Origin of the sequence: Rhodoferax bucti (assembly GCF_005876985.1) — a bacterium.
Classification (GTDB): domain Bacteria; phylum Pseudomonadota; class Gammaproteobacteria; order Burkholderiales; family Burkholderiaceae_C; genus Allorhodoferax; species Allorhodoferax bucti.
This window is the reverse complement of the sequence record NZ_VAHD01000001.1, coordinates 623098-677583: the sequence shown is the minus strand read 5'-3', so window position 1 is coordinate 677583 and position 54486 is coordinate 623098. Positions and strand designations below refer to the sequence as shown.

55 protein-coding genes and 2 pseudogenes (2 of these 57 cut by a window edge) are annotated in these 54486 nt (G+C 63.2%); 32 read left to right on the top strand and 25 right to left on the bottom strand.

The window, feature by feature from the left end:
* Positions 1–1445: the 3' portion of a penicillin-binding protein 1A gene (locus tag FDM28_RS03205; protein ID WP_138512964.1), read on the top strand. Its footprint begins 868 nt before the window's first position; 1445 of the gene's 2313 nt are visible here — the last part of the coding sequence; the start codon falls outside the window, past its left edge; its stop codon occupies positions 1443–1445.
* Here FDM28_RS03205 and FDM28_RS03200 read toward each other — a convergent pair.
* A complete protein-coding gene (locus tag FDM28_RS03200; RefSeq protein ID WP_138512962.1) occupies positions 1442–2563 on the bottom strand; it encodes an NADH:flavin oxidoreductase/NADH oxidase in 1122 nt (373 codons plus the stop codon). The genes FDM28_RS03205 and FDM28_RS03200 overlap by 4 nt on opposite strands.
* Before the next feature lie 132 nt (positions 2564–2695).
* Between FDM28_RS03200 and tkt the strand changes: the two genes are divergently transcribed.
* Complete coding sequence (gene tkt, locus FDM28_RS03195; RefSeq protein ID WP_138512959.1) at positions 2696–4786, top strand: transketolase; 2091 nt, start codon at positions 2696–2698, stop codon at positions 4784–4786.
* Positions 4787–4836: 50 nt separating this feature from the next.
* Entirely contained in the window at positions 4837–5835 is a 999-nt protein-coding gene (gene gap, locus FDM28_RS03190; protein ID WP_138512957.1) for a type I glyceraldehyde-3-phosphate dehydrogenase, read from the top strand.
* A 154-nt stretch (positions 5836–5989) separates the two neighbouring features.
* Here the strand turns inward: gap and FDM28_RS03185 are convergent, their stop codons facing one another.
* Positions 5990–6694 (bottom strand): Crp/Fnr family transcriptional regulator, encoded by a 705-nt coding sequence (locus tag FDM28_RS03185; protein WP_138512955.1) that lies wholly within the window; start codon positions 6692–6694, stop codon positions 5990–5992.
* 105 nt (positions 6695–6799) lie between these two features.
* On the opposite strand from FDM28_RS03185, the gene FDM28_RS03180 reads away from it, so the two are divergent.
* Both FDM28_RS03180 and rarD read left to right on the top strand, forming a co-directional pair.
* Positions 6800–7321: an Mpo1 family 2-hydroxy fatty acid dioxygenase gene (locus tag FDM28_RS03180; protein WP_138512953.1), complete on the top strand. Its 522-nt coding sequence runs from the start codon at positions 6800–6802 to the stop codon at positions 7319–7321.
* Positions 7322–7511: 190 nt separating this feature from the next.
* The gene (gene rarD, locus FDM28_RS03175) at positions 7512–8402 is read left to right on the top strand and encodes an EamA family transporter RarD (RefSeq protein WP_138512950.1); all 891 of its coding nucleotides are present in this window, start codon (positions 7512–7514) and stop codon (positions 8400–8402) included.
* Here rarD and FDM28_RS03170 read toward each other — a convergent pair.
* From FDM28_RS03170 to FDM28_RS03145, 6 genes are all read right to left on the bottom strand, one after another.
* Entirely contained in the window at positions 8396–9886 is a 1491-nt protein-coding gene (locus tag FDM28_RS03170; RefSeq protein ID WP_240791881.1) for a PglL family O-oligosaccharyltransferase, read from the bottom strand. The two genes, rarD and FDM28_RS03170, sit on opposite strands and share 7 nt — an antisense overlap.
* A gap of 1 nt (position 9887) precedes the next feature.
* Entirely contained in the window at positions 9888–10292 is a 405-nt protein-coding gene (locus FDM28_RS03165; protein ID WP_138512948.1) for a 5-carboxymethyl-2-hydroxymuconate Delta-isomerase, read from the bottom strand.
* 67 nt (positions 10293–10359) lie between these two features.
* Complete coding sequence (locus FDM28_RS03160) at positions 10360–11139, bottom strand: tRNA-uridine aminocarboxypropyltransferase (RefSeq protein WP_138512946.1); 780 nt, start codon at positions 11137–11139, stop codon at positions 10360–10362.
* 1 nt (position 11140) lies between these two features.
* A complete protein-coding gene (locus FDM28_RS03155) occupies positions 11141–11704 on the bottom strand; it encodes a restriction endonuclease (protein WP_138512944.1) in 564 nt (187 codons plus the stop codon).
* A gap of 12 nt (positions 11705–11716) precedes the next feature.
* On the bottom strand, positions 11717–12610 hold the full coding sequence (locus FDM28_RS03150; protein WP_138512942.1) for a PA4780 family RIO1-like protein kinase: 894 nt from the start codon (positions 12608–12610) through the stop codon (positions 11717–11719).
* Positions 12611–12640: 30 nt separating this feature from the next.
* Positions 12641–12892 (bottom strand): hypothetical protein, encoded by a 252-nt coding sequence (locus FDM28_RS03145; RefSeq protein ID WP_138512940.1) that lies wholly within the window; start codon positions 12890–12892, stop codon positions 12641–12643.
* A 342-nt stretch (positions 12893–13234) separates the two neighbouring features.
* Between FDM28_RS03145 and FDM28_RS03140 the strand changes: the two genes are divergently transcribed.
* A complete protein-coding gene (locus FDM28_RS03140; protein WP_138512938.1) occupies positions 13235–14632 on the top strand; it encodes a homoserine dehydrogenase in 1398 nt (465 codons plus the stop codon).
* A gap of 76 nt (positions 14633–14708) precedes the next feature.
* Positions 14709–15554, top strand: coding sequence for a BRO-N domain-containing protein (locus FDM28_RS03135; RefSeq protein ID WP_138512936.1), 846 nt, complete (start codon positions 14709–14711; stop codon positions 15552–15554).
* Here the strand turns inward: FDM28_RS03135 and FDM28_RS03130 are convergent.
* Positions 15526–16020, bottom strand: a complete 495-nt coding sequence (locus FDM28_RS03130) for a MarR family winged helix-turn-helix transcriptional regulator (protein WP_138512934.1) — start codon at positions 16018–16020, stop codon at positions 15526–15528. The two genes, FDM28_RS03135 and FDM28_RS03130, sit on opposite strands and share 29 nt — an antisense overlap.
* 69 nt (positions 16021–16089) lie before the next feature.
* Here FDM28_RS03130 and FDM28_RS03125 point away from each other — a divergent pair, with 69 nt between their 5' ends.
* Both FDM28_RS03125 and FDM28_RS03120 read left to right on the top strand, forming a co-directional pair.
* Complete coding sequence (locus tag FDM28_RS03125; RefSeq protein ID WP_138512932.1) at positions 16090–16554, top strand: DUF2798 domain-containing protein; 465 nt, start codon at positions 16090–16092, stop codon at positions 16552–16554.
* Between the two features lie 81 nt (positions 16555–16635).
* Positions 16636–17322 carry a dienelactone hydrolase family protein gene (locus FDM28_RS03120; RefSeq protein ID WP_138512930.1) on the top strand — a complete coding sequence of 229 codons (687 nt, stop codon included), beginning with the start codon at positions 16636–16638 and terminating at the stop codon, positions 17320–17322.
* Here the strand turns inward: FDM28_RS03120 and pdxR are convergent.
* A complete protein-coding gene (gene pdxR / locus FDM28_RS03115) occupies positions 17319–18782 on the bottom strand; it encodes a MocR-like pyridoxine biosynthesis transcription factor PdxR (protein WP_138512928.1) in 1464 nt (487 codons plus the stop codon). The genes FDM28_RS03120 and pdxR overlap by 4 nt on opposite strands.
* 102 nt (positions 18783–18884) lie before the next feature.
* Between pdxR and FDM28_RS03110 the strand changes: the two genes are divergently transcribed.
* The gene (locus FDM28_RS03110; protein WP_138512926.1) at positions 18885–19562 is read left to right on the top strand and encodes a pyridoxamine 5'-phosphate oxidase family protein; all 678 of its coding nucleotides are present in this window, start codon (positions 18885–18887) and stop codon (positions 19560–19562) included.
* A gap of 50 nt (positions 19563–19612) precedes the next feature.
* Here the strand turns inward: FDM28_RS03110 and FDM28_RS03105 are convergent, their stop codons facing one another.
* Together FDM28_RS03105 and FDM28_RS03100 are read right to left on the bottom strand one after the other, a co-directional pair.
* Positions 19613–20008, bottom strand: coding sequence for a VOC family protein (locus FDM28_RS03105; RefSeq protein WP_138512924.1), 396 nt, complete (start codon positions 20006–20008; stop codon positions 19613–19615).
* 17 nt (positions 20009–20025) lie between these two features.
* On the bottom strand, positions 20026–20244 hold the full coding sequence (locus FDM28_RS03100; RefSeq protein WP_420853002.1) for a VOC family protein: 219 nt from the start codon (positions 20242–20244) through the stop codon (positions 20026–20028).
* 129 nt (positions 20245–20373) lie between these two features.
* On the opposite strand from FDM28_RS03100, the gene FDM28_RS03095 reads away from it, so the two are divergent.
* The 4 genes from FDM28_RS03095 (at position 20374) to FDM28_RS03080 (ending at position 24129) form a co-directional block, all read left to right on the top strand.
* Positions 20374–20841 (top strand): CreA family protein, encoded by a 468-nt coding sequence (locus tag FDM28_RS03095; RefSeq protein ID WP_138512922.1) that lies wholly within the window; start codon positions 20374–20376, stop codon positions 20839–20841.
* Positions 20842–20927: 86 nt separating this feature from the next.
* Positions 20928–22277, top strand: coding sequence for a type II toxin-antitoxin system HipA family toxin YjjJ (gene yjjJ, locus FDM28_RS03090; RefSeq protein ID WP_138512920.1), 1350 nt, complete (start codon positions 20928–20930; stop codon positions 22275–22277).
* Positions 22278–22311: 34 nt separating this feature from the next.
* A complete protein-coding gene (locus FDM28_RS03085; RefSeq protein WP_138512918.1) occupies positions 22312–22878 on the top strand; it encodes a YdeI/OmpD-associated family protein in 567 nt (188 codons plus the stop codon).
* A gap of 123 nt (positions 22879–23001) precedes the next feature.
* On the top strand, positions 23002–24129 hold the full coding sequence (locus tag FDM28_RS03080; protein WP_138512916.1) for a Fic family protein: 1128 nt from the start codon (positions 23002–23004) through the stop codon (positions 24127–24129).
* Between the two features lie 84 nt (positions 24130–24213).
* Here FDM28_RS03080 and FDM28_RS03075 read toward each other — a convergent pair whose 3' ends face one another.
* The 4 genes and pseudogenes from FDM28_RS03075 to FDM28_RS03060 form a co-directional block, all read right to left on the bottom strand.
* Positions 24214–25638 (bottom strand): DUF2130 domain-containing protein, encoded by a 1425-nt coding sequence (locus FDM28_RS03075; protein WP_138512914.1) that lies wholly within the window; start codon positions 25636–25638, stop codon positions 24214–24216.
* 168 nt (positions 25639–25806) lie between these two features.
* On the bottom strand, positions 25807–26598 hold the full coding sequence (locus FDM28_RS03070) for an FRG domain-containing protein (RefSeq protein ID WP_138512912.1): 792 nt from the start codon (positions 26596–26598) through the stop codon (positions 25807–25809).
* Positions 26576–27421 carry a hypothetical protein gene (locus tag FDM28_RS03065; protein WP_138512910.1) on the bottom strand — a complete coding sequence of 282 codons (846 nt, stop codon included), beginning with the start codon at positions 27419–27421 and terminating at the stop codon, positions 26576–26578. The genes FDM28_RS03070 and FDM28_RS03065 overlap by 23 nt, the downstream gene beginning before the upstream one ends.
* An 80-nt stretch (positions 27422–27501) precedes the next feature.
* A pseudogene (locus FDM28_RS03060) lies at positions 27502–27732 on the bottom strand (nuclease-related domain-containing protein); the annotation flags it as partial.
* Positions 27733–27987: 255 nt separating this feature from the next.
* On the opposite strand from FDM28_RS03060, the gene FDM28_RS03055 reads away from it, so the two are divergent.
* The 4 genes from FDM28_RS03055 to FDM28_RS03040 all read left to right on the top strand — a co-directional run bounded on the left by FDM28_RS03055 (position 27988) and on the right by FDM28_RS03040 (position 30837).
* Positions 27988–28719 (top strand): GntR family transcriptional regulator, encoded by a 732-nt coding sequence (locus FDM28_RS03055; RefSeq protein ID WP_138512908.1) that lies wholly within the window; start codon positions 27988–27990, stop codon positions 28717–28719.
* On the top strand, positions 28716–29846 hold the full coding sequence (gene nagA, locus FDM28_RS03050; RefSeq protein WP_138512906.1) for an N-acetylglucosamine-6-phosphate deacetylase: 1131 nt from the start codon (positions 28716–28718) through the stop codon (positions 29844–29846). The genes FDM28_RS03055 and nagA overlap by 4 nt, the downstream gene beginning before the upstream one ends.
* Before the next feature lie 340 nt (positions 29847–30186).
* Positions 30187–30426, top strand: a complete 240-nt coding sequence (locus FDM28_RS03045; protein WP_240791880.1) for a hypothetical protein — start codon at positions 30187–30189, stop codon at positions 30424–30426.
* Positions 30427–30540: 114 nt separating this feature from the next.
* Positions 30541–30837: an RNA recognition motif domain-containing protein gene (locus FDM28_RS03040; RefSeq protein ID WP_087495889.1), complete on the top strand. Its 297-nt coding sequence runs from the start codon at positions 30541–30543 to the stop codon at positions 30835–30837.
* A 75-nt stretch (positions 30838–30912) separates the two neighbouring features.
* On the opposite strand, the gene FDM28_RS03035 is transcribed toward FDM28_RS03040, so the two are convergent.
* Genes FDM28_RS03035 through FDM28_RS03025 form a run of 3 tightly spaced genes read right to left on the bottom strand, consistent with a single transcriptional unit; the run spans position 30913 to position 34376 of the window.
* Positions 30913–32391: an ATP-binding protein gene (locus FDM28_RS03035; protein WP_138512904.1), complete on the bottom strand. Its 1479-nt coding sequence runs from the start codon at positions 32389–32391 to the stop codon at positions 30913–30915.
* Positions 32378–33097 carry a response regulator gene (locus FDM28_RS03030; protein ID WP_138512902.1) on the bottom strand — a complete coding sequence of 240 codons (720 nt, stop codon included), beginning with the start codon at positions 33095–33097 and terminating at the stop codon, positions 32378–32380. Before FDM28_RS03030 ends, FDM28_RS03035 begins: the two co-directional genes overlap by 14 nt.
* A 16-nt stretch (positions 33098–33113) precedes the next feature.
* The gene (locus FDM28_RS03025; protein WP_206021901.1) at positions 33114–34376 is read right to left on the bottom strand and encodes an ABC transporter substrate-binding protein; all 1263 of its coding nucleotides are present in this window, start codon (positions 34374–34376) and stop codon (positions 33114–33116) included.
* Between the two features lie 269 nt (positions 34377–34645).
* Here FDM28_RS03025 and FDM28_RS03020 point away from each other — a divergent pair, with 269 nt between their 5' ends.
* The 8 genes from FDM28_RS03020 to FDM28_RS02985 all read left to right on the top strand — a co-directional run bounded on the left by FDM28_RS03020 (position 34646) and on the right by FDM28_RS02985 (position 42350).
* Positions 34646–35893 carry an ABC transporter substrate-binding protein gene (locus FDM28_RS03020; RefSeq protein WP_138512900.1) on the top strand — a complete coding sequence of 416 codons (1248 nt, stop codon included), beginning with the start codon at positions 34646–34648 and terminating at the stop codon, positions 35891–35893.
* Positions 35894–36003: 110 nt separating this feature from the next.
* Positions 36004–36918 carry a carbohydrate ABC transporter permease gene (locus tag FDM28_RS03015; protein ID WP_138512898.1) on the top strand — a complete coding sequence of 305 codons (915 nt, stop codon included), beginning with the start codon at positions 36004–36006 and terminating at the stop codon, positions 36916–36918.
* Positions 36919–36926: 8 nt separating this feature from the next.
* Entirely contained in the window at positions 36927–37781 is an 855-nt protein-coding gene (locus FDM28_RS03010; protein WP_138512896.1) for a carbohydrate ABC transporter permease, read from the top strand.
* 12 nt (positions 37782–37793) lie between these two features.
* Entirely contained in the window at positions 37794–38936 is a 1143-nt protein-coding gene (locus FDM28_RS03005) for an ABC transporter ATP-binding protein (protein ID WP_138512894.1), read from the top strand.
* Positions 38926–39816, top strand: coding sequence for a glucosamine kinase nucleotide-binding domain-containing protein (locus FDM28_RS03000; protein WP_138512892.1), 891 nt, complete (start codon positions 38926–38928; stop codon positions 39814–39816). Before FDM28_RS03005 ends, FDM28_RS03000 begins: the two co-directional genes overlap by 11 nt.
* A gap of 19 nt (positions 39817–39835) precedes the next feature.
* On the top strand, positions 39836–40858 hold the full coding sequence (locus tag FDM28_RS02995; protein WP_138512890.1) for an SIS domain-containing protein: 1023 nt from the start codon (positions 39836–39838) through the stop codon (positions 40856–40858).
* 9 nt (positions 40859–40867) lie between these two features.
* Positions 40868–41662: an aldose epimerase family protein gene (locus FDM28_RS02990; protein ID WP_138512888.1), complete on the top strand. Its 795-nt coding sequence runs from the start codon at positions 40868–40870 to the stop codon at positions 41660–41662.
* A 79-nt stretch (positions 41663–41741) separates the two neighbouring features.
* Positions 41742–42350: a TIGR00645 family protein gene (locus FDM28_RS02985; RefSeq protein ID WP_138512886.1), complete on the top strand. Its 609-nt coding sequence runs from the start codon at positions 41742–41744 to the stop codon at positions 42348–42350.
* Between the two features lie 29 nt (positions 42351–42379).
* Here the strand turns inward: FDM28_RS02985 and FDM28_RS02980 are convergent, their stop codons facing one another.
* Together FDM28_RS02980 and FDM28_RS02975 are read right to left on the bottom strand one after the other, a co-directional pair.
* Positions 42380–43324, bottom strand: a complete 945-nt coding sequence (locus FDM28_RS02980; protein ID WP_138512884.1) for a cation diffusion facilitator family transporter — start codon at positions 43322–43324, stop codon at positions 42380–42382.
* A 46-nt stretch (positions 43325–43370) separates the two neighbouring features.
* The gene (locus tag FDM28_RS02975) at positions 43371–46346 is read right to left on the bottom strand and encodes a DNA topoisomerase III (protein WP_138512882.1); all 2976 of its coding nucleotides are present in this window, start codon (positions 46344–46346) and stop codon (positions 43371–43373) included.
* Between the two features lie 102 nt (positions 46347–46448).
* Between FDM28_RS02975 and FDM28_RS02970 the strand changes: the two are divergent.
* The 3 genes and pseudogenes from FDM28_RS02970 to FDM28_RS02960 all read left to right on the top strand — a co-directional run.
* Positions 46449–46934: pseudogene (locus tag FDM28_RS02970) on the top strand (SET domain-containing protein); the annotation flags it as partial.
* A gap of 5 nt (positions 46935–46939) precedes the next feature.
* Positions 46940–47713, top strand: coding sequence for a biotin--[acetyl-CoA-carboxylase] ligase (locus FDM28_RS02965; RefSeq protein ID WP_420853001.1), 774 nt, complete (start codon positions 46940–46942; stop codon positions 47711–47713).
* A 5-nt stretch (positions 47714–47718) separates the two neighbouring features.
* The gene (locus FDM28_RS02960; protein ID WP_138512875.1) at positions 47719–48378 is read left to right on the top strand and encodes an SPOR domain-containing protein; all 660 of its coding nucleotides are present in this window, start codon (positions 47719–47721) and stop codon (positions 48376–48378) included.
* A 4-nt stretch (positions 48379–48382) separates the two neighbouring features.
* Here FDM28_RS02960 and FDM28_RS02955 read toward each other — a convergent pair whose 3' ends face one another.
* From FDM28_RS02955 to FDM28_RS02945, 3 genes are all read right to left on the bottom strand, one after another.
* Entirely contained in the window at positions 48383–49840 is a 1458-nt protein-coding gene (locus FDM28_RS02955) for a sensor histidine kinase (RefSeq protein WP_138512873.1), read from the bottom strand.
* Between the two features lie 93 nt (positions 49841–49933).
* Complete coding sequence (locus FDM28_RS02950) at positions 49934–50608, bottom strand: response regulator (RefSeq protein WP_138512870.1); 675 nt, start codon at positions 50606–50608, stop codon at positions 49934–49936.
* A 93-nt stretch (positions 50609–50701) separates the two neighbouring features.
* Positions 50702–51178, bottom strand: coding sequence for a MarR family winged helix-turn-helix transcriptional regulator (locus FDM28_RS02945; protein WP_138512868.1), 477 nt, complete (start codon positions 51176–51178; stop codon positions 50702–50704).
* Between the two features lie 143 nt (positions 51179–51321).
* On the opposite strand from FDM28_RS02945, the gene recA reads away from it, so the two are divergent.
* Both recA and recX read left to right on the top strand, forming a co-directional pair.
* The gene (recA, locus tag FDM28_RS02940; RefSeq protein ID WP_138512866.1) at positions 51322–52419 is read left to right on the top strand and encodes a recombinase RecA; all 1098 of its coding nucleotides are present in this window, start codon (positions 51322–51324) and stop codon (positions 52417–52419) included.
* Positions 52420–52505: 86 nt separating this feature from the next.
* The gene (gene recX, locus FDM28_RS02935; RefSeq protein WP_138512864.1) at positions 52506–52955 is read left to right on the top strand and encodes a recombination regulator RecX; all 450 of its coding nucleotides are present in this window, start codon (positions 52506–52508) and stop codon (positions 52953–52955) included.
* Between the two features lie 43 nt (positions 52956–52998).
* On the opposite strand, the gene argC is transcribed toward recX, so the two are convergent.
* On the bottom strand, positions 52999–53940 hold the full coding sequence (gene argC / locus FDM28_RS02930) for an N-acetyl-gamma-glutamyl-phosphate reductase (protein ID WP_138512862.1): 942 nt from the start codon (positions 53938–53940) through the stop codon (positions 52999–53001).
* 203 nt (positions 53941–54143) lie between these two features.
* Between argC and sucC the strand changes: the two genes are divergently transcribed.
* Positions 54144–54486: the beginning of an ADP-forming succinate--CoA ligase subunit beta gene (gene sucC / locus FDM28_RS02925; RefSeq protein WP_138512860.1), read on the top strand. It continues 824 nt past the right edge of the window; 343 of the gene's 1167 nt are visible here — the first part of the coding sequence; its start codon is at positions 54144–54146; its stop codon lies beyond the right edge, outside the window.

Here is a 54486-nt window from a genome sequence, read left to right as displayed (position 1 = left end):
ATGTCACCACCACCCTGCGTGCGGCCGACCAGCAGGTGGCTTACAAGGCCCTGCGCCATACGCTGGTGGAGCACTCGCTGCGCCAGGTCTGGCGCGGCCCCGAAGGGCAAGAGAGCCTGGCTGCTGACCTCAAAGACGACGACCTGGCCGTGGCCCAGGCGCTGGCCGATTACGACGATGACGAAGACCTGCGCATTGCCATCGTCACCCGCGCCAGTGCCAAAGCGGTGAGCGTGGTGCTGGGCTCGGGCGAGGCTGTCACCGTGGACGGGGCCGGCCTGCGCCCCGCGCAATCCGGGCTGGGGGAGTCAGCCGCCGCAAAGTTGAAATTGCGCCGTGGCTCGGTGGTTCGGGTGGTGCAGCAGGGCAAGGCCTGGAGCCTGGTGCAGTGGCCCGAGGCCGAGGGGGCCTTTGTGGCCATGGACCCTGCCAATGGCGAAATCCGTGCGCTGGTGGGCGGCTTTGACTTCCACCGCAACCAGTTCAACCACGTGACCCAAGGCTGGCGCCAGCCGGGCTCCAGCTACAAGCCCTTCATCTACTCCGGCGCCATCGAGAGTGGCATGCAGCCGGAGTCGCTGGTGAATGACGCGCCCATGGAGAACGTGGGCGACTGGACGCCTGAAAACGATGACGGCAGCACCGACGGCCCCATCACCCTGCGCCGTGCGCTGGCCCGCTCCAAGAACCTGGTGTCCATCCGCCTGATGCAGCTGCTCTCGCCGGTGGGTGCCCGTGAGTGGACCAGCCGCTTCGGCTTCGATCCCGAGCGCCAGCCCGACAACCTGACCCAGGCTCTGGGCAGCGGCTCCACCAACCCGATGCAAATGGCAGGTGCCTATGCAGTGCTGGCCAATGGCGGCTACCGGGTGAATCCGGTGCTGATTCAAAAGATTGCCCGCGCCAGTGGCGAAGTCGTGTTTGAAGTCAAGCCCCAGGTGCTGGACGAGACAGTGCGCACTGTGCCGCAGCGCAACACCTTCATGGTGTCCAGCCTGTTGCAGGAAGTGACCCGCAGCGGCACCGCCGCCAAAGCCCAGGCCACTCTCAAGCGCCCGGACCTGTATGGCAAAACCGGCACCACCAACGACGTGGTGGACGCCTGGTTCGCCGGCTACCAGCCCGGCGTGGTGGCGGTGGTGTGGGTGGGGCATGACACGCCGCGCAGCCTGGGCTCGCGGGCGTCTGGCTCCGCTCTAGCCTTGCCCGCGTGGATCGACTACATGGCCGTGGCCTTGAAAAACGTGCCGGTGCAGGAGGTGCAACCCCCTGCCGGCGTCGTGCGCGTGGGCAATGATTGGCGCTATGCCGAATGGGGCGAGGGCGGTTTTCTGGAGAGCATTGGTGTGGATGGTCAGGCCATCTCGCCCGCGTTGGCGGTCAAGCCCAATCCGCCAGCGCCAGAAGGCGCCAACCCGGCGCCCGCACCCGCCGTGGCGAACTAGCGCGTACCCACAGCCACTTTGCCGAACACGCTCTGCGCCTCGCGCGGCAGGCAGCGCCAGTACACCGGGTTGCCCTCCACCTGGCCGCCCAGTGCCGCAGCGGCGTGCCACCCCCAGCGGGGGTTGTAGAGGAAGGCGCGGGCTAGGGCGATCAGGTCGGCATCGCTCGCTTGCAAAATGGCTTCGGCCTGTTGGGGCTCGGTGATCAGGCCCACCGCTGTGGTGACCATGCCAGCGGCCTCGCGGATGCGCTTTGCAAACGGCACTTGGTAGTTGGCACCCAATGCAATTTTTTGCTGGGGTGACACCCCGCCGCTGGACACGTGGATGAAGTCACACCCCCGCGCTTTGAGCTCTTGGGCCAGCACCGCACTTTGCTCCACATCCCACGCGCCGTCCACCCAATCACTGGCGGAAAGGCGCACGCCCAGTACCCCTTGGTACGCAGCCCGCACGGCGGCGAATACCTCCAGCGGAAAGCGCATGCGGTTCTCCAGGCTGCCGCCATAGGTGTCGGTGCGCTGGTTGGCAATGGGGGACAAAAACTCATGCATCAAATAGCCATGGGCGGCGTGCAGCTCGATGGCATCCACCCCGATGCGTTCGCTGCGAATGGCTGCGTCCACAAAGGCCGCTTTGATGCGCTCCAGACCTTCCAGCGTCAGTGCGGTGGGGGGCGGCTCTTGTGGCAATTGCGGCAGGGCAGAGGGGCCCACCGGTTGCCAGCCACCCTGCTCGGGGGCCAGCAACTGCCCGCCTTGCCACGGCAGATTACTCGATGCCTTGCGCCCCGCGTGCGCCAGTTGGATGCACACCGCTGTGTGGGGTGCCAGCGCGCGGGCGCGGTGCAGCTTGTCGGCCAGGGCGGCTTCGGTGCGGTCGTCCCACAGGCCCAAGCAGCCGGGGCTGATGCGCCCTTCGGGCAGCACCCCGGTGGCTTCGATGGTGAACAGGGCCGCCCCGCTGTTGAGCAGGTTGGCCCAGTGCATCAAATGCCAATCGGTGGCCTCGCCGTTCACCGCCTGGTATTGGCACATGGGTGCCACCACGATACGGTTGGGTAAAACGAGTCCGCCGCGGGGCGAAGGCAGTGTGGTGGGCGAGAAGAGTTGGCTCATGCATAAAAGCATAGTCCATGGGTCAAATTCCGTGCAGTACCGGCGTGTAACGCCCCCAAAGCGCGCACCGGTAAAATCGACGCAGTTTCACCCTTCTCACCGTTTCTCAACCTACTCTTGGAGCAGCCCTCAATGGCCCCCACCCCCAACACCAAAGACATGGCAAATGCCATCCGCGCACTGTCCATGGACGCTGTGCAACAAGCCAATTCCGGCCACCCCGGCGCCCCCATGGGCATGGCCGACATGGCCGTGGCATTGTGGGGCGAGCACCTGCGCCACAACCCCACCAACCCTAACTGGGCCAACCGCGACCGCTTCATCCTGTCCAACGGCCACGGCTCCATGCTGATCTATGCATTGCTGCACCTGACCGGCTATAAGTTGCCTATCACCGAGCTGAAGAACTTCCGCCAGCTGCACAGCAAGACTGCCGGCCACCCCGAATTCGGCATCACCCCCGGCGTGGAAACCACCACCGGCCCCTTGGGCCAGGGCATCACCAATGCCGTGGGCTTTGCCTTGGCGGAGAAGCTGTTGGCCAAAGAATTCAACCGCAAGGTTGGTGACGTAGACCATGCCATCGTGGACCACCACACCTACGTGTTTATGGGTGACGGCTGCCTGATGGAAGGCATCAGCCACGAAGCTGCCGCACTGGCCGGCGCCTGGAAGCTGGGCAAGCTGATCGCCCTGTACGACGACAACGGTATCTCCATCGACGGCCAGGTCGCTCCCTGGTTCATCGACAACACCGCCCAGCGTTTTGTGGCCTACGGCTGGAACGTGATTGGCCCCGTGGATGGCCACGACGCTGCTGCTGTCTCTGCCGCCATTGCACAAGCCAAGGCCGGCACCGACAACCGCCCCACCCTGATCATCAGCAAGACCCACATCGGCAAGGGCAGCCCCAACCGCGCCAACACCTCCAAGGCCCACGGCGAGCCTTTGGGCGCTGAAGAAATCAAGCTCACCCGTGAAGCCATCGGCTGGAGCCACGCACCCTTCGTGATCCCCAAAGAAGTCTATGCAGACTGGGACGCCAAGGAAAAAGGCAAGGCCGCTGAAACTGCCTGGAACGACAAGTTCGCCGCCTACAAAGCCGCCTTCCCCGAGCTGGCCAAAGAGTTCGTGCGCCGCATGAAGGGCGACCTGCCCAAGTCGTTTGTGCAGACCGCGGTGGACACCGTGATCGCTGCCCACCAGAAGGGCGAAACTGTGGCCAGCCGCAAGGCCAGCCAGTTGGCGCTGGAGTCCTTCACCGCAGCCCTGCCCGAAATGCTGGGTGGCTCTGCCGACTTGACCGGCTCCAACTTGACCAACACCAAGAGCACGCCCAATCTGCGTTTTGACGCATTGACTGGCGACGTGGTGACCAACGAAGCCGGCCAAGGCGGCCGCCACATCAACTACGGCGTGCGCGAGTTCGGCATGGCTGCCATCATGAACGGCGTGGCCTTGCACGGTGGTTTCATCCCCTACGGCGGCACCTTCCTGACCTTCAGCGACTACAGCCGCAACGCCATCCGTATGGCTGCGCTGATGAAGCTGCGCGTGGTGCATGTGTTCACCCACGACTCCATCGGTCTGGGCGAAGACGGCCCCACCCACCAGTCCATTGAGCACGCTGCTAGCCTGCGCCTGATCCCCAACCTGGATGTCTGGCGCCCCGCCGACACGGCTGAAACTGCCGTGGCGTGGACTGTTGCTTTGCAAAACAAGGCCAAGCCCACAGCGCTGCTTTTGAGCCGCCAGAACATTGCTTACGCCGCCAAGTGCGACTCCGTTGCCGCCCCTGATGCCTCCGGCATCGACTCCATCAGCAAGGGCGCCTATGTGTTGTCCGAGCCATCGGATGTGGGTATCAAGAAGAAGACCCAGGCCGTGATCATTGCCACCGGTTCCGAAGTGCAACTGGCGATTGCTGCGCAAAAGGTGCTGGCCGAGCGCAAGATTGCCGTGCGCGTGGTCTCCATGCCCTCCACCACCACCTTCGACCTGCAAAGCACCGAGTACAAAGCCAGCGTGTTGCCGGCCGGTGTGCCCCGCATTGCGGTGGAAATGGGCTCCACCAGCGGCTGGTGGAAGTACGGCACGGCTGCCGTGGTGGGCTTGGACACCTACGGTGAATCCGCCCCTGCGCCCGTGTTGTTCAAACACTTCGGCTTCACGCCTGAAAACGTGGCCGACACCGTGCAGGCTGCACTCACCCGCAAGGCCTGAACATCATCTGGTTTTTTGGTTCGACAGTTTTTTAATCAAGAGAGACGCATATGACAATCAAGATTGGTATCAACGGTTTTGGCCGCATCGGCCGCATGGTGTTCCGCGCTGCGGTGCAAAACTTCAACGACATCGAAATCGTCGGCATCAACGACCTGCTGGAGCCTGACTACCTGGCGTACATGCTGCAATACGACAGCGTGCACGGCCGCTTCAAGGGCGAAGTCAAGGTCGACGGTGGCAACATCATCGTCAACGGCAAGAAGATCCGTTTGACCCAAGAGCGTGACCCTGCGAACCTGAAGTGGGCTGACGTGGGCGCCGACATCGTGGTCGAGTCCACCGGCCTGTTCCTGACCAAGGAAACTGCCCAGAAGCACATCGACGCGGGTGCCAAGAAGGTCATCCTGTCGGCTCCCTCCAAAGACGACACCCCCATGTTTGTCTATGGCGTGAATGACAAGACCTATGCGGGTCAAGCCATCATCTCCAACGCATCGTGCACCACCAACTGCCTGGCTCCCTTGGCCAAGGTGATCAACGACAAGTTCGGTATCAAGCGCGGCCTGATGACCACCGTGCACGCTGCCACCGCTACGCAAAAGACCGTGGACGGCCCTTCCAACAAAGACTGGCGCGGTGGACGCGGCATTCTGGAAAACATCATTCCTTCCAGCACTGGCGCTGCCAAGGCCGTGGGCGTGGTGATTCCTGAGCTGAACAAGAAGCTCACCGGCATGGCCTTCCGCGTGCCTACCAGCGATGTGTCGGTGGTCGACTTGACCGTCGAGCTGAACACTTCCGCCACCATTGCCGAAATCAACGCCGAGTTGAAGGCGCAATCCGAAGGCGCTTTGAAGGGCGTGTTGGGTTACACCGAAGACAAGGTCGTGGCGACCGACTTCCGTGGCGACAGCCGCACCTCCATCTACGACGCAGAAGCTTCTATCGCTTTGGACGGCACCTTCGTCAAGCTGGTGAGCTGGTACGACAACGAATGGGGCTACTCCAACAAGGTGTTGGAAATGGCTCGCGTGGTGGCCAAATAAAGTTCACCCCCGTGGCGGTTTTGCCGCCTTCCCCCTTGCAGGGGGCGCTACCTGCAGCCCGGCGGAGCCGGTTCTGCGGTAGCCTTGATGGGAACTCCCCCTCATAAAAAACGCGCCTTCGGGCGCGTTTTTTTATGAGCTTGTGGCGGGCGTTTTAGCCACACTCTGCGCGCAGCGCCTGCAGGTCCAGTAACTCAATGCTGCCGCGCTGCACGTGCAGTACACCTCGGTTTTTGAGCTCACCGAGGATCTGGTTGGTGGTCTGGCGGGAGACGCCGATCATCAAGGCCAGTTGCTCCTGGGTCACGGCCAGCACACGCAGGCTGCGGTCGTTGCCGGTGGCCTGGCCATAGCCTTGGGCCATGGTGAGCAGCCGGCGGGCCAGGCGCTGGGGCGCGGGCAGCACAGTTTGCTCCTCCATGCTGACAAAGGCCAGGCGCAGCTTGTCGGCCATCAGCACCGCCAGGTTGCGCCAGTGGGCCGGGTGGGCGTGGAGCCAGGCCAGCAACGCCTCGTGGGGGATGTGCAGCAGCGTGCTGGGCTCTGCGGCATGCGCGTTGTGGGTGCGCGCTGAGCCGTCGAACACCGATATTTCACCAAACCACTGCGGGGGCGAGAGCAGCACCAGCACGGCTTCGCGCGCAGCCTCGCCGCCGCCGCTGTGGCCGGAAATGCGGATCGCACCGCGCACCAGCGCATACAGCCCGCAGGGCGGGTCGTCCCGCAAAAACAGCATCTCCCCGGCATGCAGGTTGCGCAGTTGGGCCATGGCCAGCAAGCCCTCGGTGAAATCGGATGGCTGTTGCGCGAACCAGCGGCCGGTACGCAGCAGTTGCAAATGGCTGGTGATGTCAGGCATGGGCGGGGACTAGGGCTTTCACTAGGTGGGCGGGTTTGTGTCGGCTTCTTGACAGACGGCAAGCATAGCGGCGCCCATCATGCGCCCACAACTACGGAGACCACCATGAAAACCCTCACCGACCATCTGACCCAGTACGCGGCCTACCACCAGGACAGCCGCAACGTGGCCACGCATTTTGTGGGCATCCCTATGATTGTGCTGGCCGTCACCATTCTGCTGTCGCGGCCGCAGTGGCCGGTGGGCGCGTTGCTGCTCAGCCCTGCGGTGCTGGCTGCATTGGCATCCACCTGGTTTTATGCGCGGCTGGATGCCCGCTTCGGCATCGTTATGGCCATGTTGCTGGCGGCCTCCTTGGCGGCCAGCCAATGGTTTGCCGCACAGAGCACCAGCGTCTGGCTGGGGTGGGGTATCGGCTTGTTTGTGGTGGGCTGGGCGTTCCAGTTTGTGGGCCATTACTTCGAGGGCAAGAAGCCCGCGTTTGTGGATGACCTGATCGGCCTGCTGGTGGGCCCGCTGTTTTTGGTGGCGGAAGTTGCCTTCCATCTCCAGCTGCGGACCGAGGTGCGGGATGAGGTGCAGCGCCGTCTGGGCGCTGGCCATGCGGCCCACGGTCACGCGGCTTAAAAAGAAGGCCCATGCCACCCCCCGGAAGCATGGGCCCCTTCAAACTACACTGACCACTTGGTTGCGCCGTGCATCGCATGCAGTGCAGCTGACAGGTAGTGTGCGCACAGTCTGCTCCGGGGGGAACGAAGGTGTCTGCACATCGAAATGACATAAACGAGGAAGGGCGTTGCACGCGCCCCAGGATGTGATGCAAACCGGTGTTCTCTATGCGGCTCTGGCCTACCTGGCTTGGGGCCTTTTTCCTTTGTATTTCAAGCAGTTGTCCGCCATTCCTGCGCTGGAGGTGGTGATGCACCGCACCGTCTGGTGCATGGTCTTGCTCTTGGCCGTGCTGGCGGTGCGCCGCCAGTGGGCCTGGCTGGGCGCGGTGTGGCGCACGCCCAGGGTCATGGGGGCGTTTGCCCTGTCGGCCGTGCTACTGGGGGTGAACTGGCTGGTTTACGTTTGGGCGGTACAAAACGGCCATGTGCTAGATGCCAGCCTGGGCTACTTCATCCTGCCGCTGGTCAATGTGGGGCTGGGCTTTGTGTTTTTGCGGGAGCGCCCGCGCCCCGGGCAGTGGCTCGCTGTGGCGGTAGCCGCAGCCGGCGTGCTCTGGTTGGCGTTGCTGTCGGGCCATGTGCCGTGGGTGGCCCTGGTGCTGGCAATTACTTTCGGGTTTTATGGCCTGTTGCGCAAGGTGGGTGCCCTGGGGGCGTTGGAAGGCCTGACGCTGGAAACGCTGGTGCTCGCCCCGCTGGCCGGTTGCATGCTGGGGTGGTGGGCCTGGCACGGGCAAGGCGCTCTGGTGCAAGGCAGCGCGGCTGATGTGGGCTGGTTGTTGCTGGCCGGGCCCTTGACGGCGGTGCCCTTGCTGCTGTTTGCTGCCGGTGCGCGGCGTGTGTCCATGGCCACCATGGGCATCTTGCAATACATCTCGCCCAGCCTGCAGTTGCTGATCGGGGTGTGGCTGTATGGCGAGCCGTTTGCCTCGGCCCGCGCCGTGGGCTTTTGCCTGATCTGGGCGGCGCTGGTGGTGTACAGCCTGGAGGGCTGGTGGTTCAGCCGCCAGGGTACAGCCCGCGTGGCCGCTCAATAACCTTCGCGGTAGGCGGCCCGCCATTGCCGGCGGATGTGTTCGGTGAGCGGGCTTTCCAGCCCCAGCAAGGCGGCGCTTTCCAGCAGCACGGCAATCACCTTGGGCTCGGGGGAAAAGTGCAGGGCTTGCAGCGAGGCTGCGTATAGCGCCTCGGCTGTTTCCGGGGTGACCGGCGTGGTGGTGACGTAGGCAAACTGCACCTCGCGCCGGAAGATCACGGAGTCTTTCACCTTGTCCCAGGTGTCATCCCGCCAGGTAGCCGCCCGATGAGCCGGGGGAATATAGAGCTGGCTGATGCGCCAATAGTCCCAGCTGGTGTAAGCCGTGGCCACCATCAGCAGGCCGGCCACACCGCCTGCCAGCACCGGCAAGCCGGCCCAGTGCAGCAGCCTGCGGCCATAGAGCACCCCCAGGGCCAGCACGGTGGCCACTTGAAACGGGCCATACCAGAGCGGGTACTCCAGCAGGCTGTGCACGCCAATCACCATGAGCACGCCCCAGGCCCACTGGCGTGTGGCGCTGGGCTCGCGCCAGGGTCGTGCACGCACGGTGAGCGCTATGGCCAGACCGCACCATCCGATGGCGATGGGAACGCCCAGCTCCACCGCCAGGTGCAGGGGCAGGTTGTGCGCGTTGTCCAGGATGTCGCTGAAGCGCTCGCCCGCATACGGGTGGATGAAGTGGGCAAACTTGAGCTCACCCCACCCCCAACCCAGCCAGGGCTTCTGGCGAATCAACTCCAGCACATTGGCCCAGAGCACGGTACGGCTCTCGCTGCCACTGGTTTCGCGGAAGCGGTCCAGCGCGCTGGAGGGTGCCACGCCGGTGTAGAGCTGCAGCAGCAGGGGCAGCACCAGATTGGCCGCCAAGTAAAGCCCCAGCGCCAGCACGCTCCAGCGCAGCACGGCGCGCTGGGCCTGCTGGTCCCACAGCAGGGCCATGCCCGCAATCACCACCCACTGCAACACACCGGTGCGTGAGCTGCTGGTGGCGTTGCCCAGGGCCAGGAGCAGCAGCGCGGCGGCAATCAGCAGCTGGTGCAGCCATGGCGCGTGTTGCAGCCCGCCCTGCGCCGGCCACTGGGCCATGAACAGCAGGCTGAGCAAGCCCATGGAGGTGAGCGAGGCAAACTGGTTGCGCTGGCGCAGGTTGGCAAAGGCAGTGCCCGTGTCGGTGCAGGTGATCCAGTCGGCCAGCGCGCCGTCTACCGCGCCGAAGTATTGAACCAGGGCCATGGCGCAGCTCAGCAGTGCCGCCGCCAGCCAGGCCGCCGCCACGGTGCGGGCCAGCGTGTGCAGCGAACTGAAGCGTGCCCCTAAGGCCCAGCACAGCAAAAATGCCGCGCTGCAACCCGCCGTGACCAGGCGTTGCAGCATGTCCGGGTTGGGGCCCCAGCTGAAGGGGTGCACCCACGGGAAGGCCACGCACAGCGCCAGCAGCATGGCGATGCCCCGGGACGCAACGGCTTTGTCCGTGGTGTGCATGTCAGGCTTTGTTGAACAGCGGGTGCAGTGTGCTGTGCTTGCCGTCAAACACCTCGTGGCCTTCGTCGATCTGCACCGTAATACCCAGGGGTTTGCGGGCCAGCACATCGGCCAGATAGCTGCCCACGGTAGCCTTGAGTGCCTCGCCCACCTGCTGGTGCACCACCGCACTGCGGCCTTGGGCCATGCGCAGGTTCATGTACAGAAAGCCGTAGTCGCCCTTTCCGTCAGCCACTGCACTGTGCGCGGCCGGGTAGGCCAGCACCCGCGTGCCTCCGGTGGGGAAGACTTGTTTGCCGCTCTCATCGCGCTGGGCGAGCAGGGTGTCGCACAGGCTGCGGCACAGGCCGGAGATGTCGGCTTCGCGGTCCAGGTTGGCGGTGTACAGAATGACCAGATGTGGCATGGCGCCCCTTTTTATGCGTCAAATCGGGCTCTGGCGCACATGGAATATGCGCAAGCAGCTATCAAAATCATAGTGTATGAAATGACGGCGATTCACCGGACGCGGCCAGCGCCTGCAGCGCCAGATGGGCCGGTGTGTCCAGGTGCGGGGGCAGCTGGTGCTTGGCTTGCAGGTAGTGGTGGGTGTAGACGTCCAGCCAGGCTTCCAGAGCCTGCGCGGCACGGTGCTCGCCCGCCAGCTCCAAGCAGAGCGCGCCCACTTCGCTGGTGCAGAAGTGGTCTTCGCGGCGCGAGCGGCGCAAGCGGTAGCGCGAGATTTGCTCCGGCTGCAGGCTCAGCACCGGAAAGCGGTCGAGGTAGGGGCTTTTGCGGAACATCTTGCGGGCTTCCGGCCAGGTGGCGTCCAGCAGGATAAATAGGGGCCTTTTGCCGGCGGGCATTTCTGTAGCGGCAGGCAGCGTGTTCACCACCCGACCGGGGGTCACAAACTCGCCAGGGAACACCACATAAGGTTGCCACTGCGGGTCGGCCAGCAGGGTGAGCAGGGCGGGGTCTACCTCCGTGCGGGCCCAGCCGAAGGCCCAGGTGTCGGGCACCACATCGGCAATCAGCCAGCCGGTGTTGCTGGGCTTGAGGGGTTCAATATCCGCCATCAGCAGGCACACGCCGGCGTTCACCGGCAGCTGCGGGCGCAGGGCGCAAATGCAGTGGGCGGGGTTGATGCGGCAGCCCGGGCAGCGCTCGCCCTTCATGCCGCCACGCGCCAGAAAAGGCTTGCTGCTGCGGGCCAGTCGCGCTGCGCGTAACTGCGACACCGCATGGGGTGCAGCGGGAACCGGCTTGCTCATGTCAAAGCCCCACGTGGATGGCGTGGTCCTTGGCAAACTTCGCCGCCTGCTGGCTCAACGCGCCCAAGCAAACATACCTCGCGTTGTCCGCGCCCATGGCCTCTTTCTGCGCCACCAACGCTTCCAGCGCCTCCAGGCCATGCACCGCGGCCTTATAGCGCTTGGCGGCCACGAGCGTTACTTTCCCGGCGTTTTCCAAACGGAAATCGGCAGCACTGGCAGTGCCGGAGGCCGATGCGCCTTTTACCGGCAAACGCGTCACCTCATAGCCCTGCGCGACAAACTTGGCCTCCAACTCCTGGGAAAAATCCCGCCAGGACAGACCCGCAATCCTCGCCATGTCCGCTTCAACCGCCGCTGCGGAGGGCTTGTTCCACTGCCTTCGGAGTGCCACCCCGCCGGTCACCACAAACGGGAACGCCCCGATGACGCCAAACACCACCACATCTTTGGGCAACAGCGCCACTGAGATGGCGCAGATCACCGCTACCAGCACAAAGCTGTACCACCACGGATTGCGCAACAGAATCGCAAACAGCGAATTGGGGGCCATCTTGAATTTCATCGACGTATCTCTTCAGGGTTGGAAAGGGGTGGCAGCCCCTGCCATGCGCAGGCGCCGTGCAGCGTCTTCGGCGCGGGCGTCGTCAATCTCGCGCAGCACGGCTTGCATATCCACATCGGCATGGGCGCGCTCGTAGTGGCCGGTCAGCGGGCTGTCGTTGTCCAGCAGGCCGCTCTGGTACAGGCTCCAGATCTCGGGGCCGAAATCGGTTTTCAGCAGCGCGGGTGCAAACTGCCCAAAAAAGTCGCGCAGGTTGGCCACATCGCGCATCAGCATGCGCTGGGCGTGGTTGTTGCCGGCCGCGTCCACGGCTTGCGGCAGGTCGATGATGACCGGTTCGTCCCGCCCCGGTGCCCCATCCTCGCCGCTTACATGCGCCAGCAGGATGTTGAACTCCGACAAATCCCCGTGCACCACGCCCGCACACAGCATGCGCACCACCTCGCCGATCAGCGTGGCGTGGTGTTGCAGCGCTTGCGCTTCGGTGAAGGCCACATCGTTCAGGCGGGGCGCGGCGTCGCCGTCTGCGTCGGTGACCAGCTCCATCAAGAGCACACCATCGTGAAAGTTCATGGGCTGCGGCACGCGCACGCCGGCCGCGGCCAGGCGGTACAGCGCGTCGACCTCGGCGCTTTGCCAGGCGGCCTCTTGCTCCTGCCGGCCGAACTTGCTGCCCTTGGCCATGGCGCGGGCTGAGCGCGAGTTTTTGACCTTGCGGTTCTCGGTGTAGTCCACCGCCTGGCGGAAGCTGCGGTTATTGGCTTCTTTGTAGATCTTGGCGCACAACGTGTGCTCGCCTGCGCGCACCACAAACACCATGGCCTCTTTGCCGCTCATGAGCTGGCGCACCACGGTGTCGATCAGGCCCTCTTCCACCAGCGACTGCAGTCTGGGCGGCGCCTTCATACGGGGGTGGCCCCCTGCGTGACCCGCACCTTAGCGGCGGGGCAGTGACCAGCCTGCCCGCTGGTTGGATTTGTTGTTTTCGTAATCCCAGATGGATGCGCAGCGGGCGCAGCGGTAGCGGGTGATGGTGACCGAATGGCCGTTGCGGTCTTCCTTGCGGTTATCGCCCTGCACCAGCTCGGCATGGCCGGGGGCGCGGCGCCAATCGCGCTGGATGCCGCGGCAGGGTTCGCACAAAGCGGCTTCGCGCGCTTCGGCGGCGATTTTGTAGTTGTCAGACATGAGGGGTTTCTTCGGCGGCGCCGTGGGTGGGGGAAGGGCGTGATTGTCGCAGCCCCTTCAAGGGCTGCAAAACGGGTGGCTGCGCATGGTGCCCGCACGATGAATGTAATTTGCTCCGCGCGGAGCAAATAGCCTGTGCTATGCTGCGCCCATGTTGTGCCATTTCTGCCCCTCTTCACCCCGTGCCCCGGCGCGCGGAGCAGGCGTGCGCAACTCGATTACCACCATTAGCACCACGGCCACCTGAGTCGTGCAGGTGGCCGTTCCGGCTGCCACCTGGTGTTTTCTCCGCAGAAGAACCCGGCCCCGGCAGCAGGGCCCGCAACTGTTCCGGAGACAACCATGTACCAAGATCACCTCAACCGTTCCGCTGGCAGCCCTGTCAGCACTGCGCCGCTGGCCGCGCCGGCCCCTTTGCGCGTGGGCCTTCTGGGGCTGGGCACCGTGGGCGGCGGCACCTTGGCGGTGTTGCTGCGCAATGCAGAGCTGATTGCCGCGCGCGCCGGCCGCCGCATCGAGGTGCGCAGGGTCGCTGTGCGCCACCTGCCCCGCGCTGCCGCCACGCTGGCGCGCTTGGCTGGCGAGTCGGCCAGCCAGCAGGTGCAGCTCACCGACGACCCGCAAGCCCTCATCAGCAGCCCCGACGTGGATGTGGTGGTCGAGGTCATGGGTGGCACCACCCTGGCCCGCACGCTGGTGCTGCAGGCGATTGCCAATGGCAAACACGTGGTCACCGCCAACAAGGCCTTGCTGGCCGAGCACGGTAGCGAAATCTTTGCGGCCGCCCAAGCTCGCGGGGTGGTGGTGGCCTATGAGGGTGCGGTGGCGGTGAGCATCCCCATCATCAAGGCGCTGCGCGAGGGGCTCACGGCCAACCGCGTGGAGTGGGTGGCCGGCATCATCAACGGCACCACCAACTTCATCCTCTCTGCCATGCGCGAGCGCGGCCTGAGCTTTGCCGCCGCCTTGGTAGAAGCGCAAGCCTTGGGCTACGCCGAGGCCGACCCCGCCTTTGACGTGCAAGGCACCGACGCCGCCCACAAGCTCACCCTGCTGGCCGCCAACGCGTTTGGTGTACCCCCGCAGTTTGCCGATGTGCAGGCGCAAGGCATTACCGCGCTGGACGCGGCCGACGTGGCCTTTGCCGAGCGCTGGGGTTACCGCGTGAAGCTGCTGGGCATTGCCAAGCGCATGGGCGGCGCGCTGGAGCTGCGCGTGCACCCCACGCTGCTGCCGGCCGACCACCTGCTGGCCCAGGTGCACGGCAGCATGAACGCCGTCATGGTCAAGAGCGATGCGGCGGGCATCACGCTGTACTACGGCGCTGGTGCGGGGGCTGAGCAAACCGGCTCCGCTGTGATCGCCGATTTGGTGGACCTGGCCCGCAGCGCCAGCCTGCCACCGGTGCAACGTGTGCCCGCGCTCGGTTTTCAAAGCGGTGCGGTACAGGCGATGCCGGTGCTGGCTGCGGACGATGTGCAGAGCGCCTTTTATGTGCGCTTGGACCTGAGCCGCCCCGACGTCACCGCACCCCGCGTACTGCAAACACTGGCGCTGGCTGGCGTGCAGGTGCAGCGCATGGAGGTGCTCCCCCACCCGGCGGATGACGCGCAGCCTTGCCTGGTGCTGCTCATCCAGCCCTTAGCGCTGCGCGACTTGCGACCTGCGTTGCAGGCGGTCGAGGCCTGGCCGGAGGTGCTGGGCTTTGCCAGTGTGCTGCGGATGGAAAGCTTGAATTGATCTGCGATAGCTACTGTGTAAAAATACAGTATTTCTTGGCGTCATTCAACACACAGGCCTCTTGCAAGGAGATGGTATGAAAATCTTGCCGACTGATTTCGATGGCCAATCCATCCGCCGCGTCTATGACGAAGCGACCGAGACATGGTGGTTTTCGGTGGTGGATGTGGTGCAGGTGCTGACGCAGCAAACCGACTATCAAACTGCCCGTAAATACTGGAACAAACTCAAAGAGCGCTTAGGCAAAGAAGGCAGCGAGTCGGTGACAAATTGTCACCGACTGAAATTACCGGCTGCGGATGGCAAAAACTACCTCACCGACGTCGCAACCGCCCAAACCTTGTTGCGGTTGGTGCAATCTGTTCCCAGTCCGAAAGCCGAACCGATCAAGCTCTGGCTCGCCAAAGTGGGCTACGAGCGCATGCAGGAGATGGCAGACCCCGCACTGTCGTTAAACCGTGCCCGCCAAACCTGGCAGCAACATGGTCGCAGCGACAAATGGATTGCCCAGCGCATGACCGGGCAAGAGACCCGTAACAAGCTCACTGATTACTGGCGCGAGCACGACATCAAGGCGGGGCAAGAGTTCGCCATCCTCACCAACATCATCCACTCCGAGTGGAGCGGCGTGACCGTCAAGGAGCACAAGGCCGTCAAAGGCCTGAGCAGCCACAACTTGCGTGATCACATGATCGAGGCCGAGCTCATCTTCACGGCATTGGCAGAGCTGTCCACCCGCCAGATTGCCGAAACCATGAATGCCACCGGCATGCCGGAAAACACGCAAGCTGCCCAAGCTGGTGGCGGTATTGCCAAGCAAGCACGCCAGCAGTTGGAGGGCAAAACCGGCAAGCCGGTGGTGTCAGGCCACAACTACCTGGCACCCGCATCCGTCAAGAAGCTGAAGACTCCGAAGCCGTAGCCAGCCCATCCACCCGCCCCTGCACCGACTGCAGCACCCGGTTCAACTGGGCGCTGTCGTCGGGGCTCAGGTGCGCCATCAGGTCGTGGGCGACCTGGGCTTCCAGCGCGGTAAACCAGGCGCACCGGGCTTCGCCGTCCGGGGTGAGGTACAGGCGCCAAACGCGGCGGTCGCGCTCGTCGGTGCTGCGGGTGAGCAGGCCGTGGTCTTCCAGGTCGCGAATCAGGCGGGCCATCTGGCCCTTGTCGCGGCCCAGTGCCTGCACCAGCACCTGCTGCGGCGCCCCGGGCTGCTGCTGGCACAGGCACAGCGCGTGCATGTGCAAAGGCCCCAGTCCCGCTACTGCTTGGTCTTGCATGCGGGTTTTGAGCAACTGCTGCGCCCGGCCGGCAATCGTCATCAGGGCGACAAAGCCGCTCACCACAGAAGCGTCTGCCGGGTTGGACGGGGGGGGTGAGGGCTGCATGGCGTATTTGGTTGACTTAATCAACTATAAGTTCTAGAATGTTGATATTGTCAACCAACTGCTCTCTTCATGTCCATCTCCGCCTTCCGCAAAATTCCGCCTCCCCTGTTCATCCTGCCCACCGTGGCCTTGCTGCTCAGCGCTTTCATGACCTGGGCGAATGCCCAGCCCGGTACCCCGTTTCTGGCCACTTGGGCGCGCAACTTTGCAACCAGCGTGGTCTTTTTGCCGCTCATCCTGTTGTGCCTTGCGCAGGTAGAAAAGCTGCTCGCCGTGTGGGCGCCCAAGCTGCAAGGCAATCGGCTCAAGCTCGCCGTGTCCCTGCTGGGTGCCTTGTTGATTGAGAGCTTGCTGGCCGCTGCCATCTCCACCTTGAACAACCCCTTGGACGCCACTTGGCCTGCGTTTTGGTGGCGCGCGTTCAGCCGTTCGCTGCCGGTGGGCTTGCTGATCGGCTTGTTCATGGGCTTTTATATGAAGCCCAAAATGGACCAGATGAAGCGGGCTCGCATCGCCCGCGCCGCTACCGCCTAACAGCGCAAAACCCCCACGCTGCCCTCGGCTGCGCGGTATGCCCACAATACCGCGCAACACATCACCACTGAGGAGCACCGCATGGGAAGCATCGTTACCTTTAACCGCCCGGATGGCAAAGCCGTGCAGGGCTACCTGGCCGAGCCGGCCATTGCCAATGCACCGGCCATCGTCGTCATCCAGGAATGGTGGGGTCTGAATGACCAGATCAAGGGCGTGGCCGACCGCCTGGCCACTGCCGGCTTTCAGGCGCTGGTGCCCGACCTGTACCGCGGCAAAGCCACGGTGGAAGAGGAGGAAGCCCACCACCTCATGACCGGCTTGGACTTTGGCGACGCTGCGGGGCAAGACATTCGCGGTGCCGTGCAGTTCCTCAAGGCCCGTGCGCCCAAGGTCGGCCTCACCGGTTTTTGCATGGGCGGCGCGCTGACCCTGTTGGCCGCTGGCTCCCCCGAGCTGGACGCCGCTGTGGTCTGGTACGGCTGCCCGCCGCTGGACTACATCGACGCCAGCAACATCAAGATCCCCCTGCAAGGCCACTGGGCCACGCAAGACCAGTTCTTCAAGATTGAGACGGTGGACGGCCTAGAAGCCAAGCTCACCGCGGCGGGTGTGGACTACGAGTTCCACCGCTACCTGGCCCACCACGCCTTTGCGAACGAAACCGCGGTTGGTACCGGCCGCCTGGCCGCCACGCAGTACGACCCCGTGTGGGCCCAGCAGGCGTGGGACCGCACCTTGCGTTTCTTCGGCAAGCACCTCGGCTAAGCGCGCGCCCGCTTCACCACACCGGCCAGCGTGGCCACCAGCGCAGGCATCTGCTCCACCTGCACCTGCGCGTAGCCCAGCAAAAAGCCCCGCCACGGCTGCACCCGCTGGCCCACGGCTTGGGTGCTGAGTGCGGGGGCCACGATGCCCAGTGCGCGCAGCTGCTGGCTCATGGCCGCATCGTCGGCATGCGGGTCGCGCAGGCGCAGCGCGAGGTGAATGCCGGCCGAGCCCCCGTGCACCGCGGCCACATCGCCCAGCTGTTGCTCCAGCGCCGCCACCAGGGCATCGCGCCGCTGGCGGTAGAGCCGGCGCATGCGACGCAGGTGCAGGCTGAACTGTCCGCTCTGCATGAACTCGGCCAGCGCCAGCTGGTCGGCTGCCCGCCCGCGCGGCGCGGTGCGCGAGAGCATGGCACTCAAAGGCGCCACCCATACCGCCGGCACCACCACAAAGCCCAGCCGCAGTGCCGGAAACATGGTCTTGCTGAACGTGCCTAGGTAGAGCACCGGCGCATCCGCCTCCAGGCCTTGCATGCACGAGAGCGGCGGCCCGTCGTGGCGGAACTCGCTGTCGTAATCGTCTTCAATGATCAGGGCCTGCGCCGCGCGCGCGTGGGCGATCAGGTCCAGCCGCCGTGGCAGGCTCAGCACGCTGCCGGTGGGGTACTGGTGCGAGGGCGTCACGTAAATCAGCTTCGGCGGGTGGCGCTGCCAGTCGGCGGCGGTGGGGGCCATGCCCTCGTCATCCACCACCATGCCCACGGGTTTGAGTTGCGCTGCCTTGAAGGCGGCCAGCGCGCCCTGGTAGCCGGGGCTCTCGATCCACACCTTGTCGCCTGCATCGGCGAAGGCCTGTGCGCACAAGGCCAGGCTGCCTTGGGTGCCATCGGTGATGAAGACCTGGCTGGCCTCCAGGCGGGCGCCGCGGGCCACGCGTAGGTGGTTGGCAATGGCCTCGCGCAGGGCGGGCTCGCCGTGGTGCGGCGCGTAGTTGAGCTGCTCGGTGCGCAGGCTGCGCCAGGCGCGGTCCAGCAGGCGGCGCCACAGCGTTACTGGAAACTCCTTGAGCGCCGGCACGCCGGGCGCAAAGGCGGCCGGGGTCTCGGGTGCATCGCGGGTGGGCACGCTTTGGGCGCGGCGCGACAGGCTTGCGCGCAGGGGCGAGTGGCCCGGAGCGGCCGGCGGGGCCACGCGTGCAGCCAGCCCGGCCACCACCGTGCCGCGCTGGCCGGGCTGCACAAAGCCCTCGGTGCTGAGCTGGTCGTAGGCATACAGCACCGTGTTGCGCGACACACCCAGCTCTTGCGCCAGCGTGCGCGTGGCAGGCAGCCGGGCGCCGGCACTCAGCGTGCCATTGCGAATGGCGCTGCGCAAACACTCATGCAGCTGCCGCTGCCGCGACCAGGGGGCATGCGCCGGCAGCGCCGCAAAGCGGGAGAACAACAGTTGGTAGTCCACACAAACCCTCAAAACAATGGCACTAAAAAATAGTGCATGGGTGGATCTTAATTTAGAGCCACAAAAAACCTACATTGCGGCCATTCCAACCACTGTGCTGCCATGACTGCTACCCCCAAGCCCGCAACCGCCGCAACCGCCGCAACCGCCTCTAAGGCGCCCACCGACCGCACGCGTATCCGCCGCATTGCCGAGAACGCCGACTACCAACGCGACACCCTGCACGCCGTGCTGGACGCCGCCTATGTGTGCCACGTGGCGTTTGTGGACGACAAGGGCACCCACTGCATTCCCACCGCCTGCTGGCGCGAGGGCGAGCACCTCTACATCCACGGCTCCAACGGCGGGCGGCTCATCAAGCTGCTGGCCAAGGGCACGCAGGCCTGTGTGACGGTGACGCACATCGACGGCCTGGTGCTCGCGCGCTCGGCGTTTCACCACTCCATGAACTACCGCTCGGCCATGGTCTACGGCCAGTTTGAAAAGGTGGACGACAAAGCCGCCGCGCTGGACGCCTTCATGCGCCACTTGGCCCCCGGGCGCGAGCAGCAGGCCCGCCCCGGCAGCAGCAAAGAGCTGGCTGCCACCACGGTGATGCGCATCAGCCTGGCTGAGGCCGCCTGCAAAGTGCGCAGCGGCGGCCCCAACGACGACACGGACGACCTGCACCTGCCCGTGTGGGCCGGCGTGCTGCCCCTGGCCAGCCTGCGCTTGGCGCCGGTGCCCGATGCGCTATGCAGCGTGCCCGCGCCGGACTACGTGCAAAACTGGGCCAATTAGTGCTCTGGCGCGCATGGAACGTGCGCCAGCAGCTATCAAAACCGTAGCGCTCACGCCTTAGGCTTGCGGTACAGCGCGCAGAGCTTGTTGCCGTCCGGGTCGCGCAGGTAGGCCAGGTACAGCGGGCCGGAGGGGCCCTCGCGCCAGCCGGGCGGGTTTTCGCAGGTGGTGCCGCCATGGGCCAGGCCGGCTGCGTGGAAGGCATCGGCCTGCTCCGGCGACGCCATTGAAAAGCCGGTGGTGCTGCCGTTGCCGTGGGTGGCCGGCTCGCCGTTGATGGGCGTGGTGATGCCAAACAGGCCCGTGGGGCTGCGGTAAAAGTAGCGCCCCGCTTCGCCGTTGTGGTTGTAGGCGCCGGGCTTCATGCCCAGTGTGCCAAGCACGGCGTCGTAAAACGCGCGCGAGGTTTCAAGGTTGTTAACTCCAAGGATGACGTGGCTGAACATGATTGCGCTCCTTTAGGTCACGCCATGGGCGTGCACAGCTCTACCAAAAAACCGTTGATATCGGCCACATAGGCAATTGTCTGGCCCCAGGGCATTACCTCGAGCGGGCGCATGGGGGTGGCTCCGGCAGCCACGGCGCGCTCCAGTGCGTCGGCCACATCGGGCGTGCACAGCGCAATCTCAAAGCAGGGTGCGGTGGGGCTGGCGGCCTGCGAGTTCTTGCCCAGCTGCTTCATAGAAAGTGAGCGTGGCCGGTACGTCGGGCACGTAGAGGATGGTGTAGCCGAGTTGCATGGCAAGGTTTCCTTTCGGGTTCATGGGCACACAATGCTGCACCCGCCCCATTTTTACCCCGAGAGTTCACCATGAAACAAGCACTTGTCGCGCTGCTGCTCAGCAGCCTTGCACTCACCGCCAGCGCCGAGACTGTTGGCACCGTCAGCACCACCTTCAAACTGCTCAGCCCCAACGACAAGGTGGTAGTCGATGTGTTTGACGACCCGGCGGTCAACGGCGTGGCTTGCTACCTGTCGCACGCCAAAACCGGGGGCTACGCCGGTGCGCTGGGCTTGGCCGAAGACACGTCTGACGCCGCAGTGGCCTGCCGCCAGGTGGGCCCCATCAGCTTCAAAGAGAAGATCGACAAGCAAGACGAAGTGTTCAAGGCCAGCGCCTCCTTCCTCTTCAAGCATGTGCGCGTGGTGCGCATGGTGGACGTGAAGCGCAACACCCTCGTCTACTTGGTGTACTCCGACAAGATCATCGATGGCAGCCCCAAAAACAGCGTGACCGCCGTGCCGGTGCCGGCGGAGTTGCCCATTCCGGTGAAGTAATAGTTATAAAAATCTATTCATATAGAGTGTTAAGTGATTGATTAAAAATAAGATTTATAAAAATAAATCTATTCATATAATCATTCATGCCCACTGCCCCGGACCTCTCTGCCAGCATCTTGCAAGCCCTGCGCCGTCAGGGCGGGGCGCTCAGCAGTGCCGAGCTGCAAGCGGCGCTAGGGGTGAGCCAGCCCACCGTCTCGCGCGCGCTGGCCCCGCTCATTCAGGCGGGCGAGGTGCAAAAAGTGGGTGCCGCCCGCAAGCAGCGTTATGTGCTCCCGCGCACCGTGCGCGACGTGGGGCGCAGTGTGCCCATCATGCGCATCAACGCACAGGGCCAGCCCGGCCCGTTCGGGCGCATGGTGCCGCTGGCCAGCGGCGCGGTGTGGGTGGATGAAGAAGACGGCCTCTCCAAGCGCTTCGACGGCCTGCCCTGGTTTCTGGACGACATGCGCCCCCAGGGCTTCATGGGCCGCACCTTTGCCAGCACCCACCCTGAGCTGCAGCTGGGCAACGACCCCCGCTTCTGGAGCGACGACGACGTGCTGCGCGCTCTGGCCCTGTGTGGCGACGACCTGCCCGGCAACCTGGTGGTGGGCGAGGCCGCGTTTGCCCGCTTTCACAGCTTGCCCCAGCGCGCCAGCCGCGTGGCGTCATCCGTGGACTACCCGGCCTTGGCCGACGCGGCCATGCAAGGCAGTATGGGCGGCTCATCCGCCGGTGGCGAGCAGCCCAAGTTCTGCACGATCGTGGGTGAAGGGGGTGCCGCCCGGCACGTGCTGGTCAAGTTCTCGCCCGCAGGCGACGCCCCCACCGACCAGCGCACCCGCGACCTGCTGGTCTGCGAACACCTGGCCCTGCAAACCTTGGCCAGCGCGGGCATTGCCGCCGCCGCCAGCCGCATCAGCACCGGCGCGGGCCGCGTGTTTCTGGAGGTGGAGCGGTTTGACCGCACGCCCATCAACGCCGCCAATCCGCAGGGGCTGGGGCGCATCGGCATGGTGTCGCTCATGGTGTACGACGCCGAGTACGTAGGTGCCATGGACAACTGGGCCGCCACCGCCAACCGCATGCAAGAGCGCGGCTTGCTGCGACCGGCCGATGCGCGCACCCTGCGCCTACTGGAGGCCTTCGGCGAGCTGATTGCCAACACCGACCGCCACTACGGCAACATCTCCTTGTTGCTCGATGGCGACGATTGGGCCTTGGCCCCCGCCTACGACATGCTGCCCATGCTCTACGCCCCCGTGGGCGGCGAGCTGGTGCCTCGCAACTTTGCCGACCGCCCCCTGCATCCCACCGCCGCCACCCTGCCCGAGTGGCCGCAGGCCCTCGCCCTGGCCCGCAGCTTCTGGGAGGCGGCAAGTGCGGATGTGCGTATCTCCACCGGCTTCAGGCAAATAGCTGTGGAAAATCTAAGTCATATCAGCCGCTAGCGCTTATGGAAATTGCGCAAGCAGCTATCAAAACATGAGCAACAAGGTTCACCACACATTCGAATCACCCGCACAACTCCACGCGTGGCTGCAGGCCAACCACGCCAGTGAGCCCGAGCTGTGGGTGCGCATCTACAAGAAGGGCGCCGGCCTGCCCAGCGTGACGTGGGGCGACTGTGTGGTCGCCGCCCTCGCCTGGGGTTGGATCGACGGCGTGCGCAACGCGCTGGACGACACCGCGTTTCTGCAGCGCATGACGCCGCGCCGCGCGCGCTCCAGCTGGTCGCAAAAGAACGTGCAGCACGCCGAGCGCCTGATTGCACAGGGGTTGATGCAAGCCCCCGGCCTGGCGCAGGTAGAGGCCGCCCGCGCCGACGGCCGCTGGGCCAGTGCCTACGCCGGTAGCGCCACCATGGAGATACCCGAAGACTTCTTGGCGGCGCTGCAGCAAGACCCAGCTGCCCTGGCCTTCTACGGCACGCTCAAGCGCCAGCAACTGTTCACCATCTACTACCGGCTCACCAGCGCCAAGCGGCCGGAGACGCGGCAGAAGCGGATGGCGGAGATATTGGCAAAGCTGGGGCGGGGCGAGAGTCTGTGACCGTGTGCGGGGCCATGCGCCTCAAAAAATGAGGCGTATTTTCAGCAATGCGGCTGAGTCTTGCGGTGAATAGCCCTATTATTTGCCGCATTTAATGCGGTGAATGAGGCGCATAATCGCCGCATGCACCCCCACAAGTTCCAACCCCGTCGCACTTATATCTGGCAGCGTCCCGACTGGCCGCAGTGGCGGTTTGACGCGGCTGCGCTGGCCGCGCCGCTAGCGCAGGTGCACCGCGCGCAGGGCCACCTGGCGGGGCGCATGGCTGAGCTGGGGCTGGCGCAACGCGACCAGGCCACGCTGCAAGCCCTCACCCAAGAAGTCATCACCACCAGCGCCATCGAAGGCGAGGCGCTCAACCTGGACGCCGTGCGCTCGTCGATTGCCCGTAGGCTGGGGGTGGACATCGGTGCGCTGGCGCCCGCCGACCGACATGTAGATGGCGTGGTGGACATGGTGCTAGACGCCACCCAGCAGCACGCCCAGCCGCTTACGGCCGAGCGCCTGTTTGGCTGGCATGCGGCGCTGTTCCCCACCGGCTACAGCGGCCGGGTGCGCATCCAGGTGGGTGCGTGGCGTAACGATGCCGCAGGCCCTATGCAAGTGGTGTCAGGCCCCGTGGGCCGCGAAAAGGTGCACTTTGAGGCCCCGCCCGCCAATGCACTGCCCGCAGAGACGGCTGCCTTCTTGCAATGGTTCAACGCCGCCCCTGCGGGCGACGCACTTATCCACGCTGGCCTGGCCCACCTGTGGCTTGTTACCCTGTACCCGTTTGACGACGGCAATGGCCGGATCAGCCGTGCTGTGGGCGACATGGCGCTGGCGCGCGCCGAAGGTACGGCACAGCGCTTCTACAGCCTCAGTGCCCAGATACAGCGCGAGCGCAAACAGTATTACGACCAGCTGGAAGCCACCCAACGCGGCACGCTGGATGTCACGCCGTGGCTGGATTGGTTTTTGGCCTGTCTGCTGCGGGCCGTGCAGGGCGCCGATGGCTTGCTGGGCGGTGTGCTTGACAAAGCCCAGTTCTGGCAGCGCTGGGCGGGCACGCCCATGAACGCGCGGCAAACGCTGGTGTTGAACAAAGTGCTAGACGGCATGGAGGGCAAGCTCACCAACGCCAAGTGGGCGGCCATTGGCAAATGCTCTGCAGACACAGCGCTGCGCGACATCAACGACATGCTGGCGCGCGGTGTGCTGGCCAGGCTGGAGGGCGGGGGGCGCAGTACGGCGTATATATTGGCCAAATAGGGCCATAGCGCTTGTGGGATAAGCGCAAACAGCTATAAAAAACAGAGCAATTCACCGCGCGAATCAAAATTTAGGAACCCAAGCTCAATCAGCGCCAGGCCCCTGCAACTCCGCAAACTTGGCCGCCATCGTGGGGTTGCCGCGGGTGAGCTTTTTGATCGTCAGATCGTCGGCCTTGTCGTTGGCCAGGCGAAGGTTGTTGGCGGACTTGTGCAGCGCTTCCTTGGTTTTCTCCAGGTCCTTGATGGCTTCGTCAATGCGCTTCACGGCTTCTTCAAAGCCCTCAGAGGCCAGGCGCCAGTTGCGGCCGAATGCTGTTTTGAATTCGTCCAGCTGCGTCTCAAACTTGGTGATGTCCACGTTCTGCGAGCGCACCATCGCCAGCTCGGACTTGTACTTCAACGAGTTGAGCGCCGCATTGCGCAAGAGCGTGATCAGCGGCACAAAGAACTGCGGCCGCACCACATACATCTTGGGGTAGCGGTGCGACACATCCACGATGCCGCTGTTGTACAGCTCGCTCTCCGGCTCCAGCAGGGACACCAGCACCGCGTACTCGCACGCCTTCTCGGTGCGGTCCTTGTCCAGCTCTCTCAGAAAGTCTTCGTTCCGCTTCTTGGTGGCGGTTTCGTCGCTCTCGTTTTTCATCTCGAACATGATGGAAACGACCTCGGTGCCGTGCTCGTCCGCCTCACGAAAAATGTAGTCGCCCTTGCTACCGGTGCGCGCGTCGTTGTCTTTTTCAAAATGCGCGCGCTGAAAGGCCGCCGCACGAATGCGGTTGAACTCAATCTCGCAGTGCTGCTCCAGCGTCTCGCCCACCATCTTGGTGGATAGCCGCGCCTTCATGTCGCGCAGGCGCTCAATCTCGCCTTCGCGGTCGCGCAACTGCAAGGCGAATTGCTCCTTGATGGCTTTCTCTTCCAGCTGGTTTTTGACGGTGATGAGGCTGAGGTCGCTCCTCAAGGCATCGCGCTCCTGGGCCACCACGCCCACGGCTTGGTTCACGGCCTCTGTCACCGCCAATTGGCGCGCCACATCGCTGGCCGCCAGCTTGGCTTGCAGCGCCTGAATCTCGGCGTCCTTTTTGGCGGCCTCCGCCTGCAGCGCGTGGGCCAGCTTGGCCTCGGCCAACTGGGCTGCGGCTTGCTGCGCGTTGCGGGCCTTTTCCAATTCGTTCTTCAGCTCGTTGGCCAGCGCATCGCGCTCTTTGCTCACGGTGCCCAAGGCCTCGGTGACCGCCAGCTTGCGCGCCACCTCGCCCGCGTCCAGCTGGGCCTTCAGCGCCTGAATCTCGGTGTCTTTGGTAGCCGCAGCCTTTTGCAGCGCATTGGTCACCTCGGCCTTAGCCAAGGCAATCGCGTCGCGCTTTTCGCGCTCGGCCAATTCGAGGCGCTCGTGCAAAGCTTGCTCAAACTCGCCATCGCGCACCTGCTTGAGGATGTCGGCATACCCCGCCTCGTCGATCTTGAAGGCTTTGCTGCAGTGGGGGCAGATGATTTCGTGCATGGGGAGTGGATGTTTATCGATTGAATAGGGCTGTAGCCCTTGTGGAGTGTGCGTAAGCAGCTACCAAAAACGTAGTGGATACGATGTCTTAGAACTGGACGCACATAGGTTCTCACTTAGCTATGTCGTGACGCGTCAACTGGAAACTGTTAGTTTGCGTTAGTCAGCTTAAAGGTTATATACCTTCATTCCTAATTGAATGTCCATCGCTAGGCCGTGTAGATCGCCGTATATATTCTTGGGCCCAATGTTCACTTTACGCAGAAGAGCATAAATATTTTTATAAAACTCGTGAGAGATGCATATCTTGTCCATGTGCACTTCACTGTAAATCTCTAGATTCAACAATTCTTCAATTGACTTGTCGAATGATCCGGAGATTAAAAATGTGCCTGCCTGTTGTTCAAGTCGGTTGTTTAGTTGAACTGGATCAACAAACCAAAGTACATCATGAGAACGATTGTCTAAGATCTTTTCAAAAGCTTCCTCGCATTTTTTATAGAAATTTTTGCTACCGGAATACGTTTCAAAACTCAAATCCCTAGCCACTACGTATTCGCAAGATCTTTCGACTAGCTCTGTGTAGTCGATTGCATATAGTGCAAGACTTTCACCTGGGATAGGGATGAGGCTCTCGATGGCGAAGTAAAGCGCAATGTACGGGCTAGTAGTGAAGTCTAGCAGTCGTGTAGGAACACCATGGTGCTGCATGAGAGAAAGCCATGAAAGTTTCTTTTCTGGCACCTCCATGTCTCTGGAGTAAATTTTGAATTTGGAGCGAAATTGCTCCAAGGAATATTCTTCAAAACCTTTTCTTTTGTCGTGTTGGGGAACCATTCTTTCGAGGGTGCTTTGTAAACCCCAGTTGAAGTTGGCCTGTCCACGAAAGGCGAAGTTGTTCGGATAAGAGTTGACTATTTTGAGTAGCTCATCGATGCTATTTATCGTCACGTGTTTCATAGCGAACCTGTTCGTATCTTTCTCGCATCTGATTAAAAACAACTCGACTTTCTTCTGGAGTTCGTACGCTGAAGTTTGCGCGCACCCCTTTTAAAGGAATGGTTTCAATAACACCATGAGTTTCGATGCGTGCAGTCACTGTGTTTCCGGTTGCTGCATTGGATCTTGTTACATCGATAAGAACTTCTTTGTCTAGATTTGATCCGGCAACCTCAATTGCACCTTTGTCAGCCTTCGTTGCCAAGGCATACACCTCTAATGGCTTTTGAAACAAGGCGTCGGCGTCAATGGGGTTTGGTCCTGTAAATGTTGCCCTAAATTTAAGGATGTGAGTGCTTTTTCGCAGTTTTTGAATGAATCCTTGCGGATCATTTATCGCGTCTACGATGCATTTGACTTTGCGTCGTTTAACGGAATCTGTTGAATCTAGAAGATCATTCAATCTTTTAGCAGTAGCATCGACTTTAGAGTTGACTTTGCTCTTGTCTTCAATTGCAACAACACCTATTGTTCTGTCAAAATAAATGGTCGAAAACGGTCCTTGATAGTCGGTTGCTTCTACAAACTCATCTGTTTGAAAGTCAAATCTATCCGTGCTTGCCTGGGATATTCTGCCAACTGCGAATACTCCTCCGTTTGTGCCAATTTGTTCAATATTAGAAAGCTTCCACTCCGCACCTCTTTTGAGTTTTGTCGAGGGCTTTTCATTAATTGCTTGGAGGAATATATCCTCTGGGCTAGCACCATCGTCAAGTATGTCTTTTTGATGATCTCTGATGAACTTCACTCTGAATAGAAAATACTTCTTGTGCTTTAGAGCCATTGCCATCCCTTATAAAACGCTTTGTTAATGCTTGATGTTCAAGTCGCGAGAGCGCAGTCGAGAACATTTTTCTTATCGAATTGCGAGATCTTGCTGAGCGTCCAATGCTTTTGCCTAGGCACTAGCAGGCCCCGGCGGGGCGGGGGGTGCAGCACACAAAAGTCGGGGTGGGTATTGCGCGGGCCCATGGGCACGTCGTACCAGAGCAGGTAGTCGTCATCGAGCTTTTGCTCCAGCCGCTCGGCCACCCTGCGTTCGCCACCTGTCATGCGTGAAACGCACGAACTCATTGCCGGAATCAATGTCGCCATGAAAACCTGCCACCCTGAATGCTTTTTTTAGATGGCCGCCATCATGCCCGCTTAAAAGCACAAGTTCCAGTGATTCGCGCTTTCAAATTCCATGTTTTGTGAAAAATTAGTCTCTAGCGCCCGCCGAATGTGCGCAAGCAGCTTCTGAATTGATAGCAATACGCTCCGTGGCGGCGCATAACAGCTTGAGTGAATGCCAAACTGGTACTAAAGTGGTAATATAAATAAGACCACTGTACCTCTCCCCAAACCCCCGTGCCCGCCGCCTTATCCCCCAGCCCTGAAGACACCTCCCCGCTGTATGTGCAGCTGGCCCGCCAGCTTACGGCGGACATTCGCGCCGGCACTTACCGGGTGGACCAGGCGCTGCCTTCCGAGCGGGTGCTGTGCGAGTCGCTGGGCGTGTCGCGCATCACCGCGCGCAAGGCGATTGACGTGCTGGTGGAGCAGGGCCTGGTGGTGCGCCGCCATGGCTCGGGCAACTTCATTGCGCCGCGCATCGAGCAGCCCACCAGCAAGCTCGCCAGTTTTTCAGAGGAGCTGCGCCAGCGCGGCTATGTGCCGGCCAGCCAGTGGATCACCCGCGAGTCCGGCGTAGCCACCGTGCCCGAGCGTGAGGCGCTAGGCCTGCCGCGCGGTGCCAAGGTGGCACGCCTGCTGCGCTTGCGCCTGGCCGATGGCGTGCCCATGGCCTACGAGCACAGCGCGCTGCCCCTGAGCGTGCTGCCCCGCCCGCAGGAGCTGGACGGCTCGCTCTACCTGCACCTGGCCCGCAGTGGCGCCGCCCCCGTGCGCGCGGTGCAGCACCTGCGCGCCATCAATGCCATGGCCGGCATTGCTACCCACCTGCAGGTGCCCGAAGGCGCCGCGCTCTTGTGGGTGAGCCGCGTGGCCCACGCCGCAGATGGCGCCGCCATCGAAGTCACCCAAACCTATTGCCGCAGCGACTACTACGCCTTTGTGGCCGAACTCCGGAGCACCCCATGAGCGCACGCACTTCTTTGCAAGGCCACATCCTCACCCCCGCCGGCTTTGTGCACGGCAGCCTGCACCTGGGCGCAGACGGCCGCATTGCCGCTATCACCGGCGAGCCGGTGAGCGAGGCCCAAGTGCGCGAGAGCAGTGCGCCCATCGTGCTGCCCGGCTTTATTGACCTGCATGTGCACGGCGGCGCGGGGCACGACATCATGGAAGGCGGCGACGCTGCCTGGCACGTGGCGCGTCTGCATGCGCAGCACGGCACCACTTCACTCTTGGCCACCACCATGACCGCGCCGCAAAGCGATCTGGATGCCGCCTTTGCCGCACTCGCGCCCTTGTGCGCCGCGCCTGCGCCCAACGCCGCCCGGGTGCTGGGTGTGCACCTGGAGGGGCCCTACATCAGCGAGGCGCGCTTGGGCGCACAGCCGCCATTTGCACGGCCGGCCAGCTTTGACGAAATCCACCGCCTGCATGCGCTCGCGCCTATCCGCCTGATCACGCTGGCGCCCGAGGTGGGTGGTAACGAGGCGCTGATTGCGCAGCTGGTGGCCGAGGGTTTCAAAGTGCAGCTGGGCCACACCACCGGTAGTTACGAGCAGGGCGTGGCTGCGCTGCGCTGCGGGGCTACGGGCTTTACCCATTTGTTTAACGCCATGTCGGCCCTGCACCATCGTGAGCCCGGCATGGTGGGGGCGGCGCTGGCGCATGCCGAGTTTGCCGAGGTCATCCCCGACCTGCTGCATGTGCACCCCGGCGCCATCCACGCGGCGCTGCGCGCGATACCCAAGCTGTATTGCGTGACCGACTCCACCTCGGCTGCCGGCATGCCCGATGGCGACTACAAGCTGGGCCGCCACACCGTCACCAAGTGCATGGGCGGTGTGCGCCTGGCCGATGGCACGCTGGCCGGCTCGGTGCTCAGCATGGACCAGGCGCTGCGCAACCTCGTCACCACACTCGGCCTGAGCCTGGCAGACGCGAGCTGCCGCGTGTCCACCTATGCTGCCGACCACATGGGCTTATCCGACCGGGGCCGCCTGCAGCCCGGCGCCTGGGCCGATGCGGTGGTGCTCAACCGCGACTTGCAGGTGCAGGCGGTATGCGTCGAAGGCAACGAAGTGCTATTGAAATAGGAGCTGCTCGCGCAGACTCTACGTGCGCTTGAGGGCTTTAGACACACTTTCCTTGGCATCGCCTACCGAGGCGCGCACCGCACCCGGGCTCAAAACCACCTTTTATATTCAGTAGTAATAAAGGGATTGACTTTTATTTGCTTATGGATATAATTTAACGCAGGAACACGGTGCTACCCCGACACACCCCGTTCCACGGAAGCCGCCAAGAAGCGTTTCTTGCCGCTGGTCTCCGGTTTATTCGACACCTGTCGACCGCGTTGATCTGCAGAGCAGCAGCCAACCGAATCTCTTTTTGCTCAAGCCGGCCTTACAACGTGGCCCGCACCTCTCCCTTTTCATGAATCAGAATTTCGAATCCGCTATCCCCATGGGCAACTACATTGTTTCGCCCGCAACGCAAGAAACCAGCAACGGTTTGTACCGCGCCTCCATCGCCGTGCAGCGCGCCCAAAGCAAGGGCGCTTATTGCCGCATCTTCAACTTCGACTGCGAGTTCGTCTCCCGCGAAGCCGCCCGTGTGTACGCCATTACCCAAGGCTGGCTGGAAGCAGGCGCACCGCGCCCGCAAGCCTGCTGAAGCAAGCCGGCGCACGCAGCCACCCACATCACCCCATTTCCGCCGCCCGCAAAGGCAGCAACCCCGCGCACCCCAGCCACCCGGGCTGACAGCGCACTCACTGAAAGGCTCACCATGAGCAGCAAAATTTACGTGGGCAATCTGCCCTACTCCGTCACCGACGACAGCTTGCAGAGCAACTTCTCCGAGTTCGGTGAAGTCACTTCCGCCAAGGTCATGATGGACCGCGACACCGGCCGTTCCAAAGGCTTTGCCTTTGTGGAAATGAGCACTCCCGCATTTGCCCAAGCCGCCATTGACGGTTTGAACGGCCAATCGGTTGATGGCCGCTCTATCGTGGTCAACCTGGCCCGCCCGCGTGAAGACCGCGGCAGCTCGGACGGCTACCGTGGTGGCCGTAGCAGCTACTAAGCGCTCAACGCCCACAAAAAAGCCGGCTCTGGTAGCCGGCTTTTTTGCGTTTGGTGTGTCGCGTGTGGGGGCTGCTCAGGCTTCCGCCGGCAACGCCGCCAGCAGCACCGTCACCACCAGCCCGCCCTCGGCGTGGTTGTGCAGCCGGATCTCGCCGCCGTGGGCTTGGATGATGTTGCGCGCAATGCCTAGCCCCAAGCCAGTGCCGGTGCGGTTTTGCTGCTGGCCGTGGCTCAGGCGCACATGGGGCTCAAACGCCGCCGACATGCTGGCCTGCGCAATGCCGGGCCCGAAGTCGCGCACCTCCACCAGCGCGCGGCTGCCTTGCAGGCTCAGGCGCACCTGCACCCGCTCGCCATAGAGCACCGCGTTGTCCAGCAGGTTGCTTAGGGCGCGCTCCAGCGCCAGCGGTTTGCCCAGCACGCTCACCGGCTCTGCCGTGCATTCGATGGTGGCGTCGGGGTGAATGGGGCGTTGCGCCAGGCGGGCGAGCAGGGTGTCCAGCCGCACGGGGGTGAGGTTCTCGTGGATGTCGGTGTCTTTCACGCTTTGCAGTGCGGCTTTGACCATCACATCGAGGTCGTCCAAGTCTTCGTGGAACTCGGCGCGCAGGGTATCGTCGTCCAGCAGTTCGGTGCGCAACTTGAGCCGCATGATGGGTGTTTTGAGCCCGTGCGAAATGCCGAGGAACAGCCGCTCCCGGTCCACCAGGTAGCCTTGAATGCGGGCCTGCATTTCATTGAAGGCGCGGGCGGTGCGGCGCAGCTCGGCGGTGCCGGTTTCGGGCACGCTCTCGGGCGCGGTGTCGCTACCAAAGGCATTGGCGGCCGAGGCAATTTTGTTCAGCGGGCGTATGAGCCCGCGCACCAGCAGCACGCTGATCACCAGGGCGGTCAGCAGCGTCACCAGCTGCAGGGCCACGCGGTCCCAGGTGAGGGGGTTGGCGTTCTCCAGAAAGTAGGGGTCGGGCATGGTGGTGGCCAGGTACAGCCAGCGGCCCGGCTCAAATTCGGCCTGGATGACCAGCACCGGCGCGGGGCGGGGGCGCAGCAGCAGGGTGGCTTCCACCCACGAGTCCGGCAGGTCGCGCACCATGCGCCCGTCGTCGGACACCTGCAGCGTCTCGGGCCAGGCAAAGGCCACGCTGGGGGGCTGGGTGCCGCCCGCCAGATTGCGGGTGAGGTCGCCCTGCATGGCCTCGACCACCGTGTCCACCAAGGCGTTGTTTTGCACCGGTTGTACCGGCACCCGGGCTTTGTTCACGTTGATGAAAAAGCGGGTGCCGCCCATGGTGCGTAGCTGCTCGATGAGGATGGGGCGGAACTGCGGCGGCAGGTCGCGAAAGAAGCGGATGGAGCCTGCCGCATTCAGCGCAATCGCATGGCCGGCACTCAGGGCCTCGGCCCGCGCACTCTCGCGCAACTGCCGTGCCCACAGCAAGGTGCCCACCAGCTGCGCGCTGATGACGCCCAGCGCCATGACCACCACAATGCGGCCCAACAGGCTGTCGGGCAGGTAGCGCCGCGTCCAGCGGCGGCGCTCAGGGTTCGGCATGGGCCGTCACATCGGCAGAAAACACGTAGCCGCTGCCGCGCACGGTTTTGATCAGCACGGGCTGCTTGCCGTCGTCATTCAGGCGCTGGCGCAGGCGGCTCACCTGCACGTCCAGCGAGCGGTCCAGGGGGCCCAGGTCGCGGCCACGGGTTTGCTCCATCAGGCGGGCACGGTCCAGCGTTTCGCCGGCGTGCTCGGCAAAAAAGCGCAGCAGGTTGAAGTCCATGCTGGTGAGCACCACCGGCTCGCCTTGTGCGTCGGTGAGCACGCGCTCGACCACGTCCATGCTGAAGCCGGCGAACTTCAAAAACCGCACCGGCGCACCGGGCGCACCCACCTGCATGCGGCGGTGGATGGCCTTGATGCGGGCCAGCAGCTCGCGCGGGTTGTAGGGCTTGGCGATGTAGTCGTCCGCGCCCAGCTCCAACCCGACGATGCGGTCGGTGTCGTCTGCACTGGCGGTGAGCATGATGATGGGCACCGGCGACTGGCTGCGCACGCTGCGGCACAGGGTGAAGCCATCGGTGTCGGGCAGCATCACATCCAGGATGACCAGGCTCAGCTCGTCCTTGAAGCGCTCGAACTCGGCATTGAAGCTGGCGCCGTCGTGGGCGACGCGCACTTCGTACTGGTGCTTCTCGAGGTAGGTCTTGAGCAGGTTGCGGGTTTTTTGGTCGTCGTCAACGACAAGCAGGGTGCGGGTCATGGGCTGGTCGTGCGGGTTAGCGTTCGGCGCTGGGGGCGCGGATCACGGAGGCCAGGCGGCGCTGGGCTTCGGCGGCTTCCATGCGGGGGTCGGTCAAGTAGCGCCACAGGGTTTGGGCCACGGCGTCTTTGATGGCTTCATCGGCCGCCATGCGGTGGGCCAGGCTGGGCACGCGGGCGTTGCGCACATTGGCAAAGGTTTCCCAGGAGTCGCGGGCGCAGCTGTCGAGGGCCGCAGGGTCAATGTCGCGGCGCACCGGCACCGCGCCTTTGATGCGGTTGTAGGCCAGTTGCGCTGTCTGCCCCACCACGACCTCGGCCATCTTCTCTTGCGCGGCTTCGCGTGGGCGGGCACTGACCAGCATGGCCAGCGTGTCGATGCTGTAGAGGTGCATGTTTTCGGTGCCGGGCACCACGGCGCAGCCGAAGTCGCGTACCGGGCTGGCGCCCCAGGCCATGAGCTCGCCCTTGGCCCAGTCGCCCATGATCATCATGCCGGCGTTATCAGCCATAAGCTCGCGGGTGCTCTCGGTCCAGGGGCGCTCCACAGGGGCATCGGTGGCCAGGGCGCGCAGCCAGCGCAGGCGTTGCAGGGCGCGCTCCACGCGGGCGTCCATCCAGGCGCTGCTCTTGCGCTGCACGATGAGCTCGCGGTACAGCGCAGGGCCGGCGTCGCCCAGCAGCACCGTCTCAAATACGGTGGAAATTTGCCAGGGCTCGTCGCTCCAGGCCAGGGGCCGTATGCCTTTGGCTTGGAGCTTGCGGGCCGTCATTTCAAACTCGGCCCAGCTGCGCGGCGGGCTGAGGTTGAGCCTGCCGAAGACCTTGCGGTTGTAGAGCAGGGTGTTGATGCGCTGAATGCCCAGCGGCGCGGCAATCACATCGCCCTTGTAGGTGACCAGCTCGAGCACCGTGGGAAACAAGACCTGCGACCAGCGCTGGCGCTGCGCCACCGCGTTGAGCGGCATCACCAAGCCGATGTCGGCCCAATCCGTGAGGGTGGTGCCTATGAGTTGGGCCACGTCCGGCGGGTCGCCCATGAGCACCCGGCTTTTGAGCACTTTGACCGCCGCCATGCCACCGCCCCCGGGAATGGCCGCGTCCTTCCACTGCACACCGGCTTGTGCCAGTTGCAGGGCCAGCTGGTCGGCCGCCTTGCGCTCGCTGGCCGAGGTCCACCAGTGCAGCACGTCCATGGGCACACCCACGGGTTGTGCCTGCGCGCTGTGCAGGGTCAGGCAACACAGCAGCAGGGTGGCGAGGCGGGCGAAACCTTTCATTTCCTGTCGATTTGTAATGTTGTGTATGCCTGCCCGTCTGCACCCTTGCCAGCAGCCTCCGTGGAGGCCGTGCGGCAGGTAATAAAGCGTAATGCGCAGGTGCGGTGCATGGCGAAAAAATTCAATGGAATCAACGACTTATGTTTGTAATCGGGCCCGCCTGATGCGGTTTGATATTACAGGGGTCACAGCATAACCTCCGCCCCACTGCACGGCTACCGCGATGCACGGAGCTGGCAGTTTCATGTAACCAATGATCAGGAGATTCCATGTCCCAACCCCTTCGCATGGCCGCCGCCGCGGCAGCGCTGGTTTGCAGCAGCTTTGCAGGTGCCGGTACGCTCACCATTGAGAGCTGGCGTGTCGATGACAAAGGTTTGTGGGAAGACGTGCTGCTGCCCGCCTTCTACAAAGCCCACCCCGGCATTACCGTCAAGTTCGCGCCCACCGCGCCCCCTGAGTACAACTCTGCCCTGAACGCCCGCCTGACCGCCGGCACCGCAGGTGACCTGGTGACCTGCCGCCCGTTTGACGTGTCGCTGGACCTGTACAAGAAGGGCCATCTGGACAAGCTCAACGGCAATGCGGCCCTGAAGAACTTCCCCGAGTCCGCCCAAGTGGCGTGGCAGACCGATGACGGACGGGACACCTACTGCGTGCCCATGGCGTCTGTGATCCACGGTTTCTTCTACAACAAGAAGGTGTTTGCCGAGCTGGGCCTGAACCCGCCCGTGACCGAAGCCGACTTCTTCAATGTGCTGGACAAGGTCAAGGCCGCTGGCAAGGTCGCTCCGATTGCCATGGGCACCGCCGACCAGTGGGAAACCCACCAGATCGTGTACACCGGCATCGGCCCGAACTACTGGAAGGGTGAAGAAGGTCGCAAAGCACTGATCGCCGGCAAGAAGAAGTTCACCGACCCCGAGTTCGTGAAAACCTGGGACGTGATGGCCAAGTGGGCCAACTACTTGCCCAAGGGTTACCAGGCTCAGACCTACGGCGATTCCCAAAACCTGTTCGGCAGCGGCCGTGCTGCCATCTACCCCGCGGGTTCCTGGGACATCTCCTACTTTGAAGGCAACAGCAAAGTCGAGTTCGGCGCCTTCAAGCCGCCCGTGGCCAAGGCCGGTGACCCTTGCTACATCTCGGACCACACCGACATCGCCATGGGCGTGAACAGCAAGAGCAAGAACAAGGCAGATGCCCAAGTCTTCCTGAACTGGCTGGCCAGCAAAGAGTTTGCCGACCTGTACACCAACAAGGTGACGGGCTTCTTCTCGCTCTCCAACCACGCGATTGATGTGAAGAACCCTGTGGCCAAGGAAATGATCGGCTGGCGCAACCAGTGCAAGAGCACCATTCGCCTGAACGCCCAGATCATGAGCCGCGGCACCCCGAGCATGGAAAACGAGTTCTGGAACGTGAACTCCCAGGTCATGAACGGAAAGATGGCGCCCAAGGACGCTGCTGCGCAAATCCAGACCGGCTTTGCCAAGTGGTACGCCCCCGCCAAGTAAGCACTGGCGTGTGAGTCAGGAGTGCAGGCCGGTGGCTTGCACTCCTTGCGGCGCCCCTCCAATCGCCGCTCCCCCGTTCTCCTTTGTCTCTTTGACCAACAAGGTCTTCCATGAAACTCGGCTTTTCCTGGCGGGTGCTGGTGTTTATCGCCCCGGCACTGCTGATCTACGCCACCTTTAGCGCCTTGCCGCTGATCGATACCCTGCGTTTGGGGTTGTACACCGCAGACGACACCGGTGCCCGCAGCTTTGCCGGCCTGGCGAACTACACCACCATCCTGAGCGACCCGCAGTGGTCGACCAGCTTCTGGAATGCGATGGCCAACAACCTCAAGTTCTTCGCCATCCACATGCTGGTGCAAAACCCGGTGGGCCTGCTGCTGGCGGCGCTGCTGTCGCTGCGCAATGTGCGCTTTGCGGCTACCTACCGCACCGTATTTTTCTTGCCCACGCTCTTGTCGGTGGTGATCATCGGTTTTGTGTGGCAGCTCATCCTGTCACCGTTGTGGGGTGTTTCCGAGCGGCTGCTGTCTCTGGTGGGCTTGGGCGACTGGTTCGCTCCCTGGCTGGGGCTGGAGAGCTCGGCGCTGATCACCGTGTCGCTGATGTCGGTGTGGCAATACATCGGCGTGCCCATGATGCTGATCTACGCCGCGCTGATTGCGATTCCGGAGGACATCATCGAAGCCGCTGTGGTGGAAGGCGCCTCGCCCTGGCGCATCTTCTGGCAGATTCGCCTGCCGCTCATTTTGCCCACGCTGGGGCTGGTGACCATCCTGACCTTTGTGGCCAACTTCAATGCGTTTGACCTGATCTACACGGTCAAGGGCGCAGTGGCGGGCCCTAACTACAGCACCGACATTCTGGGCACGCTGTTCTACCGCACCTTCTTCGGCTACCAGTCGCAAGTGGCCAGCCCGACCATGGGCGCGGCCGTGGCCACCCTCATGTTCCTGGTGATTCTGGTGGGCGTGGCCATTTACTTCCTCGCGGTGCAGCGCAAGCTGCAGCGCTTTGCCATGTGAGGCCGCTGATGGCAAACATTTCTACCTCCAAATCTCTGCCCTTCGCGCCCAGCCGCGTGTTTGTGCACCTGACCCTCATTGGCTACTTGCTGCTGGCACTGCTGCCCATCCTGCTGGTGTTCATGAACTCGTTCAAAAGCCGTGACGCCATCTTCAACGACCCACTGGCCTGGCCCACGCCCGAGACGTTTTCGCTCATCGGTTACTCCAAGGTGCTGGGCCGCTCCGACGTGCTCATGTACTTCGGCAACAGCTTTATCGTCACGATTGCGTCGCTGTTTTTCATCCTGCTTTTCGGGGCCATGGCGGCCTGGGGCTTGTCGGAATACCGCTTCAAGGGCAACCGCTGGCTGAAGTTCTTTTTTGCCTTTGGCATCATGGTGCCTATCCGCCTGGGTACGGTGTCCATCCTCCAGCTGATGGTGGAGCTGAACCTGGTGAACACCCTCACCGCACTGGTGCTGGTGTACGTGGCGCAGGGCTTGCCGCTGGCCATCATGATCCTGTCGGAGTTCATGGGGCAGGTGCCCGGTGAGCTCAAAGACGCCGCGCGCTGCGACGGCATCGACGAGTTCCGCATCTTCTTCCAAGTAGTGGTGCCGCTGATCCGCCCGGCCATTGCCACCGTAGCGGTGTTCACTATGGTGCCGATCTGGAATGACCTGTGGTTCCCGCTCATCCTGGCGCCGTCGGACAAGACGCAGACCATCACCCTGGGTATTCAACAGTTTGTGGGGCAGTACGCCACCGACTGGAACGCCGTGCTGGCCTCGCTCTCGCTGGCCATCGTGCCGGTGGTCACCCTCTACGCCCTCTTCTCCCGTCAACTGATCCGCGGCATCACCGCGGGCGCCGTCAAGTAAAGCAGAACCACCATGGCAAGCGTTTCCCTTCAAAACATCAGCAAGCGCTACGGCAACAACGAGCCGGTGCTGCACAACATCAACCTCGAAATCGAGCACGGCGAACTGGTGGTGCTGGTCGGCCCCAGTGGCTGCGGCAAGTCCACCTTGTTGCGCGTGCTCTGCGGGCTTGAAGACATCAGCAGTGGCGAGCTGCGCATCGGCGAGGACCTGGTCAACGACCTGCCGCCTGCCGAGCGCGGCATCGCCATGGTGTTCCAGAGCTATGCGCTCTACCCGCACATGACGGTGTACCGCAACATGTCTTTCGGGCTCAAAATCCACGGCGCCAACAAGGCCGACATCGACAAGCGGGTGCGCGACGCTGCCAAGGTGCTGCACATCGACCACCTGCTGGAGCGCCTGCCCCGTGAGCTCTCCGGTGGGCAGCGCCAGCGCGTGGCCATTGGCCGCGCCATCGTGCGGGAGCCACGACTGTTTTTGTTTGACGAGCCGCTCTCCAACTTGGATGCTGCGCTGCGCGCCAAGACCCGCATCGAGCTGGCCCGCCTGCACCGCGACCTGGGCGCCACCATGGTCTATGTGACGCACGACCAGGTGGAAGCCATGACCTTGGGCGACAAGATCGTGGTGCTTAGCGAAGGCCATGTGCAGCAAGCGGGCACGCCGCTTACGCTGTACCAGCAGCCCGCCAACCGTTTTGTGGCGACCTTCATTGGCTCGCCCACCATCAACCTGCTGCCGGCCCGCGTGATCGAGGTGCTGGAGGCGGGTGCACGCCTGCAACTGAGTAATGGCAGCAAGGTGCTGGCTACGGTGGATGCCTCGCAACTGCAGGTCGGCGAGACGGTGGAAGTGGGCCTGCGCCCCGAGCACTGCGAAGTGCTACCCGCTGGTGTGGCACCAGGGGCTGATGACACGGCGCTGGACGCCGAGATCACGTTGGTGGAGCACCTGGGCGAGTCCAACCTGCTGTACCTCAAGATGGACGACGGGCAAGAGCTGATCGTGCGCGGTGACGGCAATGCCGAAGTGCGCTTGGGCGATTCGGTCATCGTGCGTGCGGCCCCCTCAGCCTTGTACCTTTTCCGTGCCGACGGCACGGCCTGTACCCGCCTGAACCCCGGCAACATGCGCTCGGCCCATGCGCGTTGAGTCGCTGCCGCCTCACATCCATTACGCCATTGGCATTGATGGCGGCGGCACCAGTACCCGTGCGCGGGTGGTGCATCGCAGCGGCGTGGTGGTGGGCGAAGGCAAGGCCGGTGCCTCGGGCCTGACCCAGGGCATTGCGCAGGCCTGGCGCCATATTACGCAAGCTGTTACCCAAGCGACGGAGGGCCGCTTGCAAGCCGGCTGGCCGCAGCCGGTGCCGGCCAACTGTGCTTTGGGGCTGGGCTTGGCCGGGGCCAACAATGCGGCATGGCATGCCGAGTGTCTGGCCGCCGATCCGGGCTATGCCACCTTGAAGCTGGAGTCCGATGCGGTCACGGCGCTGCTGGGTGCGCATGGCGGGCACCCGGGTGCGTTGGTCATCGTAGGCACCGGTGCGGTGGGCCTGGCCTTGCTGCCGGACGGGCAGCGCCGCACCAGCGGTGGTTGGGGCTTCCCGAGTGGTGATGAGGGCAGCGGTGCCGACTTGGGCCTGCAAGCCATCAACCTTACCCAACGCGCGCTGGACGGCCGTGCTTTGCCGGGGCCTCTGACGCGCGCCGTATTGCAAGCCACCGGTGGCACGCCCGAGGCCTTGTTGGCCTGGTGTGGCGCGGCGGGGCAAGGCGAGTACGCCAGCCTCACGCCCCTGATTTTTTCGCTCGAGGCGTCCGACCCTGACGCCGCCCGGCTGCTGGAGCGGGCCCTGCACCAGCTTGAAGCATTGGCCCGTGCCGTGGACCCTACCCACACGCTGCCCTTGGTGGTGGCCGGCAGCGTGGGGCAGCGACTGGCGCCTCGGCTCAGTGCTTTGGTGGGTACGTGTGTGGTGCCACCGCAGGGTGACGCCATGGACGGCGCCCTGACCCTGTGTATGCAATGACATGAAAAGAGATTCCGGAATGACAACATTGATGTTGCAAGAGGCCTTGTCCTCGGCGCGCCAGGTGGCGCAACAACTGGCGGGCGATGAAGGTCGCTATGCCGCGCTGGGAGCCGCTCTGCGGGCTTTGCCGCCCCAGGGTGCGGTGACGATTGCCCGTGGCAGCTCGGACCACGCGGCCGCCTACTTCGCCTACCTGGTGATGTCGCGCACCGGGCAGCTGGTGACCTCGCTGCCCATGTCGCTGCTCACTCTGTACAAGGCGCCGATGGCGCGGCAGCGGGTGCTGGCCGTGTCCATCTCGCAGTCCGGCCGCAGCCCCGATTTGTATGAGCCCATGCAGGTGTTTGAAAAAGCCGGGGCGACCACGGTGGCACTGGTGAATGACATCAGCTCGCCCCTGGCGCAGGCGGTGGATTGGGCTATGCCCTTGCACGCCGGCCCTGAGAAAAGTGTGGCGGCCACCAAGAGTTTTATTTGTGGTCTGGTAGCCGGTGCACGGCTGGCCAGCCACTGGGGCGCGCATGCGGACTTACTCGATGCGCTCAAGACACTGCCTGCGGCGCTGGACGAGGCTTGTCAGCAGGATTGGAGCGCTGCAGTAGAGCCTTTGCGCACCGCCAGCCAGCTCATGGTGATTGGGCGCGGCCCGGGTCTGGCGATTGCGCAGGAGGCTGCTCTCAAGTTCAAGGAGACCTGCGGCATCCAGGCCGAGGCCTTCAGCGGGGCCGAGGTCAAACACGGCCCCATGGCGCTGGTGAACGACAACTACCCCATGTTGATCTTCGCCCTGCGTGGCCCGGCCCAGCCCAGCCTGATTGCCCTCGCCGCCGAGATGCGCGGCCGTGGCGCACGGGTGTTGCTGGCCGCGCCGGCCGATGTGGCAGAGCGGGACCTCACCTTGGCCACCGCGCCGCAGGAGGACCTGGACCCGATCACCGCCATCCAGAGTTTTTACTTGCTGGTGGAAGCCGTGGCCCGCGCACGGGGGCTGGACCCGGACCAGCCGCCCCATCTCTCGAAAGTCACAAGCACCCGATAAACTGGGTGCATGCATGTTCAGACTTTGATGATGGAAGGGGCCCCCGCAGTCCAGCTGCGAGGCCCCGCAGGCGATTCGGTGACTGTGCTCTTGCGTGGCGCCCAGGTGATCTCGTGGGTGGATGCGCAAGGTGTGGAGCGCCTGTATCGCAGCCCGGCCTCTGCGCTGGCCGGCCCCCAAGCGGTGCGCGGCGGTGTACCGGTGATTTTTCCGCAGTTCAACGAGCGTGGCCCCATCATGCGCCATGGTTTTGCGCGCACCCGTGTATGGGAATGGGTGCCCTCGGATGGGACCTCTGCCGAGCCGCAGCTGGTCTTCCGCATGCAGCACGCTGCGCACGAGACGCCTTTGTGGCCGCATGACTGTGCATGTACCTTGACTGTGGCCTTGGTGCCGGCCGGCCTGCGCATGACGCTGGCCGTGCACAACACCGGCAGCAGCCCCTTGAGCTTTCATGCCGCGCTACACACCTACTTGGAGGTGGGCGACGTGACCCGGACCACGCTGATCGGTGTCTTGCCGCAGGGCGAGGTCTTGTCGCTGGCCGAGCCGATTGACCACTTGTTTGAATCCGTGCCCGGCCCATTTGCCCTGCGCAGCCCTGCCAGCGCGCTGGACCTGGCCCACGAGGGCTTTACCGACGCCGTGGTCTGGAACCCCGGGCCGCAGGCCGTGATGGCCGACCTGCCCGCTGGGGGCTATGCGCGCTTCCTGTGTGTGGAGGCTGCTTTTGTCGGCGTTCCGGTGCAGCTCGCATCCGGCGCGCATTGGCAAGGTAGCCAGTGCTTTTTTATCGTTACCTAGCACCGCCGCGTAGGGGTATGCCCCGCTTTTTTACAATGCCGGCGCACACGGTGCCCGGCACCATCCAACGGAAAACTCCATGACATCCCCTGAATCCACTCCCAAGAGCCCCAAATTGCGCCCTATTCCGAACTTCATTTTTGCCAGCCGCTGGTTGCAGCTGCCCCTGTACCTGGGCCTGATCGCCGCGCAGGGCGTGTACGTGTTTCACTTCTGGGTGGAGCTGGTGCACCTGCTGGAAGCCGCTTTCGGCAGCCAGACCGCGCTGCAGGCCTTGGTGTCCAGCATCGGCTACAAGTCGGATGTGCCCGTGCCCGCGTTGAACGAGACCATCATCATGCTGGTGGTGCTGGCGCTGATTGACGTGGTGATGATCTCCAACCTGCTGATCATGGTGATCGTGGGCGGCTACGAGACCTTTGTGAGCCGCATGGACCTGGACGGCCACCCCGACCAACCCGAGTGGCTGAGCCATGTGAACGCCTCGGTGCTCAAGGTGAAGCTGGCCACCGCCATCATCGGCATCAGCTCCATCCACCTGCTCAAGACCTTCATCAACGCCGCCAATTACGACGAGAAGGTGTTGATTGCCCAGACGGCCATCCACATCACTTTCTTGTTCTCGGCCATTGCCATTGCGTACACCGACAAGCTGCTCAACAGCAGCCACCAGAACACCGGGCACTGAGCCCGAAGTCACTAACTAGGGGTTTTGAGTCAGGCCACCGGCTGGTGGTCTGCATCCGGCCGGTGGGCCGGGTCCACATGGGTCATCAGGTTGAGTACCCGGTGGCGTTTGAGCACCGCCAGGCGGGCCGCCACCGCGATGTTGTGGCCCTCCTCGACGGTGAGTTTGGCGTCCACTTCAATGTGGGCATCGGCCACCACCATGTCGCCCATCTTGCGGGTGCGTACATCGTGCACACCGGCCACACCGGGGGTGGCTTTCAGGGTGGCGCGAATGGCTTCCACCTCTTCTTCATCCACGGCGCGGTCCATCAGGTCGTGCAGCGCATCCCAGCCGAAGCTCCAGCCCATTTTGCTGACCATGAGGCCCACCACCAAGGCGGCCAGCGGGTCCAGCAGCGGGTAGCCCATCAAATTGCCGATCAGGCCCAGCCCGACCACGAGGGAGGACGCGGCGTCGGAGCGTGCGTGCCACGCGTTGGCCACCAGCATGCTCGATTTGACCCGCTTGGCAGCCGCCAGCATGTAGCGGAACAGCAGTTCTTTGAACACCAGCGCCGCACCGGCCACCCACAGCGCACTGGCGTGGGCGGTGGGAATGCTCTCCGGCGTCTGCAGCTTGCCCACGGCGGACCACACCATGCCCAAGCCCACGGTAAGCAGAATCACGCCCAGCGCGAGTGAGGCAGCGGTTTCAAACCGGTGGTGGCCGTAGGGGTGGTCTTCGTCCGCATCCTTGCGGCTGAAGTGGTTGGCAATCAGCACCACGAAGTCGGACACCAGATCAGACAGCGAATGGATACCGTCTGCCACCAGACCTTGCGATTTGGCCGCGATGCCCACCACGATTTGCACCGTGCTGAGCACCACATTGACCACCACGCTCACCCAGGTGCTGCGCGAGGCCACGGCGGCACGCTCCGCTGCGCTATGTAGTGCGTGTTCGGACTCGTCGTCTTGTTCAATGAATTGCATGGCGCGCAGTCTGCCTCGTGTGTATGAAGGTTTGCTTAACCCGTCCTCAACTCAGGTGCTTGCCCGCAATGCCGGCCAACTCAAACATGGTGACCTGCGGCTTGCCGAACACCGCGAGCAGCTTGGCATCGGCATTGATGCTGCGCTTGTCCTTGGCGTCTTGCAGGCCGTTGGCCTTGATGTAGTCCCACAGCTTTTTCATGACCTGTGGGCGCGCAATCGGCTCGGCGCCGATCACCGCGGCCAACTCGGCGCTGGGCTGCTTGCCGCTGGCGGCCGTGGTTTTGCGCGGGGCTTTGGGCTTGGCCTCTTTGACGGCAGCAGCTTTCTTTGCAGGGGATTTTTTGGCTGCAGCGCCCGCAGAACCTGCGCGAGCAGCTCCTGTTTTTGTAGCGGCTGTGGTTTTTGCAGCTGCTTTGTAGGCCGTTTTGCGGGGAGGGAACTTGGAGGGGGCGAACTCGAAGTTCACTTTGCCTTCGGTCGCATCCCAAGCCAGCATGGCCTTGAAGTTGCGGCGGGTGCGCATGGAGACAAATTTCTCCAGCATGTCGGTCTTGCCGGTGGCCAGCAGCTTTTGCATCTGCTCGCGCTCAATGGGTTGCTGCAGGATGATCTGGCCGCTCTTGAAGTCGCAGCTCGGGGTGGCCTGTGCATCGGTGGGCACCGATTTTTCGCACACGTAGTTCTTGCCGTGCTCGAAGACGTTGCCGCCGCACTTGGGGCAGGCGCCCAGCGCAGTTTGCGTGCTGAAGTCGATGATCTCGCCGTCTTCTTCGCCGGCCTTGTCGTCGCCGAAGTCGAACTCCAGTTTGTAGTTCTTGGCCTCTTCATCAAACTTGATGACCATCTCGGCCACAAAAGGCCAGCCGGCTTTGGAGCGGAAACCGTCCAGCGGGCCAATGTGTTTGTCGCGCAGGAACTGCTCCACCTCGGCCAGCTCAAAAGTGCGGCCTGCGGGAGACTTGCCGAACGAGAAGCCGCATCCTTCGCTGTGACCGTCTGCACCGGTGCAGGTGTAGCGGCGGTAGTTTTCCTTCACGATGCCACTACAGTTGGGGCACGGAGCTGCGAGCGTGGCGTAGTCACCGGGGATGGTGTCGCGGTCGTATTCCTTGGCTTTCCGGACCATGTGCTCGGTCATGGCGGCGATCTCGGCCATGAACTTTTCACGGCTGAGCTTGCCCTGCTCCATCTGGGCGAGCTTGTATTCCCATTCGCCGGTGAGTTCGGCCTTCGTCAGTTCCTGCACATCCAGGCCGCGCAGAAGCGTCATGAGCTGGAAGGATTTGGCGGTGGGAATCAGCTCGCGGCCTTCGCGCAGCATGTACTTTTCTGCGATCAGACCTTCGATGATGCTGGAGCGGGTGGCTGGTGTGCCCAGGCCCTTCTCTTGCATGGCTTCGCGCAGCTCGTCGTCTTCCACGGTTTTGCCGGCACCTTCCATCGCGCCGAGCAGCGTGGCTTCGGAGTAGCGTGCAGGTGGTTTGGTCTTGAGGCCCTTGGGGTCTACCGGGTCGCCCTTGACCTTTTCGCCGGGCGCCACGGGCACCAGGTTCTGGCCCTTGTCGCCTTCTTTGGCGTCTTCCACTTCAGCGGCGGCTTCTTTGCCGTAGATGGCCAACCAGCCCGGCTTGACCAGTACCTTGCCTTCTGTTTTGAAGGCGTGCTGGGCAGCGGTGGTGATGCGGGTGGTGACCTGGTATTCCGCGCTGGGGAAGAACACCGCCATGAAGCGGCGTACCACCAAGTCGTACAGCTTTTGCTCCGCCTCGCTCAGGCCGCTGGGCGCTTGCAGGGTGGGGATGATCGCAAAGTGATCTGACACCTTGGCGTTGTCGAAGACGCGTTTGGTGGGGCGGATGTAGTTGTTATTCAGTGCGACCAGGGCGTGCGGCGCCAGATGGCGCATATCGCTGTCGGCCAGCATCTCGAACGTCTTTTTGACGACCGGCACATAGTCTTCGGGCAGGTTGCGCGAATCGGTACGCGGGTAGGTCAAGGCCTTGTGACGCTCGTAGAGGCTCTGGGCAATCTGCAAGGTGGTTTTGGCGGAGAAGCCGAACTTGCCGTTGGCTTCACGTTGCAAGCTGGTCAGGTCAAACAGCAAAGGCGAAGCCTGGGTGGTGGGCTTGCTCTCTTCTGTGACCGTGGCCTGCTGGCCGCGCACGGCGTCTGCAATCGCCTTGGCTTCGGCCAGGGACCATACGCGGTCGGCCTTCTTCTCCGCGTCCGGACCGGTGGCACCGGGCCCCTCCCCCGTGCCGACATCCTTCTTGTGCGCAGGGTTGAACCACTTGGCAGGGTACTCACCGGCCTGGGCGGCAAAGGTGGCGTGCACTTCCCAATAGTCGCGGCTCACGAACTTGCGGATCAGCTCTTCGCGCTCCACCACCACGGACAAGGTAGGTGTCTGCACCCGACCCACGGTGGTCAGGAAGAAGCCACCGTCGCGGCTGTTGAAGGCCGTCATCGCGCGGGTGCCGTTGATGCCTACCAGCCAGTCGGCTTCCGACCGGCAGCGGGCGGCGTCGGCCAGGGGTTGCATCTGGGCGTTGGTGCGCAGGTTGTCAAAGCCATCGCGGATGGCCTGGGGCGTCATGGACTGCAGCCACAAGCGGCTCACCGGCTTGCCCAGTGGCTTGGCGCCACCAGCGTATTGCTCGATCAGGCGGAAGATCAGCTCTCCTTCGCGGCCCGCGTCACAGGCGTTGACGATTTTGTCCACATCCTTGCGTTTGGCCAGCTTGACCACGGCGTTCAGGCGTGTCTTGGTTTTGTCGACGGGCTTGAGGTCGAAGTGGGGGGGGATGACCGGCAGCTGCGCAAAGCTCCATTTGCCGCGCTTGACGTCATAAGCCTCAGGCGCCTGGATCTCGACCAGGTGGCCTACGGCGCTGGAGACGACATAGGTGTCGCTCTCGAAGTACTCATCATGTTTCTCAAACTTGCCGGCCACCGGTGTGAGTGCACGCACGATGTCTTGGGCGACCGACGGCTTTTCCGCAATAACAAGTGTTTTCATCTGACTACAATCCAGTTCTCGCGTGCGCGCAGGCGCGCACTTGCACACGCAGGCACGCACACATGCGCGCCCATACGATTCACCATACCAAATTTTTGTGCCGTGGCAAAAACCCCTGTGAAATCTTCCGCCGTCGCATCCTCCAGCCAGCGCCGCATTCAGACCCGGCGCTCCGGGGTGCATGGCAAGGGGGTGTTCGCACTGCAGGACATTGCCGAAGGTGAAACCATCATTGAGTATGTGGGCGAGGTCATCAGCTGGCAGGAAGCCCAGGACCGCCACCCCCACGACCCCCAAGACCCGAACCACACCTTCTATTTCTCATTGGAAGACGGCTCGGTCATTGATGCCTTGTACGGCGGCAACTCCTCCCGCTGGATCAACCATTCGTGTGACGGCAACTGCATCGCCGACGAGGAAGACGGGCGGGTATTCATCAAGGCCTTGCGCAATATCCGCGCGGGCGAAGAGCTGAACTACGACTACGGCCTCATTCTTGAAGAGCGCTACACCGCCAAACTCAAGGCCGAATACCCCTGCTGGTGCGGCAGCGCCAACTGCCGCGGCACCCTTCTTGCCCCTAAAAGATGAGCATGCGCTGGCCCGCTGAAGCGATTTGGGAGGAGGTATTTGCCGTGCTCCCGGGTTTCAGTGTGGAGGTGCTGTCAGAAGTCGATTCCACCAACACCGAGCTGATGCGCCGGGCCCGTGGGGGCTTGACCGATCCTGTGCTGCTGGTCGGCGAGCGCCAGACTGCCGGACGCGGTCGCCTGGGCCGGGACTGGAAGAGCGATACCCAAGGCGATGGTGGCACCCTCACCTTCTCATTGGGCTTGCCCCTGCAGCCGCAGGATTGGTCGGGCCTGTCGCTGGCGGTGGGCTTGTCGGTGGTGCAAAGCCTGCACCCGGACCTGCAACTCAAGTGGCCCAACGATGTCTGGTGGCAGGGGCGCAAGCTCGCCGGCATCCTGATCGAAACCGCGAGTGCCGGCGATCAGCGCTACGCGGTGATCGGCATCGGCATCAACATCACGCCCCGCGAGGGCGATGGCTTGCGCACCCCGCCTGCGGCCTTGCAGGAGCTGATGCCCGAGCTGGATGCGCCCACCGTGTTGCAGCGCGTGGCAGCACCACTGGTGCACGCGGTGCTTGCGTTTTCGTCCAGCGGCTTTGCACCGTTGCGCAACGCGTTCCATGCCCGTGACCTGCTGTACGGCCAGCCAGTCGTGTGTACCGATGGCACCCAGGGCATCGCCAAAGGGGTGGATGCCGGCGGTGTGTTGCTGGTGCATACTGAGGCGGGCGTTCTCAAAATCAATAGCGCGGAGGTGAGTGTGCGTCCGGCTCCGCCGCCTTTTTCGACTTGATCTATATGTTGCGATTGATTGTTCTGGTGTTGCTGCTGGCCAATGGGGTGTACTTTGCGTGGAGCCAGAACTACCTGCGCGCCTACGGCTTTGCGCCGGTCAGCCCCAATGAGCCGCACCGCCTGGAACAGCAGATCAAGCCCGAGGCGATCCAGCTCTTGAGTGCGGGTGATTTGAAAAAAGCCGAAGCCCAGGTGCAGGCCGATTCAGCCCCCAAGGAGTGCCTGCAGGCCGGCCCGTTTGATGAGGTACAAACGGCTGCGCTGCGCAAAGCACTGGATGCCACCCTGCCCAGCGGTAGCTGGCAGATGGAGTCGCAAAAGGAGCCGGCGCGCTGGATTGTTTACATGGGCAAATACGCCAATGCCGAGTTGCAAGCCAAAAAGCGTGCGGAGCTGGCCGGCATGGGCATCAAGGCGGATGCAGTCGCCAACCCCGAGTTGCAGCCCGGCCTGGTGCTGGCCGGTTTTGACAGCGAAGCTGCAGCCAAGGCCGAATTGACCAAGCTGGCACCCAAAGGCATCCGCACTGCCAAGGTGGTGCAGGAGCGGGAGGCGGGGACCACCCACCAGCTGAAGTTGCCTGCGGTCTCCGAGAGCCTCAAAGCCAAGCTGCCGGAGCTCAAAGCGTCGCTGGCCGGCCACGCTTTCAAGGCCTGCAGCTAAGACCTCACGCCGGTGCGTTGTCGGCTTCGATAGGACGCGAGAAGCGCAAGGTAAACGTGGTGCCCGGCGGTGTGTGGCCGGGGCGGCTGTCGTCCACCGCAATATCCGCATGGTGCTGGCGGGCAATCTCCTGCACGATGGGCAGGCCCAGGCCCGAGCCATCGGCTTCATTGCCCAGCGCCCGGTAAAAGGGCTGAAACACCAGCTCCCGCTCGGCCAGCGGGATGCCCGGGCCGTTGTCTTCCACCTGTAGCACCAGCGCACCGCTGAACGGGTCCAGCAGCACCCGCGCCGTGATGACGCCGGGGCGCTCGCCGGTGGATGGCGTGTAGTTGATGGCGTTGTCCACCAGGTTGCGCACCATCTCCTTGAGCAGGGTGAGGTTGCCCTGGATGGCCACGCCCGGTGTGCCGGCTTCCACGCCCTCGTAGCCCAAGTCAATCGATTTTTCGAGTGCGCGGGGCACGCAGTCGCGCACCACATCCATGGTGAGTTTGGCCAGGTCGCAGGGCTGGTGGGCCAGCACGGTGCCACTGCTCTCGGCGCGGGCCAAGGCCAGCAGCTGGTTCACCGTGTGGGTGGCGCGGATGCTGGAGCGGCCGATTTGCCGCAGGGATTGTTTGAGGTCGTCCGCACTCGCGCCCTGGCGCTGCGCCAGGTCGGCTTGCATGCGCAGGCCGGCCAGCGGCGTTTTGAGCTGGTGGGCTGCATCGGCCAGAAAGCGCTTTTGCGTGGCAATCGAGTCCTTGAGGCGCATCAGCAGGTCGTTCACTGAGGACACCAGCGGCACCACTTCCAAGGGCACGGCTTCCACATCCAGCGGGCTCAGGTCGTCCGGGCTGCGGGCGCGTATGCGCTCTTCCAGCCGGTTCAGCGGTTTGATGGCTTGCACCAGCGCCAGCCACACCAGGAGCACCGCCAGCGGCAGGATGACGAACTGCGGCAGCATCACGCCTTTGACGATTTCGGTGGCCAGCACCGAGCGCTTGTCCATGGTTTCGGCTACCTGCACCAAAGCCGGCCTGCCGTCGGGCAGGTCTACGCGCACCCACATATAGGCCACGCGCAGGTCTACGCCCTTGTAGTCCACCTCGCGCATGCGCACTTCGCCCGGGGGCAGGCGCTCGTCTTCCGGGGGGGCGGGCAGGTCTTTCTCGCCGCTGAGGTACTCGCCATGGGTACCCAGCACCTGGTAGTAGACCGTGTCGGCGTCATCGGTGCGCAGCAGCTCGCGCGCCGGCAGGGGCAGCACGAACTGGGCCTTGTTTTTGTTAACGGTGATGAGCTGGGCCAGGGCGCCGGCGTTGTACTCCAGCGCTCGGTCAAACGGCTTACCGGCAATGCCCTGCGCCACCAGCCAGGTGAGCACCAGACTGACGGGCCACAGCAGCAGCAGCGGGGTCAGCATCCAGTCGAGAATTTCCCCGAACAGGCTGCGTTGCTCGCGCTGGAAAATCTTCACAGAGGCTGCCTCATCACGCTGGGTGGGGTGCTAAATCGGCCTCTAGCGCAGGTGAAATTTGCGCGAGCAGCTATGAAAACCATAGCAAATGGCTCAGGAGGGAATCTTTTCAAGGCAGTAGCCCAGGCCGCGCACGGTGGCGATGCGGATGGGGCCCTTCTCGATCTTCTTGCGCAGGCGGTGGATGTAGACCTCGATGGCGTTGTTGCTGACCTCTTCGCCCCATTCGCACAGGCGCTCCACCAGCTGGTCTTTGCTGACCAGGCGGCCGGCGCGCTGTAACAGCACTTCCAAGAGGCCGAGTTCGCGGGCAGACAGCTCCACCATCTTGCCGTCGATGGTGGCCACGCGGCCGGCCTGGTCGTAGGTCAGCGGGCCGTGCTTGATGCTGCTGCTGCTCGCGCCCATGCCGCGGCGCACCAGGGCGCGCACGCGGGCTTCGAGCTCCTGCAGGCTGAAGGGCTTGGCCATGTAGTCGTCGGCGCCGTAGTCCAGGCCTTTGACGCGCTCGTCCACGCTGTCGGCCGCGGTCAGGATGAGCACCGGCAGCGAGGAACCCCGCGCGCGCAGCTTTTTCAGCACTTCCAGGCCGTGCATTTTGGGCAGGCCCAGGTCGAGAATGAGCAGGTCGAACTCGGTGTTGGTCATCAGCGCGGCGTCGGCTTCGGTGCCGCTGGCCACGTGGTCCACGGCGGCGCCGGCGCTGCGCAGGGCGCGCAACAGGCCATCGGCCAGAACTTGATCATCTTCAGCTATCAGTATGCGCATGCGTGTCTCCGTGCGGGGTGCGGCGCTGCGGCCGCTTGAGTGTCATTCTAGGCGCCTGGGTGTGGCGTGCTTTTGCGTTGGAACAGGCGTCGCTCACTGGCTGGCATAGGCTTCCAGGCCCAGAGTGATCACCGTGGCCACTTCGGGGCCTACCGATTGCTCCAGCTCCGCCTGTGCCTGTTGCACGGCGTCCTGGTAGGCCTGCACCCATGCCAGGCCTGCGGGGGTGAAACGTATGCGCTTGGCCCGTGCGTCTGCAGGGTCGTCCAGCCGCTCCACCATGCCCCAGGCTTCGCACTGGCCGACCAGTGTGGCCATGGCCTGCTTGGTCATGCCGGCGCGGGCGGCCAGCTCGGTCAGGCGGGTGCCCTGCAAGTCCAGGTGCCGGGTAATGTGGATGTGCGCGGCTCCGACCTGCCCCCGCGCGGCCAGATTGGCCAGGCCCAGCGGAACGGCAGGGTGGCTGCCCATGAGCGCCAGCACCCGCGCATCGAAGCGCTCCAGTGCCAGGCGCAGCCAGTGACCGACATGGTTGGTGCGCCAGGTGTCGGTATGAAGGGGAGATTGCATGGTGCAAATGGTAATGCAAACTGACTAAAAAACAGCTTGTAGCGATTTCACCTTGCCCATAAACTACTGTTCAAGCATCCAGCCTGTTGTTAAAGACAGATAGATGCAAACTGACCAACCCCTTGATTTTTCAGGAGATTTCCATGGACGCACCCGTCAAGAACCCCGCCGCCAACGCTGAGAAGGCCAAGGCCCTGCAAGTCGCTCTGGCCCAGATCGAAAAGCAATTCGGCAAAGGCACCATCATGCGTCTGGGCGAGGGGGAAGTGATTGAGGACATCCAGGTCGTGTCCACCGGCTCGCTGGGCCTGGACATTGCGCTGGGCGTAGGCGGCCTGCCCCGTGGTCGTGTCGTGGAAATTTATGGCCCGGAGTCGTCCGGTAAAACCACCCTGACGCTGCAAGTGGTGGCCGAGATGCAAAAGCAAGGCGGCCAGTGCGCCTTTGTGGACGCCGAACATGCGCTGGACATCCAGTACGCCCAGAAGCTCGGCGTGAACCTGCAAGACCTGCTGATCAGCCAGCCCGACACCGGCGAACAAGCGCTGGAAATTGTGGACAGTCTGGTGCGCTCCGGCGCGGTGGACCTGATCATTGTGGACTCGGTGGCAGCACTGACCCCCAAGGCCGAGTTAGAGGGCGAAATGGGCGACAGCCTGCCCGGTCTGCAAGCCCGCCTGATGAGCCAGGCACTGCGCAAGCTCACCGCCCACATCAAGAAGACCAACTGCATGGTCATCTTCATCAACCAGATCCGCATGAAGATCGGTGTGATGTTCGGCTCGCCCGAAACCACCACCGGTGGTAACGCGCTCAAGTTCTACGCCTCGGTACGTTTGGACATTCGCCGCACCGGCACCATCAAAAAGGGTGAAGACGCGATCGGCAACGAGACCAAAGTCAAAGTGGTCAAGAACAAGGTCAGCCCTCCGTTCAAGACGGCGGAGTTCGACATTCTGTTCGGCGAGGGCATCAGCCGCCACGGTGAAATCATCGACATGGGCGTGAATGCCGGTATCCTGGAAAAATCCGGCGCCTGGTACGCCTACCAAGGCGAGAAAATCGGCCAGGGTCGCGACAACGCCCGTGAATTCCTGCGCGAGAACCCCGAGTTGTCGGTGGAGATCGAGAACAAGGTGCGCGCTAACCTGGGTATCCCGCTGCTGCCGGTGGCCGAGACCGAGGGCAAAACCAAGGGCAAGAAGGCGGATAAGGCCGATAAAGCGGACAAGGCAGAATAAGGCTTTATATGGTGCTAGCCCTTATGCAATGTGCGCAAGTAGCTATTAAAAATATAGCAAAAAGCGCGCGCTCCAGCCGCTGAGTTATGGCGACCCCGTCGCTTTCACTGACCGGCAGGGCGCTGCGCCTGCTCAGTACCCGGGAGCATTCCCGCGCGGAGCTGGAGCGCAAGCTCCAGCGCTTTGAGGAAGAGCCCGGCGCGCTGGCCAAGGCCTTGGACACCTTGGCCGCCAAAGACTTCATCAACGACGAGCGGGTGGTGGGCTCTGTGCTCTACCGCCGCGCCGGCAAGCTAGGCGCTGCACGCATCAAGCAAGAGCTGCAAGCCAAAGGCTTGGCCCCTGAGGCGGTGTCGGAAGCGGTGGCCACGCTGCGCGAAACGGAGTTGGAGCGGGCGCGTGAGGTCTGGCGCAAAAAATTCGGCACCCAGCCGCAAGATGCTGCCGAGCGCGCCAAGCAGATGCGTTTTCTGGCCGGGCGCGGCTTCGGCGGAGACACCATCCATCGGGTGGTGTCGGGCGCAGACGAGGACTAAGCCTCGCAGCATGAGGGCCAGTTTCAGCGCCGGGCCGCCGAGCCTAGCCCTCCAAGCCCAGCATCAACTGCAGGTTTTGCACTGCTGCACCGCTGGCACCCTTCCCCAGGTTGTCCAAGCGGGCCACCAGCACCGCGTGGGCAAAACCATCCGCAGCGGCATCGTTGCCGAACACGCGAAGTTCGAGTTTGTTGGTGTCTGCCAAGGCAACCGCATCCAGCTTGAGGTCGTGCGTCACGGGTTCTACGGTGACCCACTCGCTGCCCGCATAGTGCTTGGCCAAGGCTGAATGCAGGTCTTGCGCGCTGGGTTTGCCGGGCAGCGTATCCAAATGCAGAGGCAGTTGCACCAACATGCCCTGGATGAAATTACCGACGGCCGGCACAAACAAGGGGCGGCGGGTCAGGCCGGTGTACTGCATGATTTCTGCAATGTGTTTGTGCTTGAGGCCCAGGGCGTACAGCTCAAAGGGTGCAGCGCTGCCTTGCTCGTAAGCCTCGATCATGGCGCGGCCGCCGCCGGAGTAGCCGCTGACCGAGGGCAGGCACACCGGAAAGTCGGCGGGCAGTAAACCGGCATCCACCAGCGGGCGGATCAAGGCAATCGCCCCCGTGGCGTAGCAGCCGGGGTTGCTGACGCGCCGGGCGTTCACGACGGCATCGCGCTGCGTGGCGGCCAATTCCGGAAAGCCATAAACCCACTCCGGATTCACGCGGTGCGCGGTGGATGCATCGATGATGCGCGGGCCCGGGCGGCCGGTGTCTTTTTCCAGCGCGTCAATCATGGCCACGGTGTCTTTGGCGGCGTCGTCATGCAGGCACAAGATCACCAGGTCGGCTTGTGCAATCAGGGCGCGCTTGGCCTGCGGGTCTTTGCGCAATGCCGGGTCAATGCTGATGAGTTCAATCTGCGGCATGGTCTGCAGACGCTCGCGGATTTGCAGACCGGTGGTGCCGGCTTCGCCGTCAATAAAGATTTTTTTCATGGTGTAAGCAAGTGGCAAATATTGCGGATCAGACTCCGGCGCGTATCGGGCATGGTCGACTCTGTGTGCGCCGGCTGTAAGCCTTGCACAAGTTTTGTGCGTCGCAGCATGATACATTCGCACGTTGATGTGTCCAGTGCCGTGTGTTTAGCACATCCTCGTTGCCGCACGGTGAACATAGTCCTGTCCCAGAGAGAGACGTCATGAAGATTCACGAGTACCAAGGCAAGGAAATCTTGCGCCAATTCGGTGTGCCGGTCCCCCGCGGCATCCCGGCCTTTACAGTGCAAGAAGCGGTGGAAGCCGCTCAAAAACTCGGCGGCCCGGTATGGGTTGTCAAGGCACAAATCCACGCAGGTGGTCGCGGCAAGGGCGGCGGCGTCAAGGTGGCCAAGTCGATTGACGACGTCAAGCGCCTGGCGACTGAAATTTTGGGCATGCAGCTCAAGACGCACCAGACCGGCCCCGAAGGCCAAAAGGTTCGCCGCCTCTACATCGAAGACGGCGCCGACATCAAAAACGAACTCTACGTTTCCCTGGTGACAG

Excerpts from the sequence above, each read along its gene's own strand:
- FDM28_RS03105 (WP_138512924.1), bottom strand. The coding sequence starts at position 20,008 with ATGTTCAGCCACGTCATCCTTGGAGTTAACAACCTTGAAACCTCGCGC.
- FDM28_RS03150 (WP_138512942.1), bottom strand. The coding sequence starts at position 12,610 with ATGAAGGCGCCGCCCAGACTGCAGTCGCTGGTGGAAGAGGGCCTGATC.
- FDM28_RS03080 (WP_138512916.1), top strand. The coding sequence starts at position 23,002 with ATGCACCCCCACAAGTTCCAACCCCGTCGCACTTATATCTGGCAGCGT.
- gap (WP_138512957.1), top strand. The coding sequence starts at position 4,837 with ATGACAATCAAGATTGGTATCAACGGTTTTGGCCGCATCGGCCGCATG.
- FDM28_RS03140 (WP_138512938.1), top strand. The coding sequence starts at position 13,235 with ATGTACCAAGATCACCTCAACCGTTCCGCTGGCAGCCCTGTCAGCACT.
- FDM28_RS03130 (WP_138512934.1), bottom strand. The coding sequence starts at position 16,020 with ATGCAGCCCTCACCCCCCCCGTCCAACCCGGCAGACGCTTCTGTGGTG.
- FDM28_RS02985 (WP_138512886.1), top strand. The coding sequence starts at position 41,742 with ATGACATCCCCTGAATCCACTCCCAAGAGCCCCAAATTGCGCCCTATT.
- nagA (WP_138512906.1), top strand. The coding sequence starts at position 28,716 with ATGAGCGCACGCACTTCTTTGCAAGGCCACATCCTCACCCCCGCCGGC.
- FDM28_RS03145 (WP_138512940.1), bottom strand. The coding sequence starts at position 12,892 with ATGTCTGACAACTACAAAATCGCCGCCGAAGCGCGCGAAGCCGCTTTG.
- tkt (WP_138512959.1), top strand. The coding sequence starts at position 2,696 with ATGGCCCCCACCCCCAACACCAAAGACATGGCAAATGCCATCCGCGCA.
- FDM28_RS03035 (WP_138512904.1), bottom strand. The coding sequence starts at position 32,391 with ATGCCGAACCCTGAGCGCCGCCGCTGGACGCGGCGCTACCTGCCCGAC.
- FDM28_RS03025 (WP_206021901.1), bottom strand. The coding sequence starts at position 34,376 with ATGAAAGGTTTCGCCCGCCTCGCCACCCTGCTGCTGTGTTGCCTGACC.
- FDM28_RS03135 (WP_138512936.1), top strand. The coding sequence starts at position 14,709 with ATGAAAATCTTGCCGACTGATTTCGATGGCCAATCCATCCGCCGCGTC.
- yjjJ (WP_138512920.1), top strand. The coding sequence starts at position 20,928 with ATGCCCACTGCCCCGGACCTCTCTGCCAGCATCTTGCAAGCCCTGCGC.
- FDM28_RS03125 (WP_138512932.1), top strand. The coding sequence starts at position 16,090 with ATGTCCATCTCCGCCTTCCGCAAAATTCCGCCTCCCCTGTTCATCCTG.
- FDM28_RS03070 (WP_138512912.1), bottom strand. The coding sequence starts at position 26,598 with ATGAAACACGTGACGATAAATAGCATCGATGAGCTACTCAAAATAGTC.
- FDM28_RS02965 (WP_420853001.1), top strand. The coding sequence starts at position 46,940 with ATGCGCTGGCCCGCTGAAGCGATTTGGGAGGAGGTATTTGCCGTGCTC.
- FDM28_RS03185 (WP_138512955.1), bottom strand. The coding sequence starts at position 6,694 with ATGCCTGACATCACCAGCCATTTGCAACTGCTGCGTACCGGCCGCTGG.
- FDM28_RS02990 (WP_138512888.1), top strand. The coding sequence starts at position 40,868 with ATGCATGTTCAGACTTTGATGATGGAAGGGGCCCCCGCAGTCCAGCTG.
- FDM28_RS02950 (WP_138512870.1), bottom strand. The coding sequence starts at position 50,608 with ATGCGCATACTGATAGCTGAAGATGATCAAGTTCTGGCCGATGGCCTG.
- FDM28_RS03095 (WP_138512922.1), top strand. The coding sequence starts at position 20,374 with ATGAAACAAGCACTTGTCGCGCTGCTGCTCAGCAGCCTTGCACTCACC.
- FDM28_RS03015 (WP_138512898.1), top strand. The coding sequence starts at position 36,004 with ATGAAACTCGGCTTTTCCTGGCGGGTGCTGGTGTTTATCGCCCCGGCA.
- rarD (WP_138512950.1), top strand. The coding sequence starts at position 7,512 with ATGCAAACCGGTGTTCTCTATGCGGCTCTGGCCTACCTGGCTTGGGGC.
- FDM28_RS03110 (WP_138512926.1), top strand. The coding sequence starts at position 18,885 with ATGACTGCTACCCCCAAGCCCGCAACCGCCGCAACCGCCGCAACCGCC.
- FDM28_RS03045 (WP_240791880.1), top strand. The coding sequence starts at position 30,187 with ATGAATCAGAATTTCGAATCCGCTATCCCCATGGGCAACTACATTGTT.
- FDM28_RS02975 (WP_138512882.1), bottom strand. The coding sequence starts at position 46,346 with ATGAAAACACTTGTTATTGCGGAAAAGCCGTCGGTCGCCCAAGACATC.
- FDM28_RS03030 (WP_138512902.1), bottom strand. The coding sequence starts at position 33,097 with ATGACCCGCACCCTGCTTGTCGTTGACGACGACCAAAAAACCCGCAAC.
- FDM28_RS03100 (WP_420853002.1), bottom strand. The coding sequence starts at position 20,244 with ATGAAGCAGCTGGGCAAGAACTCGCAGGCCGCCAGCCCCACCGCACCC.
- FDM28_RS03155 (WP_138512944.1), bottom strand. The coding sequence starts at position 11,704 with ATGAAATTCAAGATGGCCCCCAATTCGCTGTTTGCGATTCTGTTGCGC.
- FDM28_RS03120 (WP_138512930.1), top strand. The coding sequence starts at position 16,636 with ATGGGAAGCATCGTTACCTTTAACCGCCCGGATGGCAAAGCCGTGCAG.
- FDM28_RS03085 (WP_138512918.1), top strand. The coding sequence starts at position 22,312 with ATGAGCAACAAGGTTCACCACACATTCGAATCACCCGCACAACTCCAC.
- FDM28_RS02945 (WP_138512868.1), bottom strand. The coding sequence starts at position 51,178 with ATGCAATCTCCCCTTCATACCGACACCTGGCGCACCAACCATGTCGGT.
- FDM28_RS03160 (WP_138512946.1), bottom strand. The coding sequence starts at position 11,139 with ATGAGCAAGCCGGTTCCCGCTGCACCCCATGCGGTGTCGCAGTTACGC.
- FDM28_RS03200 (WP_138512962.1), bottom strand. The coding sequence starts at position 2,563 with ATGAGCCAACTCTTCTCGCCCACCACACTGCCTTCGCCCCGCGGCGGA.
- FDM28_RS02960 (WP_138512875.1), top strand. The coding sequence starts at position 47,719 with ATGTTGCGATTGATTGTTCTGGTGTTGCTGCTGGCCAATGGGGTGTAC.
- FDM28_RS03005 (WP_138512894.1), top strand. The coding sequence starts at position 37,794 with ATGGCAAGCGTTTCCCTTCAAAACATCAGCAAGCGCTACGGCAACAAC.
- recA (WP_138512866.1), top strand. The coding sequence starts at position 51,322 with ATGGACGCACCCGTCAAGAACCCCGCCGCCAACGCTGAGAAGGCCAAG.
- FDM28_RS03010 (WP_138512896.1), top strand. The coding sequence starts at position 36,927 with ATGGCAAACATTTCTACCTCCAAATCTCTGCCCTTCGCGCCCAGCCGC.
- FDM28_RS03065 (WP_138512910.1), bottom strand. The coding sequence starts at position 27,421 with ATGGCTCTAAAGCACAAGAAGTATTTTCTATTCAGAGTGAAGTTCATC.
- FDM28_RS03170 (WP_240791881.1), bottom strand. The coding sequence starts at position 9,886 with ATGCACACCACGGACAAAGCCGTTGCGTCCCGGGGCATCGCCATGCTG.
- FDM28_RS03020 (WP_138512900.1), top strand. The coding sequence starts at position 34,646 with ATGTCCCAACCCCTTCGCATGGCCGCCGCCGCGGCAGCGCTGGTTTGC.
- FDM28_RS03040 (WP_087495889.1), top strand. The coding sequence starts at position 30,541 with ATGAGCAGCAAAATTTACGTGGGCAATCTGCCCTACTCCGTCACCGAC.
- FDM28_RS03075 (WP_138512914.1), bottom strand. The coding sequence starts at position 25,638 with ATGCACGAAATCATCTGCCCCCACTGCAGCAAAGCCTTCAAGATCGAC.
- FDM28_RS02995 (WP_138512890.1), top strand. The coding sequence starts at position 39,836 with ATGACAACATTGATGTTGCAAGAGGCCTTGTCCTCGGCGCGCCAGGTG.
- recX (WP_138512864.1), top strand. The coding sequence starts at position 52,506 with ATGGCGACCCCGTCGCTTTCACTGACCGGCAGGGCGCTGCGCCTGCTC.
- argC (WP_138512862.1), bottom strand. The coding sequence starts at position 53,940 with ATGAAAAAAATCTTTATTGACGGCGAAGCCGGCACCACCGGTCTGCAA.
- FDM28_RS03180 (WP_138512953.1), top strand. The coding sequence starts at position 6,800 with ATGAAAACCCTCACCGACCATCTGACCCAGTACGCGGCCTACCACCAG.
- FDM28_RS03000 (WP_138512892.1), top strand. The coding sequence starts at position 38,926 with ATGCGCGTTGAGTCGCTGCCGCCTCACATCCATTACGCCATTGGCATT.
- FDM28_RS03165 (WP_138512948.1), bottom strand. The coding sequence starts at position 10,292 with ATGCCACATCTGGTCATTCTGTACACCGCCAACCTGGACCGCGAAGCC.
- FDM28_RS02980 (WP_138512884.1), bottom strand. The coding sequence starts at position 43,324 with ATGCAATTCATTGAACAAGACGACGAGTCCGAACACGCACTACATAGC.